This is a genomic window from Bacillus sp. JJ1566, assembly GCF_036962685.1.
Classification (GTDB): Bacteria; Bacillota; Bacilli; order Bacillales; family Bacillaceae_L; genus Ferdinandcohnia.
In genome coordinates this window covers 1-57,671 of sequence record NZ_JBALOP010000047.1, presented here as the reverse complement: position 1 = coordinate 57,671, position 57,671 = coordinate 1, and the positions used below count along the sequence as shown (strand labels likewise).

55 protein-coding genes and 1 riboswitch (1 of these 56 running past the window's edge) are annotated in these 57,671 nt (G+C 37.4%); of the genes, 19 read left to right on the top strand and 36 right to left on the bottom strand.

From position 1 onward, the window contains the following. Positions 1-931: the 3' end of an endonuclease MutS2 gene (locus tag V7112_RS17995; protein ID WP_335422373.1), read on the top strand. It extends 1,004 nt beyond the left edge of the window; 931 of the gene's 1,935 nt are visible here — the last part of the coding sequence; its start codon lies off the left edge, out of view; its stop codon occupies positions 929-931. A gap of 100 nt (positions 932-1,031) precedes the next feature. On the opposite strand, the gene V7112_RS17990 is transcribed toward V7112_RS17995, so the two are convergent. From V7112_RS17990 to azlC, 4 genes are all read right to left on the bottom strand, one after another. Further along, on the bottom strand, positions 1,032-1,898 hold the full coding sequence (locus tag V7112_RS17990) for an MBL fold metallo-hydrolase (protein WP_335422370.1): 867 nt from the start codon (positions 1,896-1,898) through the stop codon (positions 1,032-1,034). Then, positions 1,898-3,316 carry a Na+/H+ antiporter NhaC gene (nhaC, locus tag V7112_RS17985; RefSeq protein WP_335422369.1) on the bottom strand — a complete coding sequence of 473 codons (1,419 nt, stop codon included), beginning with the start codon at positions 3,314-3,316 and terminating at the stop codon, positions 1,898-1,900. Before nhaC ends, V7112_RS17990 begins: the two co-directional genes overlap by 1 nt. Positions 3,317-3,552: 236 nt before the next feature. Next, complete coding sequence (locus V7112_RS17980; RefSeq protein ID WP_335422366.1) at positions 3,553-3,885, bottom strand: branched-chain amino acid transporter permease; 333 nt, start codon at positions 3,883-3,885, stop codon at positions 3,553-3,555. Further along, a complete protein-coding gene (gene azlC / locus V7112_RS17975) occupies positions 3,882-4,595 on the bottom strand; it encodes an azaleucine resistance protein AzlC (RefSeq protein WP_438823914.1) in 714 nt (237 codons plus the stop codon). The genes V7112_RS17980 and azlC overlap by 4 nt, the downstream gene beginning before the upstream one ends. Positions 4,596-4,752: 157 nt before the next feature. Here azlC and V7112_RS17970 point away from each other — a divergent pair, with 157 nt between their 5' ends. Beyond that, on the top strand, positions 4,753-5,499 hold the full coding sequence (locus tag V7112_RS17970; protein WP_335422364.1) for an SGNH/GDSL hydrolase family protein: 747 nt from the start codon (positions 4,753-4,755) through the stop codon (positions 5,497-5,499). Between the two features lie 32 nt (positions 5,500-5,531). Here the strand turns inward: V7112_RS17970 and V7112_RS17965 are convergent, their stop codons facing one another. After that, positions 5,532-6,518, bottom strand: coding sequence for a phosphotransferase (locus V7112_RS17965; protein WP_335422362.1), 987 nt, complete (start codon positions 6,516-6,518; stop codon positions 5,532-5,534). 14 nt (positions 6,519-6,532) lie between these two features. Further along, positions 6,533-6,943: a GNAT family N-acetyltransferase gene (locus V7112_RS17960; RefSeq protein ID WP_335422360.1), complete on the bottom strand. Its 411-nt coding sequence runs from the start codon at positions 6,941-6,943 to the stop codon at positions 6,533-6,535. Between the two features lie 152 nt (positions 6,944-7,095). On the opposite strand from V7112_RS17960, the gene V7112_RS17955 reads away from it, so the two are divergent. The 3 genes from V7112_RS17955 to V7112_RS17945 all read left to right on the top strand — a co-directional run bounded on the left by V7112_RS17955 (position 7,096) and on the right by V7112_RS17945 (position 9,272). Continuing rightward, positions 7,096-7,452: a hypothetical protein gene (locus tag V7112_RS17955; protein ID WP_335422357.1), complete on the top strand. Its 357-nt coding sequence runs from the start codon at positions 7,096-7,098 to the stop codon at positions 7,450-7,452. A 393-nt stretch (positions 7,453-7,845) separates the two neighbouring features. Then, complete coding sequence (locus V7112_RS17950; protein WP_335422355.1) at positions 7,846-8,553, top strand: CAP domain-containing protein; 708 nt, start codon at positions 7,846-7,848, stop codon at positions 8,551-8,553. A gap of 176 nt (positions 8,554-8,729) precedes the next feature. Then, the gene (locus V7112_RS17945; RefSeq protein WP_335422353.1) at positions 8,730-9,272 is read left to right on the top strand and encodes a shikimate kinase; all 543 of its coding nucleotides are present in this window, start codon (positions 8,730-8,732) and stop codon (positions 9,270-9,272) included. A gap of 55 nt (positions 9,273-9,327) precedes the next feature. Here V7112_RS17945 and V7112_RS17940 read toward each other — a convergent pair whose 3' ends face one another. From V7112_RS17940 to V7112_RS17925, 4 genes are all read right to left on the bottom strand, one after another. Then, on the bottom strand, positions 9,328-10,431 hold the full coding sequence (locus V7112_RS17940; protein ID WP_335422351.1) for a D-TA family PLP-dependent enzyme: 1,104 nt from the start codon (positions 10,429-10,431) through the stop codon (positions 9,328-9,330). A 71-nt stretch (positions 10,432-10,502) separates the two neighbouring features. Beyond that, on the bottom strand, positions 10,503-11,612 hold the full coding sequence (locus tag V7112_RS17935; protein ID WP_438823913.1) for a threonine synthase: 1,110 nt from the start codon (positions 11,610-11,612) through the stop codon (positions 10,503-10,505). Between the two features lie 232 nt (positions 11,613-11,844). Beyond that, positions 11,845-12,222 (bottom strand): RidA family protein, encoded by a 378-nt coding sequence (locus tag V7112_RS17930; protein ID WP_335422347.1) that lies wholly within the window; start codon positions 12,220-12,222, stop codon positions 11,845-11,847. A gap of 48 nt (positions 12,223-12,270) precedes the next feature. Continuing rightward, positions 12,271-12,927: a helix-turn-helix transcriptional regulator gene (locus tag V7112_RS17925; protein ID WP_335422345.1), complete on the bottom strand. Its 657-nt coding sequence runs from the start codon at positions 12,925-12,927 to the stop codon at positions 12,271-12,273. 367 nt (positions 12,928-13,294) lie between these two features. Here V7112_RS17925 and V7112_RS17920 point away from each other — a divergent pair, with 367 nt between their 5' ends. Both V7112_RS17920 and V7112_RS17915 read left to right on the top strand, forming a co-directional pair. Further along, a complete protein-coding gene (locus tag V7112_RS17920) occupies positions 13,295-14,515 on the top strand; it encodes a dicarboxylate/amino acid:cation symporter (RefSeq protein WP_335422343.1) in 1,221 nt (406 codons plus the stop codon). 83 nt (positions 14,516-14,598) lie between these two features. Beyond that, complete coding sequence (locus tag V7112_RS17915; RefSeq protein ID WP_335422341.1) at positions 14,599-15,282, top strand: aspartate/glutamate racemase family protein; 684 nt, start codon at positions 14,599-14,601, stop codon at positions 15,280-15,282. Positions 15,283-15,336: 54 nt separating this feature from the next. Here V7112_RS17915 and V7112_RS17910 read toward each other — a convergent pair whose 3' ends face one another. Then, on the bottom strand, positions 15,337-17,031 hold the full coding sequence (locus V7112_RS17910; protein WP_335422339.1) for a PAS domain S-box protein: 1,695 nt from the start codon (positions 17,029-17,031) through the stop codon (positions 15,337-15,339). A 297-nt stretch (positions 17,032-17,328) separates the two neighbouring features. Between V7112_RS17910 and V7112_RS17905 the strand changes: the two genes are divergently transcribed. Continuing rightward, positions 17,329-17,688 carry a Lin0512 family protein gene (locus V7112_RS17905; protein ID WP_335422336.1) on the top strand — a complete coding sequence of 120 codons (360 nt, stop codon included), beginning with the start codon at positions 17,329-17,331 and terminating at the stop codon, positions 17,686-17,688. Positions 17,689-18,004: 316 nt separating this feature from the next. On the opposite strand, the gene V7112_RS17900 is transcribed toward V7112_RS17905, so the two are convergent. The 3 genes from V7112_RS17900 to V7112_RS17890 all read right to left on the bottom strand — a co-directional run bounded on the left by V7112_RS17900 (position 18,005) and on the right by V7112_RS17890 (position 21,269). Then, a complete protein-coding gene (locus tag V7112_RS17900; RefSeq protein ID WP_335422334.1) occupies positions 18,005-18,748 on the bottom strand; it encodes a sulfite exporter TauE/SafE family protein in 744 nt (247 codons plus the stop codon). Between the two features lie 591 nt (positions 18,749-19,339). Then, a complete protein-coding gene (locus tag V7112_RS17895; protein WP_335422333.1) occupies positions 19,340-20,401 on the bottom strand; it encodes an LLM class flavin-dependent oxidoreductase in 1,062 nt (353 codons plus the stop codon). A gap of 19 nt (positions 20,402-20,420) precedes the next feature. Next, positions 20,421-21,269, bottom strand: coding sequence for a VOC family protein (locus V7112_RS17890; protein ID WP_335422331.1), 849 nt, complete (start codon positions 21,267-21,269; stop codon positions 20,421-20,423). Between the two features lie 182 nt (positions 21,270-21,451). On the opposite strand from V7112_RS17890, the gene V7112_RS17885 reads away from it, so the two are divergent. Beyond that, positions 21,452-21,766, top strand: coding sequence for a winged helix-turn-helix transcriptional regulator (locus V7112_RS17885; RefSeq protein WP_335422328.1), 315 nt, complete (start codon positions 21,452-21,454; stop codon positions 21,764-21,766). 100 nt (positions 21,767-21,866) lie between these two features. On the opposite strand, the gene V7112_RS17880 is transcribed toward V7112_RS17885, so the two are convergent. From V7112_RS17880 to V7112_RS17800, 17 genes are all read right to left on the bottom strand, one after another. After that, positions 21,867-22,427: a TVP38/TMEM64 family protein gene (locus V7112_RS17880; RefSeq protein WP_335422326.1), complete on the bottom strand. Its 561-nt coding sequence runs from the start codon at positions 22,425-22,427 to the stop codon at positions 21,867-21,869. Positions 22,428-22,507: 80 nt separating this feature from the next. Continuing rightward, positions 22,508-23,131 (bottom strand): DJ-1/PfpI family protein, encoded by a 624-nt coding sequence (locus tag V7112_RS17875; RefSeq protein ID WP_335422323.1) that lies wholly within the window; start codon positions 23,129-23,131, stop codon positions 22,508-22,510. 71 nt (positions 23,132-23,202) lie between these two features. Next, entirely contained in the window at positions 23,203-23,829 is a 627-nt protein-coding gene (locus tag V7112_RS17870) for a nitrite reductase (RefSeq protein ID WP_335422321.1), read from the bottom strand. A gap of 96 nt (positions 23,830-23,925) precedes the next feature. Next, positions 23,926-26,358, bottom strand: a complete 2,433-nt coding sequence (locus tag V7112_RS17865; RefSeq protein WP_335422319.1) for a heavy metal translocating P-type ATPase — start codon at positions 26,356-26,358, stop codon at positions 23,926-23,928. Positions 26,359-26,431: 73 nt separating this feature from the next. Then, a complete protein-coding gene (gene copZ, locus V7112_RS17860; RefSeq protein WP_335422317.1) occupies positions 26,432-26,638 on the bottom strand; it encodes a copper chaperone CopZ in 207 nt (68 codons plus the stop codon). A gap of 73 nt (positions 26,639-26,711) precedes the next feature. Then, the gene (locus V7112_RS17855; protein ID WP_335422315.1) at positions 26,712-27,044 is read right to left on the bottom strand and encodes a metal-sensitive transcriptional regulator; all 333 of its coding nucleotides are present in this window, start codon (positions 27,042-27,044) and stop codon (positions 26,712-26,714) included. 211 nt (positions 27,045-27,255) lie between these two features. Next, positions 27,256-27,633, bottom strand: a complete 378-nt coding sequence (locus V7112_RS17850; protein WP_335422313.1) for a DUF3899 domain-containing protein — start codon at positions 27,631-27,633, stop codon at positions 27,256-27,258. A gap of 28 nt (positions 27,634-27,661) precedes the next feature. Beyond that, on the bottom strand, positions 27,662-29,278 hold the full coding sequence (locus V7112_RS17845; RefSeq protein WP_335422311.1) for a peptide ABC transporter substrate-binding protein: 1,617 nt from the start codon (positions 29,276-29,278) through the stop codon (positions 27,662-27,664). 22 nt (positions 29,279-29,300) lie between these two features. After that, entirely contained in the window at positions 29,301-30,254 is a 954-nt protein-coding gene (locus tag V7112_RS17840; protein ID WP_335422309.1) for an ABC transporter ATP-binding protein, read from the bottom strand. Then, positions 30,247-31,269 (bottom strand): ABC transporter ATP-binding protein, encoded by a 1,023-nt coding sequence (locus V7112_RS17835; protein ID WP_335422307.1) that lies wholly within the window; start codon positions 31,267-31,269, stop codon positions 30,247-30,249. Before V7112_RS17835 ends, V7112_RS17840 begins: the two co-directional genes overlap by 8 nt. A 13-nt stretch (positions 31,270-31,282) precedes the next feature. Beyond that, entirely contained in the window at positions 31,283-32,230 is a 948-nt protein-coding gene (locus V7112_RS17830; protein WP_335422305.1) for an ABC transporter permease, read from the bottom strand. Then, positions 32,230-33,162 (bottom strand): ABC transporter permease, encoded by a 933-nt coding sequence (locus V7112_RS17825; protein WP_335422303.1) that lies wholly within the window; start codon positions 33,160-33,162, stop codon positions 32,230-32,232. The genes V7112_RS17830 and V7112_RS17825 overlap by 1 nt, the downstream gene beginning before the upstream one ends. Positions 33,163-33,300: 138 nt before the next feature. Then, positions 33,301-33,408: riboswitch (SAM riboswitch) on the bottom strand. 312 nt (positions 33,409-33,720) lie between these two features. Continuing rightward, positions 33,721-36,057 carry an ABC transporter permease gene (locus V7112_RS17820; protein WP_335422398.1) on the bottom strand — a complete coding sequence of 779 codons (2,337 nt, stop codon included), beginning with the start codon at positions 36,055-36,057 and terminating at the stop codon, positions 33,721-33,723. A 10-nt stretch (positions 36,058-36,067) separates the two neighbouring features. Beyond that, positions 36,068-36,829, bottom strand: coding sequence for an ABC transporter ATP-binding protein (locus tag V7112_RS17815; protein ID WP_335422301.1), 762 nt, complete (start codon positions 36,827-36,829; stop codon positions 36,068-36,070). Between the two features lie 130 nt (positions 36,830-36,959). Continuing rightward, positions 36,960-38,225, bottom strand: coding sequence for a HAMP domain-containing sensor histidine kinase (locus V7112_RS17810; protein ID WP_335422299.1), 1,266 nt, complete (start codon positions 38,223-38,225; stop codon positions 36,960-36,962). After that, positions 38,222-38,911, bottom strand: coding sequence for a response regulator transcription factor (locus V7112_RS17805; protein WP_335422296.1), 690 nt, complete (start codon positions 38,909-38,911; stop codon positions 38,222-38,224). The genes V7112_RS17810 and V7112_RS17805 overlap by 4 nt, the downstream gene beginning before the upstream one ends. Positions 38,912-39,044: 133 nt before the next feature. Beyond that, positions 39,045-40,169 (bottom strand): polysaccharide deacetylase family protein, encoded by a 1,125-nt coding sequence (locus V7112_RS17800; protein WP_335422295.1) that lies wholly within the window; start codon positions 40,167-40,169, stop codon positions 39,045-39,047. Between the two features lie 212 nt (positions 40,170-40,381). On the opposite strand from V7112_RS17800, the gene V7112_RS17795 reads away from it, so the two are divergent. From V7112_RS17795 to V7112_RS17780, 4 genes are read left to right on the top strand one after another with little or no spacing between them, the layout of a single operon-like run. Then, positions 40,382-41,515 carry an ABC transporter ATP-binding protein gene (locus V7112_RS17795; RefSeq protein WP_335422396.1) on the top strand — a complete coding sequence of 378 codons (1,134 nt, stop codon included), beginning with the start codon at positions 40,382-40,384 and terminating at the stop codon, positions 41,513-41,515. Continuing rightward, positions 41,515-42,444: a carbohydrate ABC transporter permease gene (locus tag V7112_RS17790; RefSeq protein ID WP_335422293.1), complete on the top strand. Its 930-nt coding sequence runs from the start codon at positions 41,515-41,517 to the stop codon at positions 42,442-42,444. The genes V7112_RS17795 and V7112_RS17790 overlap by 1 nt, the downstream gene beginning before the upstream one ends. Continuing rightward, a complete protein-coding gene (locus V7112_RS17785; protein ID WP_335422291.1) occupies positions 42,441-43,253 on the top strand; it encodes a carbohydrate ABC transporter permease in 813 nt (270 codons plus the stop codon). The genes V7112_RS17790 and V7112_RS17785 overlap by 4 nt, the downstream gene beginning before the upstream one ends. An 18-nt stretch (positions 43,254-43,271) precedes the next feature. After that, the gene (locus V7112_RS17780) at positions 43,272-44,642 is read left to right on the top strand and encodes an ABC transporter substrate-binding protein (protein WP_335422289.1); all 1,371 of its coding nucleotides are present in this window, start codon (positions 43,272-43,274) and stop codon (positions 44,640-44,642) included. A gap of 80 nt (positions 44,643-44,722) precedes the next feature. Here V7112_RS17780 and argH read toward each other — a convergent pair whose 3' ends face one another. Beyond that, positions 44,723-46,051 (bottom strand): argininosuccinate lyase, encoded by a 1,329-nt coding sequence (gene argH, locus V7112_RS17775; protein ID WP_335422287.1) that lies wholly within the window; start codon positions 46,049-46,051, stop codon positions 44,723-44,725. After that, entirely contained in the window at positions 46,052-47,581 is a 1,530-nt protein-coding gene (locus V7112_RS17770) for a Na+/H+ antiporter NhaC family protein (protein ID WP_335422284.1), read from the bottom strand. It lies immediately after the preceding gene. Positions 47,582-47,963: 382 nt separating this feature from the next. On the opposite strand from V7112_RS17770, the gene V7112_RS17765 reads away from it, so the two are divergent. Then, entirely contained in the window at positions 47,964-48,983 is a 1,020-nt protein-coding gene (locus V7112_RS17765) for a DUF3231 family protein (protein ID WP_335422283.1), read from the top strand. A gap of 137 nt (positions 48,984-49,120) precedes the next feature. Here the strand turns inward: V7112_RS17765 and V7112_RS17760 are convergent, their stop codons facing one another. Further along, positions 49,121-49,753, bottom strand: a complete 633-nt coding sequence (locus V7112_RS17760) for an FMN-dependent NADH-azoreductase (protein WP_335422281.1) — start codon at positions 49,751-49,753, stop codon at positions 49,121-49,123. Positions 49,754-49,994: 241 nt separating this feature from the next. Next, positions 49,995-50,501, bottom strand: a complete 507-nt coding sequence (locus tag V7112_RS17755; RefSeq protein ID WP_335422279.1) for a DinB family protein — start codon at positions 50,499-50,501, stop codon at positions 49,995-49,997. A gap of 222 nt (positions 50,502-50,723) precedes the next feature. Here V7112_RS17755 and V7112_RS17750 point away from each other — a divergent pair, with 222 nt between their 5' ends. Both V7112_RS17750 and V7112_RS17745 read left to right on the top strand, forming a co-directional pair. Further along, positions 50,724-51,623 carry a cation diffusion facilitator family transporter gene (locus V7112_RS17750; protein ID WP_335422276.1) on the top strand — a complete coding sequence of 300 codons (900 nt, stop codon included), beginning with the start codon at positions 50,724-50,726 and terminating at the stop codon, positions 51,621-51,623. A 48-nt stretch (positions 51,624-51,671) separates the two neighbouring features. Then, positions 51,672-52,292 (top strand): NAD(P)-dependent oxidoreductase, encoded by a 621-nt coding sequence (locus V7112_RS17745; protein ID WP_335422274.1) that lies wholly within the window; start codon positions 51,672-51,674, stop codon positions 52,290-52,292. A 325-nt stretch (positions 52,293-52,617) separates the two neighbouring features. Here the strand turns inward: V7112_RS17745 and V7112_RS17740 are convergent, their stop codons facing one another. Beyond that, positions 52,618-54,369, bottom strand: a complete 1,752-nt coding sequence (locus V7112_RS17740) for a putative bifunctional diguanylate cyclase/phosphodiesterase (protein WP_335422394.1) — start codon at positions 54,367-54,369, stop codon at positions 52,618-52,620. A 265-nt stretch (positions 54,370-54,634) separates the two neighbouring features. Between V7112_RS17740 and V7112_RS17735 the strand changes: the two genes are divergently transcribed. The 3 genes from V7112_RS17735 to V7112_RS17725 all read left to right on the top strand — a co-directional run bounded on the left by V7112_RS17735 (position 54,635) and on the right by V7112_RS17725 (position 57,551). Then, positions 54,635-55,639, top strand: coding sequence for a hypothetical protein (locus V7112_RS17735; protein WP_335422273.1), 1,005 nt, complete (start codon positions 54,635-54,637; stop codon positions 55,637-55,639). Continuing rightward, complete coding sequence (locus tag V7112_RS17730) at positions 55,636-55,908, top strand: hypothetical protein (protein WP_335422271.1); 273 nt, start codon at positions 55,636-55,638, stop codon at positions 55,906-55,908. The genes V7112_RS17735 and V7112_RS17730 overlap by 4 nt, the downstream gene beginning before the upstream one ends. Positions 55,909-56,192: 284 nt before the next feature. Then, positions 56,193-57,551 (top strand): IS1182 family transposase, encoded by a 1,359-nt coding sequence (locus V7112_RS17725; RefSeq protein WP_335422269.1) that lies wholly within the window; start codon positions 56,193-56,195, stop codon positions 57,549-57,551. The last annotated feature ends 120 nt before the right edge of the window (positions 57,552-57,671 follow it).

The following is a 57,671-nucleotide window of genomic DNA, read 5'->3' as shown; positions in this document are numbered from 1 at the left end:
AAAAACAGTTACATTAAAAACGGTAGGTCTCCTAACATTAATGGCGCAATCCGGACTCCCTATCCCGGTCAAAAAAGGAAGTGAAATTGCAATCTTCCAACATATCTTTGTCGATATTGGAGATGGCCAAAGCATTGAGCAAAACTTAAGTACGTTTAGCTCCCGCATGGTCAATATTATTGAGATTTTACAAGCGACAAACGATGCATCACTCGTTTTAATTGATGAACTTGGTTCTGGGACTGACCCAAGGGAAGGAATGGCCCTCGCCATCGTCCTATTAGAGCAGCTATATGAGAAAGGCGCTACATTATTTGCGACTACCCATTATAGTGAAATGAAGAAATTTGCGGATGAAACGGAAGGTTTTTTAAATGGTTCGATGGAATTTGACATCGACACCTTACAACCGACGTATCGACTATTACTCGGAAAGAGCGGACAAAGCCAAGCATTTGATATTGCAGCAAAACTAGGGATGCATCCAACACTTATCGAACGTGCACATAAAAAGGCGTACCAAGAGGAAAAGGATTTTCATCACAACATTACACAAGAATCATTACAGTCTCCATCTTATCAAAAGCAGGTCATAGTAAATAAATACGCACGAAGCAATATTGGAAAAAGGAAACAAGAGAAGCCTACATCTAAGGTAACCATTTACAATCAAGGAGATAATGTCCTCCTTCTTGCAACAGGCGAAACCGGAATTGTTTACAAAGGACCGAACGATAATGGAGATTATATTGTACAAATGAAAGGAGAAAAAAGAACGATAAATTATAAACGAATTGAGTTAAAAATTGCGGCTGAAGAGCTCTACCCACCCGATTACGATTTTGACATCATATTCAAAAGCAAAGAATACCGTAAAATAAAAAAAGACATGAACCGTAAATATGTAGAAGGTCAATGGTTGGAAGAATAGGGTCACTGGGACAGGTACGCTGTCCCACCTTTTTTTACAAAAGAATATAAAAAAGATGTTCAAGAAGGAAATCCCTCTACTTGAACATCTTTTGTATAGATCAAATTCTAAATTCCATCTCTTCATCCGCAATAAAAAAGCCTTTTGCCTCGATTTCTTTTCTTAATGCTCCATCTTTTTGCAATACCGGGTTTGAATGATTAAGATGTGTAAAATAAATCTTCGTCTCCCCTACTACATCTTGAAGCAGTTCCATCGTTTCTGTCATTAGCGGATGGGGAACTTGCCGATAATCGCGCCCAATCTTTTCAAGATCCTGTGGGGAATGAAAAGTGCCATCAAGAAAACAAATGTCAGCTTCCTTTGCAGCTTCACGAATATCAACCTCCCATTCACCCCAACGATCGATATCTGGAATAAATAGAACCTTTTTATTCGGACCCTTGATCCAAAAAGCAAAAGTCTCCGAAAACTCATTTCGATGCGGAACGAGAACCGGTGTAACTGATACTTCTGACGAAACGCTCACAGGTTGTTGATCAATGATTTCTTGGACAACGATGTTTTCAAGTGCCGTTAACTGACTCCATGGGGCATCATTTTCCAATACCTTTTTCATCTTTGTCCCTGCCATCACGGGTAATTGACGGGAATTAATCGATTCTTTTCCTAAAAACATCAAACCAGGATAATGACCGATATGAGCATGTGTTAAAAAAATACTACTCATTAGCTTTGATTCCATGCCATACTTCATTTGCAATCGTGCCATTTGTTCCCGCAAATCAGGAGTGGCCTCAATTAAATGCCATTTGTTCTCTTCCGGTAAAATAATCGCCAATGAGGCCGCAGTCCTTTTAAACCTCGAATCTTTCATTGCCCTTTTGCAATTTTCACAGAAACAATTCGCTTGTGGCAAACCCCCATCTTGTGCGGTACCTACCACACTTAAAATAACTTCGCCCACTATACAACTTCCCTTTCTACAAGTGCCGATTCTTTTTCTTTGCTGTAATCCTTCCTAGCAATTGTCCACCCTGTAAAACCAAATAGCAGATTTACTAATGGAACAAGATAAATAAAGAATGCAAATGGGATAAACTCCCATGCACTAACTCCTAAAACGCTCGTTGCAAACACGGCAGGAACACTCCACGGTACAAGGTTAATTCCGACAGTCCCCATCGACTCAACTGTTCTTGAAAGGTTTTTCGTATCAATGTTCATATCTTTATACTTTTGAACGAAAGTTCTTGCAGGTAGAATGATGGCTAAAAATTGAGCACCACTTGCTAATGCAACAACAAATGTGGATAAAAGAGTAGAACCGATAAGCGCTCCAGTCGTTTTTACTTTCTTCATCATTTTCCCCGTTAATACTTCAAATGTACCCGTTTCTTCTAAAATACCACCTAGGGCAGTAGCAATCATAAGCATTCCAACAGTTCCTAGCATCGAAACAAGTCCGCCGCGATTTAATAATGAATCAATTTCGCCTACCCCAGTTTCTATCATAAATCCATTTGTCATAAATTGAACAACTGAACTGACCGAGATTCCTTGAACCACAACAGCGAGAACTGCACCTACCAATCCAACACCCATTAATGCAGGCAACGCAGGAGCACGCTTTAGCATTAAAAAGATGGTGAAAACCGGTAGCAGTAATAATAAAGGATGAATGACAAAAGCATCATCTAACCCTGACAAAATGGTTTCAATGGTTCCAGAACGAATAGTGGTGCTGGTTACCTCAAAGCTACCAAACACCCAAAATAATAGAAGAGATAACAAAAATGCAGGAATTGTATCCCAAAGCATGTGCTTAATATGACTAAATAAGTCCGTATCTACCAGTGCAGCAGCGATATTGGTAGTATCTGATAAGGGGGAGAGCTTATCCCCTAAATATGCACCAGATATGACCGCCCCTGCAACTAAAGCTGGCGAAAACCCTAAACCTTCACCAATTACCATGAATGCGAGGCCAACAGTTGCAATAGATGTAAAGGATGTTCCTAAAGTAATTGAAACAATTCCCGTTATGAGTGCGACGATTGGGACAAACCAGGAAGGGTTTATAATCGAAATACCATAATAAATCATGGTTGGAATCACACCGCTCGCAATCCATGACCCAATTATTATCCCAATTACCAATAAAATAAACACAGCCGGCAAAGCCCTTGTTACTCCATTTACCATCATTTGTTGAACATTATTCCAGCTCCATCCGCAGCTAATAGCAACGATGGAAGCTAAAATTACCCCAATCAATAACGGAAAGTTCATTCCTGCTTTCCAAATAAATATCGAACACGCTGCTCCAATAATTAAACCTAATAATGGAATCATTGCTTTCCAAATTGTAAGATTTGTCTTCACCTTATTCCCCACCATCTATTAGTCTATTAAAACGAATTTAAATTTATTTTAGAGATTTCTAGAATTATACTTTACCACTTTAAAGCTTTTATGCTTTTAAGTATTATTTAGCAATAATAGTTTATTTTCTCTTATTAGTCAATTACCAAAAGGGGATATGACATAAAAAAACGAATTCCTGGTGGAGGAATTCGTTTTTTTATACTATACTGTTCGGCACCTGCCCTAAAGCGCCCCTAAAATATCGTTTGAACCAAAAACATATATACAATCGTTCCTCCTGCAATGGAGAGGAGCATGTTTCTTTTCCAAAAGTGAAGCACGGCAACTACTGCTACTGAAATGAATTCAGGAATACCATGACTTCCTTCTAATAGATTAATATCTTTGAAGCAATAAATGACCAAAAGCCCGATGACCGCTGATGGCAGGACTTTCCCTAGATATTGTACATACACGGGGGTAGGTTTGCCTGATGGAAAAATAATGAACGGCAGAAACCTTGTTACCATCGTCCCAAAAACAACCATCGCTATGATGATAATCTGTTGTGTTACACTCATTGTCATACCACTTTAGCCTCCACTTCGTCCAATGACTTTCTTGTAAGGGTTAGCAGTCCTAAAATAGCGATCATAGCAGGTATAATAAAATTGCTTCCCCCAAAAATAAGGAGACAAGCAATCGAAGCCCCAAGCCCTATTAGTGAACTAAGATGTTTTTCTTCATTCATCCATTTCTCTATAAAGATAACAACGAAAAGGGCCGTCATCACAAACTCAAGACCTTCTGTATTGAAGGTAACGAATGAGCCGAAAACACCGCCAATCGTCGCTCCCATTACCCAATAAATCTGATTGAGGAGCGTAACAAAAAACATCACCCAGCCCTTGTCGACATTCTCCGGCACTTTTACGGAACTGTTAATTGCAAAAGATTCATCACACATCCCAAAAATCAGATAATTACTTTTCTTACCTTTTCCCCTATATTTATCAAGCATTGAAATGCCGTAAAACAAATGTCTGGCATTTACCATTAAAGTTAGAAAAAGAGCATTAATCGGATTAAAGGCTCCAATCAGTAGGCTTGCTGCGACAAACTCCATTGATCCTGCAAATATAAGGAGACTCATTAATATCGGGTATATAGGACTAAAACCTAATGAATTCATAAAAATTCCATACGCAATTCCCAAAAAAGTAAACCCCGCAAAAATGGGGACGGTATATGGGAATGCCGTACGAAATGCAAGTACTAATTGATTTCTTTTTTCCAAAACATTCACTTCCTGAATTATATTCTTTGTATTATTTTATATCAGATAATCCACATAATAAAAAGAGAATTGTTTTGGAGTACAATTCTCTTGTGCAGCAAATCTCTAATATTTGTTAAAATACTAATAATCCCACTTATTGAAGAAGGAGATTTATATGAGAAATCCCCTGAAAGGTCACCTTTTTTATTTTCTTTCGATACTCTTATGTGTATTTGTGTTGTTTACCATTCAGCAAAAAAGTAAAGCAGCGAAACCAGTATCACTATTAGCACACGAGCCTGCAGTCATTCAAAAGCTAAAAAGCAGCCAGCCTGTAACCATCGTGGCCTACGGGGACTCCATTACATGGGGATATGATCGAGATGCTAGAAGTGGAAAAGTAAAACAGGTTAAAAATCCCTATCCAAAAGTCTTGGAAAAAGAGCTAAGAAAAAAGTACGGCTATCATCATATAAAAGTTATTAATCAAGGTCATCCTGGCTGGACCTCTATTCAGGCATTAGAAAATATTGAAGAGGAAGTTCTTAGCTATCAACCGGACTTCGTCATTTTTATGTTTGGCATAAATGATGCTAGAGGTCATAAGAAATATAGCCCAAATGCGCTCCCAGTACCTGTTGATCAATATCAAGAAAACAATCGACAAATACTACAACAGCTAAAAGAAAATGGAATAGAGGTTGTCATTATCTCAGCAACCACCATTACAAGCAACAAAAATAACGGAAATAAAAATCAACCACATTATACATATGCAATTAAATCCTTAGCAAATGAAGAATCGGTCCTGTATATAAACGGTGGCGAAATACCCATTAAAGAGAATCTAAGTGACGGCATCCATTTTAAAGCAGAACAATATCGATTAATTGCAGAAAAACTAATGCTTGATATTTTTTAGAGACTAAAGGGACAGGTTACTTTCCCATCTTCCTATATTGGTGGGACGCGGGACCTGTCCCTGTGTCCCTCGATCTGGTTTAACATGTATTCCGTTTTTTCTTTTTCGAATTTGAGTAATGATTTAATTTGTTGTGGGGTTTTAGCTTTAGTAAACACTTTTATAAATAGATTTAAGGCGTTATGCGGAAATGCAAGATACAAGTAAATAAGTGATAACAATTGATCTGATATTGGATTTTCCTTGGTATATGCTTCGAGCATGGATTCAAACACAGTTTTGTCCCACTTCCCTTCTACCTCCCCCATTATTTTTACTAATCCATTCATGTCCTTAGCAGGTATATCATATTTTGCGAAATCCCAATCGATGATAAAAAGCCCTGAATCATTTTTTAATAGATTACCAAGGTGGATGTCATTGTGGCACAAAAATTGTTCTTCAAATGGAAGATTTTTCAAAAACGGAAAGGATAATGATTTTTCCAATTCATGCATAACCAATTCCCCAGCATGTAAAAAGAAATCAATATCCCCCATTTCATTTTTTACCAAACGCATGCCATCCAGCAGGAATAAGGCTCGTTTCATATTATATTCCCAGCTAATTCCTTTAAAGAAAAGGTGAGCTTTAGGAGATTGATAGTCTTTCGATATCTTGTGAACCGTTCCAATTTGCTTTGATAGCTCTATCAAGTCTTCTACTGAAGTTACTGGTGGATTGATGGACGGTACCCACTCTTGAAGATAATAGAAGTTTCCATCTAGACTAACATAATCGTTTTGATGTATCGTTTTTAATATTTTGGGAATATGGATACCCCCTTCCCTTAAATACTCCATTGCTTGTAAAAGAAATTCTAGCCTCTCCGAACTTGTAAAGGCTCTCTTCAAAATGAAAATACCTTGGTTTGTCTTGCACTTTATTAGTAATGAGCGATTTGTTTTTCGTATAATTTCGTAGCTCCCCAAAGATAACTGATAATGTTCCATCAGCAGCTTGAAAAGATCAATGTTCATGACTTTCGCCACCACTAGATGACCCTTTCGATATATACGGTATCGACAAAATATCTCTTAATGCGAAATCCCCAATGCTTGAACAATTTCAGCACACGCTCATTCTTTTTATAAACAATACCTCCAATAGATAAAGCCCCTTTATCTTTCGCATAATCAAGTAAGGTTGGTAAAAATGACAGCGCGATCCCCCTGCCTTGATAGTACGGGTCAAAGGCCACCATATCTATGAAAAACTCCGTTTTCTCTTTTAGTCGATAGCTTAAGAAGCCTACTATCTTATCCTGATCATCACAAACAAGTAATACGTCCTCAGCAAGCTTCAACCTGTTTTCGATCAATCCCGCATCAATCCCGAAGATGACGGATCCCATCGCAATGATATGTGCATCGTCCTGTTCCGGTATACGAGTACGAACATTCACTCTTTCCCTCTCCTATTCCATTTTTATTTTCACTATATGAAAGGAAAAGCTTATTGTTAAAAAAATGTGCTTTTGCAGTATGGTATATGGCGTGTACAGTCGTTAATCGGATACGTAAGATAGAGTAAACCATTTGAAGGGAGGGGTAATTGATGGAAAATAAAAAATTCAATAGAGAACAGGTAAAAAACTTGGTCGAAGCTTCCGTTTCTTCCTTTGCAGCAGCGTTTGCCGAAGCTTTTTCTAATGCTTTTGCTGAAGGGATTAAAAAGGCATCAGCAGCTGAAAAAGATAATGCAGCTTTGGCTCAAATGAATGTGCTTGCGCCAGTAATTGCTGAATCCTTTGCACAAGCTTTTTCAACTGGATTTTCAGAAAGCCTGACTACACTTTCACAACAATCAGGTTCTGACAAATTCTCTGATAAATTCTCAGACAAGTTCTCTGACAAATTTTCAGACGATGCAGCAAATGGATTAGCAGATGACGCTGAGGATTCCTCTAAATAATGAGGTAGCCTCGTTTTTCATAGAAGCAATAGTTTGCATGATGCAGATTATTGCTTCTTTCTTTGGGACAGGGGGACAGGTTCACTGTCCCAGTTTCCTACTTTATGGGACGCGGGACCTGTCCCCCTGTCCCGCAACATTCGTCATTTAATAGTAAAAAACGTCATAAAACTTCCCTTGCCTTAGACATGTCAATAGGCATATCCAGGTATTTTTTTCCCATACTTACAAAAAGGAACAGCATATTCATTAGGTCAAATCTATTCATTTTCAGCTATCGTTAAAGTTAAAATAGTAGGATAGTAGCAGAAGGAAAAGTCTTCCTCCTTTATTACAAAATTCGCATGCTATGATGGGATTGTATCTTTCGTCATACAACAAGGAGGACTGAAAATGAAGAAAACCGTATTATCTTTAGTAGTTGCAGGTGCACTATTAGTTACTGGACCATTTGCTAGTTCTGCAGAGCAATTAAGTGGCTCTAATCATGGATATGAAGGCCGTTACGTTGTATCTGTTAATAACAATACAAATTGGAATAACCTCATTCAAGACTTACTTAAAAAATACTATACGGGGTACTATCAAACTCAGCCAAAAGAAGAGGTACCTACTCAAGTTGAGGTGCCAAAAGCACCAAAGGCCGAAGTACCTGTTCAAGAAAAACCTGTTGTTCAGCAGCCTGCACAACCAACAACTGAAACTACGAAACCAGCAACCTATTCATTAAGTCAGTTTGAGCAAGAAGTTGTGACATTAACGAATAATGAACGTGCAAAATACGGCTTACAGCCTCTAAAAATTGATTTAAAATTAAGCGAGGTAGCGAGAACAAAATCTTCTGATATGAAGAAGAATGGATATTTCTCACATACAAGCCCAACCTACGGATCACCATTTGATATGATGAAGAAATTTGGAATTCAATATCGTGCAGCAGGTGAAAATATTGCGATGGGTCAACGGTCTCCTCAAGATGTTGTAAATGCTTGGATGAATAGTGAAGGTCACCGTAAGAATATTTTAAGCTCAAACTTTACACATATTGGTGTAGGTCATGTAGAAGGTAATTATTGGACACAGATGTTTATTGGGAAATAAGGTCGTTTTAAGATTTCCTACTTAAATTAGTATGGCACTCAGCGAAATATCGTTGAGTGCCATTTTTGATTTTACGGTGCGCTTCATTATTTCCTTTTGAAAATAAAAGACATATGGTAGTATTTATTAAAATACAACCATTAACTATATGAGACTAATAATAGGAAGTGCCGTAAATGATAAGTAATTCATTAAGGGAAAAAAGTATTGTTTTTATCGGCTTTATGGGTGTTGGAAAAACAACGATTGGTCAACTTGTAGCCAAAAAATTATTTAGAAGTTTTGTAGATATCGATCAAGAGATTGAAAAAGAATACAATATGCCCACATCAGAAATTTTCAATTCAATCGGAGAAAAGGCTTTTCGAGAAAAAGAAAAGGAAATCATTTCAAAGTATTGTACGCAAAAATTGAAAATTATCTCACTTGGTGGAGGCGCCTTTTTACAAAAGGAGACGAGAGACATTTGTTTAAAAAACTGCATTGTTTTTTACTTAGATGTTTCCTGGGAATCTTGGAAGGAAAGAATAAGCATTCTGATTGATAGCCGTCCAGTTCTACAAGGGCGTTCATTACAAGAAATTGAAGAACTATTTATGGAAAGAAAAGATATCTATTCTTTACACCATTCCAAATTAAATACTGACGACTCGAACGTTGAGGAGATAGCGGATTATATTATCGAATCACTGAAGTTAGCATGGGAGCTATATGATTAACATGTATAGAAGGGTAGACTATCGGTCCACCCTTTTTCTTATTTCTGCTCCTCTGTTACTGCAATTTCCCTCTACATAGGATTGGAACCTCTTCCACAACTTCATCCCCGGAAACAAGGTAGGCGTGATCATACAGGTTGCAGACTGGGCATATATGATTTGGGATAATTTCTACCTTTTCACCGATTGAAACTTGATTTCTAAATTCTTCGTTATAAATAATGGCATGTTCATCATACACTTGGTCAATATGAACACCATAGTTTTTAATATAACCTAAACCAGTAGTAGCACAAATCCCTTGGCTGCGCGACTGCATCGTGATTCCTTTTGCCCCGACATCGGTAATAACTCTTTCGTGAGTTGGTTTACTAATAACGGTTGTTAGGACACTCGCTGCACATCTATCATATGTACCAATTGCATTTCCTTGCGAAACATCCATGAGGATATACGTTCCGATGCGAAGCTCCGTAATTCCCTCCATAACGCCAAAATCATGCATGAGCGGTGGAGTAGAACCAATGCTTACCGTTTCAAGGTTGCAGCCTAATTCTTGGGCTAGATGAGCAAAATGAAGGGTACGTTTTTGCGCCGCGTTGTAGAGGTCGCGGCATTCCTCAAGGTCTTTCGCTTTGTACGTATGACCATCATGCGAAAAAATTCCTTTTAAATTCACATGAGAACATTTTTTTATATACTCTACTAAACTTATATAATCACTTTCTTCAATCACACCAGAGCGGTTTTCCCCCACCTCGATTTCGATCAGAACTTGGGCTGGTTTTTGACTATCACTGAACACTTTTTCTATCATTTCACATTGTTCAATACTATCCACTCCAAAGGAAATATCAATGGTTTTGGCAAGCTTCTTGATGCGATCAAGCTTGACTTCCCCGACTATTTCGTTTGCAATAAAAATATCGTTTAATCCGTTTTCGGCCATTACTTCTGCTTCGCCAACCTTAGCTACTGTAATTCCTTGTGCGCCTGCATCTATCTGTAATTTGGCTAGAGCTGGCATTTTATGCGTTTTTGTATGTGGGCGAAGGGAAACACCATATTTGTTTGCATAGGATTGCATTCTCTCAATGTTATCCATCATAATTTCTCGTTCAATGATTAAGGATGGCGTATCTAATTCATGCTTTTTCATCGTTATCTCTCCTCAAAAATGAAATAAGTTAATGATTTGAAGCCAAAACAAAATCTCTACATTTGCTAGTTCTAGTTACTCTTAATACCTGCCCCACATAAAGGAAAGACTAGTTGCTGATCTTTTAATTCAGGGTATTTCTCTACATATTGTAAGTATCCGGCATAATTGGCTGCAGAAGTGATTTCAACATAAATCCCTTTTAATGCGAGCTGCTTTCTTGCCTCTAAAATACTTTCTTCGGACACACCGATAATATCTCCACCTGTTACCCGTATGGCATGTAAGAGTTCTGTTCCTCTCGCAGGTGCAGCAATGGCGATGCCCTCAGCCAAAGTACCAGAATGTTCAACCGGCTCAACCGTATCCCTACCTTCCGCAAAGGCTTGCATAATTGGAGCACAGTTATCCGCCTGTACAGCTAGGATTTTAGGCATTTTCTCAATTTGTCCATTTGCCAATAACTCTTGAAAGGCAATGTAAGCTCCCATTAACAAAGTTCCATTCCCTACTGGAATAATAAATGCATCTGGTATCTTGTTATTCATTTGCTCAAATATTTCATACACATACGTTTTCGTACCTTCCCAAAAGATTGGGTTATAAATATGGCTTGCATAAAATGAATGTGTGTTTTCAACCATAGCAATCGCCGCATTTGCAGTATCTTCTCTCGTTCCAGGAACCTTATGAATGACAGCTCCGTGTGCTTCAATTTGTGCAATTTTTTTACTAGAGGTAGATTCAGGAACGAAAATGTCACATTGGATTCCCGCCCTTGCTCCATAGGCTGCGATGGCTGTTCCAGCATTTCCGCTACTATCTGCAACAACTCTTTCGATGCCTAGCTTTTTCGCCATGGCAATGAGAAGAACTGCACCGCGATCTTTGAATGATAGTGTCGGCATATAATAATCAGCCTTAGCGTAGACATGATCCGCTATTTTGAGGAGTGGGGTACCTCCTTCTCCCAGCGTAATCTCCTGCCAAACATCCTCTTCTCCAAATGGGAGAGCATCGATATATTTCCAAAGGGAATGATTTCGGGATCTAGCTGTTTCAGTAAAATCAACTGCCTTTTTATCGTATTCAAGGTTTAGAAGTCCACCACAATCACATTTCCATTTATTACTTTCCAACGGATATGTTGTATGACATTCAACACAAATATAGTTCATCATCAATCTTCCTTTTCCTTAAGTACGTGTTCAAAAAGGAGGATAAAAAGGACCACGTCGACAAGAACGCCACGTCCTGTGGCATTGTCGACACTAGCACATCCTGTGCGTCGAAAGTTCAAGGCGGCGCAGCTTTGAGTACCGGAGCGTATGCAGTTAATACGTGAGGAACGGAAAAGCAAGCCAACGCAGAAATTCGATGTGTCATTTTTACCGGACTTTTTGAACATCCTCTTTAATCAATGTATGCAACTGCCTCAAGTTCAATTGAATATCCATAATGTAATTGATTGGTCGGTACAACGGCCCTTGCTGGCTTATGATCTCCAAAATACTGTTTGTAGATTGAATTGACAGTATCCCATAATGAAATATCTGCAATATAAATGGTGACCTTCATGATGTCCTCTTTTCTCACATCTGCTGCTTCCAGTATATGGTCTAAGTTTGACAACACCTGTTTCGTTTCGGCAGTAATATCGCCACTAGTTCCTTCGCCTGTAAAGGGGTCAACCGGGAGTTGTCCTGAAATGAAGAGGAAGTTTCCTTTTTGTGTTGCAGCAGAATAATGACCAGGATTTGGTTTTGCACCTTTAATTGAAATAAATTTCATACGAATCCCTCCTTGAGCTTAGAATTTTTTATAAAAGGACAAGTTTTTTTATCCTTTGTTATTTTTTTCTTTAATTTCTTCAATGTAGCTGTACACCGTCACTTTGGAAATATTCAGCTTCTCTGCAACTCGATCGATTGTTCCACGAATTAAGAAAATCCCTTTTTGCTCCATAAATCGAACCATCTCTAACTTTTCATCCCGTCTTAGTTTTTCTACCGGTTTATTGCCGATAATTTTATCGATTAAATCATTGGCAACCTCCTGTATATGCTCTGTTTCATTCATATTTTCCTGTTGATACGCGTGTTGTGAAGGATGATCTGGATTTTGAGGAATTAAGCTATTTAACCAATTAATATTGTCTGTAATTCTAGTTGTATCAATATTAATGCAAAGTGCACCAACTACCTTTTTATCATGATTTCTAATTAACAAAGTAGATGATTTAATTAATCTACCATCATCGGTATGAAAATAATAATTTGCTGAATAATCATTCGTAAAGTTCTGAGATAGCAGCACTTCTGTAACGAGGTGATTAAAGCTTTGTCCTACTTGTCTTCCAGTTACATGATTGTTAACCGTGTACACAACGGAACTTTGAGGAACGGTTAAATCATGCAACACGACCTCACAATCGTGACCAAATGTTTTGGCAATCACTTCTGCGACAGGAATGTACTGTTCATGTATCGAGTTCATAAAAAAGTTTCCTTTCCATAAATGGATTTAATTAAAAGATATATAATATTTTATATAAAATCAATAACTATTTATATAATCAATACGCCCTTTTTCTTTTATTTTTAATTATTTCATGAGAGACTATTGACTATTTCCGTTATTTTTTATATAAAAAGATTAAGCTATATATAAAATTTTATATTTTTTCGAACATAATGTAAGCGGTACCAAATACAGAAAGGAGGAAGAACTTAAGGCAATATTTTTTTACTCACTATTTTCGGAATCTTGACAAATTTCTGCATCTCGGGACAAAGGGACAGGTTCATTGACCCATTGGGACATGGTACCTGTCCCCATATCCCACCAATCAAAGGAGGTTATTATGAAGAAAATTGGTTTGCTTTCGCAGATTTTAATTGCTTTTGTACTTGCTATTATTGTTGGTGCTATTGTTGGGCCAAGTATTGAGGTTGTTAAGCCACTTGGTGATTTATTCTTACGAATGATCAAGTTTATTATCGTACCTTTAGTTCTGGCTTCCCTTGTCGTAGGTGTTGCAGGTACTGGAGACATAAAGAAAATTGGACGTATGGGTGGAATCACATTTTTTTATTATATTTTAACCACGGCTTTAGCTGTAACCATTGGGTTAATTCTTGCAAACATCTTTTCTCCAGGTAAAGGTCTCAATATCGAAGCATCACTTGAGAAAGCAGAAGCATCTGAGGCTCCAGGGATTGTGGATACGTTATTAAATATCATCCCTACGAATCCTATTGCTTCGTTAGTAAATGGGGATATGTTGCAAATCATCTTCTTTGCCATCTTCCTCGGTCTAGCTATTACGATACTAGGAGATAAGGCAAAGACGGTCTATAACTTCTTTGATGAACTTGCTGAAATCATGTATAAAATTACTGGCATTGTGATGAAGTTGGCTCCAATCGGGGTTTTCGGTTTAATTGCGCCAACTGTTGGGCAATATGGAGTATCTGTACTTCTTCCACTAATAAAGGTAATCTTAATCGTTTATGTAGGATGTATACTACACGCTGTATTAACCTATTCTACCTCGGTTAAACTTTTTGCAAACATGAGTCCGCTTAAATTTTTCAAAGGAATTGCACCGGCTAGTATGGTGGCGTTTAGTACATCAAGTAGCTCCGGTACCTTGCCGATAACGATTAAAAACACAGAAGAGAATCTTGGTGTTTCTAGAAAAGTAAGCAGCTTCGTTCTTCCATTGGGAGCGACCATCAATATGGATGGAACCGCATTATATCAAGGTGTATGTGTTATATTCATCGCACAATTTTTCGGATACGATCTTTCTTTTGCACAACAGTTAACCATTGTATTAACTGCAACTCTTGCTTCCATCGGTACTGCAGGGGTTCCTGGAGCTGGGTTGATTATGCTTACGATGGTCGTTACCTCAGTGGGACTTCCAGTAGAAGGTATTGCTCTCATTGCCGGTATTGATAGAATCTTAGATATGGTCCGTACATCTGTAAATATCACAGGTGACGCCTCGGCAGCTGTTGTCGTAAATGCAATCGAGGAAAAACGAGAATTAAAAGTCTCGAGTGGGGTAAGTGTATAAGCCTATTCGCAAATAAAATAAAACGGTTGTTGGAGATTTGGATGAGTAATCTTCAACAACCGTTTTTATAGACGGGGGATAACATGAGAAAAACATTAGGTATTATGGGTGGAATGGGACCACTTGCTACAGTTGATTTAATGACAAAAATCATTCAACTAACACCTGCCCAAAGCGACCAAGATCACATTCATATGATTGTTGATAACTACCCACAAATACCAGACCGTACAGATGCGATATTGGGTAAGGGTTCAACCCCACTTCCTTTTATGATCGAATCAGCAAACAGATTAGAAGTAGCAGGTGCAGATATGATTGCGATCGCCTGTAATACTGCTCATTATTATTTAAATGATATCCAAGCTAAGGTCAAGATCCCGATGTTGAATATGCCCAATGAAACTGTTAGATATATAGAAAATGCAGGCTTAAAAAAGATTGCCTTGCTAGCTACTGACGGCACACTATCAACAAATCTATACCAACAATCCCTTCGCGAACAAGGAATTGCTGTGGTGGAACCCGACAAAATGACACAAGATAGTATTATGGAAGGAATTTATGCTGTAAAAAGTGGAAATCTCAATAAAGGAAAGAAGCTTTTACTTCAAGCAACACAAACAGTAGTAGATCAAGGAGCAGAGGCCATTATTGCTGCTTGCACCGAAATCCCACTCGTTTTAAGTGAATTAGATGGGATTAGGGTGATAGATCCAACTAACATATTCGCGAAAAAGATTGTAGATATGATTTTGGAATACTAGTAAGCGTAATAAGAAAATAATTGCTTAGACCCCGGCAAAATAAACTGTTTTTTACTACGGGGTCAGTTGTTTATCTGTTTTAGAAAGCTTTTCTTCATTGGCAAAATGGTGATTGTTAGGTAGACAAACTTCAACTATGGTCCCTTTTTGTAATTTGCTCGAAATTTTCATATAGCCACCGTGAGATTCTATAATCCGATAGCAAACCATTAAACCTAACCCCGTACCATCTGCTTTTGTGGTATAAAAAGGCTCACCAAGTCTTGGAATTTGCTTCTCCGATATTCCGACTCCTTCATCTATAAACCTTATACTAATCATGTCTTTCTTTTTTCTTTTAACCTTAACGATAATTTCTCCACCATTTTGCATAGATTCCATTGCATTTTTTAGAAGATTAATAAAAACTTGCTTTAATTGATTCTGTTCACAAGATATAACTGGATTTTCTATATCATCTTCAAGTTGAATATGGATTTTGTTTAATATAGCTTGAGTTTCTAGTAATGAAACAACATCACGTAAAATCTTGCTTACATTCATACGTTCGTACTTTATCCCTTGGGGCTTTGCAAGAATCAGAAACTCACTTACAATCAAATTAATTCGTTCTAGCTCGGTTAGCATAATATCAGCATACCGATTATCAATATCCGATTTAAGAAATTGAACAAATCCCTTTAGCGTAGTTAATGGATTACGAATTTCATGGGCAACTCCTGCTGCTAATTGACCAACTACAGAGAGCTTATCAGATCTTCTTATCATTTCTTCTGCTAATTTCGAATCGGTAATATCTTTTGCGATTTGATAAATTCCAATAAATTCATTCTCATTGATTATCGGTATCATTTTTATCTCTACCATTCTTTTTCTACCATCTTTGTGAATCATAGATACATTAAATTCCTGATGCTTCCCTTCTTTGACATCATGAAAATGCTGTTGATGTCTTGTTCGGTCTTCCTGAATAACAATTGAATCCCACCCCATTTTTTGGAGTTCCTCCAGGCTATAACCGATTAATGTTTCCGACGCTGGATTCGTGTCCATCAATTCTCCTTCTAAATTAAGTGTGAAAATAGCATCGGAATTATGGACATATAAAGACTCAAAACGTTGTTCAGATTCCTCTAAACGTTTTTCTAAAAGCTTTCGATTTTGTGCTTGTGTATGCTTAAGTAACGCTTCAACTTTTTTCCGGGGATCAATGTCAATGTCAATCCCATTTATTTTTACTAACTTCCCATTAGAATCAAAAATGGGTGTAACCCTTTTTTGAATCCATTTTATCTCCCCATTTGGTAGTAAAATTCGGTATTCACTTACTACAGCTTTACCTTTTAATAAATCCTCCTCTAATTTATTCACGATATGAATATCTTCATGGAAGACGAATTCTCTCCATAAAAAATTACTATTATAAATTTGATTAGCGGAATATCCATAAAAATTATTTAATTTTGATGAAACCATTAATTTATTTGTTACTAGATCAAAAGAAAAAATAACAGCGTCAATACTGTTAAAAAGCTGGTTTAATTCCTCTTCCTTTTTCTTTAATTCTTTGGCGTAATATTTGGCTTTGTCATATTGTAACCCACACCACCAAGCAGGAAAAATAAAAACCGCGTTAATAACCCATTCTGTCAAAGGAATATGTCCTAAAGTTAAATATGCATTGATTTTAAATATGGCTCCGGAAAACAATACTAGCCCAATTAACCACAATCTTCCTGTGTACTTCACTTTCAAAGTCCCCTTAATGTATTAGCTTTCTATATACGATATTTATCTAATTTATTTGTAAATTTTACATTCTTCATTATTCGTTTTTTCCATAAATTATCCATCATAATGTTACCATATTCTTACTTAACTAGCGTAATTTTTTTACAAGACAACCTACATTTTCCCCTGCTTTCTTTCATTTTTTACCTCACATTCGCAATCACACAGAATCAATGTCATACCCATCTTAAAGTTGTATCATATGGCTTAATTATCTAAAATAGAATTATCACGTATTAACGAGGTGTATATTTGATGGAAAAATTGATGTTTATTGAAACCGGGATGGGAATTGATGTGCACGGTCAAAATATTACGAAGGCTGCTATCCGCGCGGTGAAAAATGCGATTCATTTTAATTCAATGCCAGGAATTCGATCTGTACTGCCGGGCAATAGCTTAGACAATATGGTAGTCAATGTAAAATTAGCGATTCCTTGTGATAAAGAAAAGCTAGATATCGATGCAGTTAAAGGGGCTATACCATTTGGAAAAGTCTCAGTGGAAGTGATGGACGGTGGAATGCTGACGACAAGCGGAATCGTCCTTGAGGAAAAAGGCGATCAAAACGATTTAATGTACATCGTCGTCGCATCAGTCGAGGTTGGGTATTAGGCTCTATTCCTTTTCTAATGTTAGTGCGACGCGGGACCTGTCTACGCGTCGCACTACACTTTAAAAAATCCTGCTAATTTCTGCATGAAGTCCCTTAAAATGAACAAGTGTGCGGCATCGTTATTTTTGTATGTGGCACTGTTACTTATATTTTGATCTTCAAAAAGGTAGATTTTACTTCTTTATTGTCTGGATTCTCACTCCAGTATTCCCTCACAAAGGGTGGGGATTACAATTTGCCATTGTAACAAAAAAGTGCCAGACACCCTGATGCCTAACACCTTCAATTTCTTTATATTCTGGTTTCCACACACTTTTAAAACAGCAAAATAGTCCCAGCTATAACTGGCGTGAGCACCATTGCACTCTTTAAAATGGGGAGTGGAACATAATTGGTAAATTTCGCACCAATGTATGAGCCGACCATCGTTCCCGCTAATACTTGAAGAAGTAGCAGAAAATCAAGGTACCCCTCAAAATAATAACCAACTCCACCTGCTAAGGCGATTGGCAAAATCACAAGCATTGTAGTTCCAACAGACTTTTGAACAGAGAGCCCTAATATAGTCAATAATCCAATTTGAATAAATGGAGTGGAGCCAATTCCAAAGGTCCCTGACAAAACACCACAGACGATTCCGACTATAGCAGAACGCACAAAGAGGGCTTTTCGTTTTGACAAATTATGATTTCTATCTATTTTATTGATAATAAACAAACGAACCATTAGCATAACAGCAGATAGGAACAGCATTCCAGCTGTCAACCAATGTAACAAATTAACCGGAATCCACACTGCAATCAAGGAACCCAAATAGGCAGTGACCGCACCAAATCCCCCAACGGCTAGTCCTGTTTTCAAATCGATATTGCCTTGTTGATAGTGGCTGTAAGCTCCTGATAAAGTCGTAAATACCATTGCAGCAAGCGATGTCCCAAGTGCGGTATGAATAGGCACTCCAAACACAACTGTCAATAGTGCAATAATGAAACCAGATCCCCCAGCCCCAACAAACCCTAATAACAATCCTAGTATAAGCATCGTAAGCGTGATAGCCATCTATATTTCCCCCAATAAAAGGCAACCTAATTGAAAAAACAGTTTTATTATAAAACTTTACCATTAAGCAATTGAACTTGGAACTAAAAAATGTGGGAGAGGTATGTATTCTTTTGCTGCTGGAAGTATAGCGACGTTGATTTGAACTGGACCTACTAGGATTTCTTAGTTTCATCGAGTTGAGGGTTGCCTTTCTGGGATTTGCACGGTAGGTATTCCTGGTTTTATCCAGATGGAGGCCTCTTTTGGAGCTTTGTATGTTATGCATCTCCTAGTTTTATCCAATCGGGTGCCTCTTACAGAGCTTTGCACGTTAGGTGTATCCTAGTTTTATCCAGTTGAATACCTCTTTCGAAGCTTTGCATGTCAGTCATCTCCTAGTTTTATCCAATCACGCGCCTCTTTCGAAGTTTTGCAGGTCTAACATCCCCCAATTTTATCCAAATATCGGTGTCTTTCAGTGCTTTGCAAGTCCAACACCTCCTTTTTTCCAAGATATTGCGACATAAAAAAAGCCTCACCCCCTACCAGATTCATTCGTTAATCCGGTAGGAGTCAGGCTCTCATTTTTAAAATAAGTGTAGCTCCGAATTATTTCCCTGTTTCTCTTCGAACGATTGGAGCTACTTCCGTTGCTAACAATTCAATCCCTTTTGCGACATTTTTAAATGGTTGTCCACCTATGTCTAGTTGCGCAAGGAAACGTTGATGCCCGAAAAGTTCGTATTGTTGAAGGATCTTTTCGGCGACCTGCTGCGGACTGCCCACGAACAACGCAGTTTCTGGACTCGCCATCTGTTCAAAGTCAGCCCTGGACATCCTTGTCCCCATGCCACGCTGACGATTCACGTATCCCCAGTAATTGGAGTAATACGGATAAAACTCGTCTTTCGCTTGCTCCGTTGTCTCAGCTAGATAAGCATGGCCAGTTACACCAACCTTTAACGATTCAGGTGCATGCCCAGCGTCTATCCCAGCTTGCCGATACAGATCGACAAGTGGCTTAAAGCGTCTTGGATGACCACCTAAAATCGCTAATGCCATTCCCACTCCAAATCTTCCAGCACGTACAGCACTCTCAGGTGTCCCTCCAACTCCAATCCAAACCGGTAAATTTTCTTGTACCGGCCTTGGCGCAATTTCAGCATTTCGTAAGGATGAACGGAATTTCCCTGACCATGTGACGGTTTCATTTTTTGACAATTGTAAAAGGAGATCCATATGTTCTTCAAATAATTCATCATAATCGTTCGTACTATAGCCAAAAAGAGGAAATGATTCTATAAATGCCCCTCTACCAGCTAGGATTTCGGCCCGACCATCTGAAAGTAAATCGACTGTAGCAAAATCCTCAAAAAGACGAACAGGATCAAGCGTGCTCAATACACTTGTTGTGCTTGTTAATCGAATTTGATTGGTTACTTGTGCAATAGCAGCCAGTAAAACTGCTGGAGAAGATGACGCATAATCAAGACGATGATGTTCTCCTATTCCAAATACATCTAGCCCTGCCTCGTCAGCCAATTTTGCGGCTTGAACGATTTCTTTTACCCTTTCCCCGACCGTAATTGTGTTTCCTGTTAGGGGGTCAGGGCCAATATCTGCAAGTGTGTAAATCCCAATTTCAATTCCACTTTTTTTATCTTGATTCATAGAGGGTTCCTCCTTTACTTTATAGCGATAAAATAATTTGATTACCAGAAGGATCATGCGTAATGATGTTATTATTTTCTTCTAAAACAGTCGCACCAATCTGTTTTAAATTATTCACCATCCCGGCACGAGCTTCTTCACTTGGAAAAATGAGTGTATAAAATTCAAGTCCAACACCATTTTTAGGCGGCATCGGTGCCCCTACTCCATTCCATGTATTAACCCCAATGTGATGGTGGTATTTTCCATAAGAAAGGAATAATGCTTGCCCTCCAAATCGATTGACGACATCCATTCCAAGTCCTTTTACATAAAATTCTTCAGTCTTTTTTAATTCGGCTACATGTAAGTGTATATGCCCCATAACCGTTTGCTTTGGCATCTGCCATGGCTTACCCGGTACAGAGTTTTTTAATAATCGTTCAAAATCAAGTGGATCAACTGCCATATCCACTTCATCGCCATTCCAATTCCATTCTGAAGGATCGCGGTCTATATAAATTTCAATTTCGTTTCCATCGGGATCATGTAAATACAATGCTTCACTCACTAGATGGTCAGAAGATCCAAAGCGAATCCCTTTTTCAACTAAATGAACTACGATATTCGCCAAATCTGATTTAGTAGGTAAAAGAAGAGCAAAATGATATAGCCCAGTCGTTCTTCCTTGTTTTGGGACCACATCTTCTGGTTGTACGAGTGAAAGAATACTCGTTTTTCCATCTGTTGTTAGCTTTGCTGTTGATGCTGTTTGTTCCAAAATATCGAAACCAAGTATTTCCTTATAAAATTGTATAGAACGTTCAAGTTTTGTAACTTTGATTTTGACATGTCCCACGAATGTCGTAGGTTTTGTGTGATATCCCATAATAGCCCTCCTAGGGTACTCTCTTTAAAGTTTATTATTCCAATGTTTCTAGTGTTTCATATCAGTTACTTTATGTAAGTAAGTATATTTATATAAATAAATTATGTCAAGTGATTAGATTTCAATTTGTAATTAACCGTTTGTTTTTGATATAATAGTGACCAAGAGAGGTGCATGAAAAAATGAAACAACCTACTATATGTCCAAAATTTGAAAAGGCAATTTCGCTATTAAGTCAGAGATGGACGGCATTAGTGATCTATCAATTATTATTGGGACCTCAGAGGTTTAATGAAATTCAATCTTCTATAGGTATAAGTGGCAAAGTCCTATCAGACCGTTTAAAAGATCTAGAGCACCGAGGATTGGTTAGACGTGAAGTTATTCCAGAAACACCCGTTATTATTGAATATTCATTAACGGAAAAAGGACATACGATGGAGCCCATTTTAAGGGAGATTGAAAGATGGTCACAAGAATGGGTAAAACCAGAATAGAATAGAAAAGACACATAGTAAAAGGGCTGTTCCAAACGTCATACAACGACAATTGAGAACAGCCCTGTTTTAGTTTGTAGGATAGTTCGAACTCCACTCATTATTTATCTTTATAATTCTTACTTAGATTTCTTATGATATAGATCAACCCTAACATTGAGAGTATTGTTAAAATGACCTTTCCTTCTGTGGTCCAATTCGTTACTTGATTCACTGAATATGCTTCAATAAGTAGGGCTGGTATCTTTCCGATTGAGCTTGCAAAAAGAAAAACGATTAGACTAACCTTACCCATTGCGGATGCGAAGGTTACTAAACCTGATGGCATAAAAGGTAATAATCGCAAAGAAAGGATTAGAAAAAAGGCTTCCTTCCCTTTAGTCCCAAGGAGTTTAGATACAAGTGGATATTTATCCAGCTTTTTTCCTACATATCTTTTAAAACCCTTTCGGTATAGCCAAAAAGAGACAATAGCTCCTATAGTCTCTCCTAAAAAAGAAATGAAGGTTCCCTTCCAAAAACCAAAGACTAGTAGGTTTGCAGCAGTTATAAAAACACTGGGAATAAAGCCAAGGACGCTGATTATTATATTAATCAGCAAACTGACTACAACAGCGAACTCTTTATAGTTAACTAGAACTTCCACTAGCCAATCCTGCATACTCTTCCTCCGTGTCCATTGACCACCTCTTAAAATACGAGACGAACCTTTATTTAACTAAGCTACCTTTAATGATAAATTCAAATTATAAATTCGATCGTTTTGGCAGTTCTTTCAGCAGCAGATTTCCCCATGATTTGCTCAACAAGATGTAGTGCCATATTTATTCCTGAAGAAACTCCGCCAGAGGTTATGATATTGCCATCCTGCACTACTTTTCTGTCGGATAAAACGTTAATCTCAGGATACTTTTCTTGTAGCAATTTTAAAGCTAAATGATGGGTGGTTGCCTTCTTTCCATTTAGCAAGCCAGTTTCACCTAATATGTATGCTCCAGTGCAAACTGAGCATATGAAATCAATGCCTTTATGAGTAATAATCCACTCTATGATTTTTTTGTTTTTAGCTACATCCTGTACTGCTCGTAAGGGACCACCTGGAATTAGTAGAATATCTAATTCTGGACTATTATCAATGCTAAAGTCTGGCTTTACCTTTATATCCGAATGAGTTTTAATTTCTTCTCCTGTTTCCGAAAGAGTATATACTTCGAATGGTCTAGTTGGTAGTAAATGTTTTTTGTATAGGGTTAATGCTTGTTCAGCTTTGTTTTTAGCTGTTAATGATAACACCTCAGCAGGACCAGCAAAGTCTAAGACATCCACATAGTCAAAAAGTAAGATTCCGACCTTTCGCTTTTTCATTTCCAATCCCCTTTATCCGAAACTATTTTTTAATAATTTCATCTTTACCCCCATCCCATGAACAGAAGCATTTATATAACTGACATTTTTATGTTTTCTAAACCATAACGATTAATAAATTTTGAAAATTGTTCTCTCTTCTTGCCATGTTCAGCATAAATCGTAATTAACTTTTCAACAACTTCAAAAAGCTGTTCTGGGGTTAGCTGCTCCAATAATAAAGTGCCTGCTTTGGCATCTTTTCCTTTCGCTTTTCCGCCGATATATAAATCATATGCGTCTTTTACTTTCATGACGCCAATATCATTTACTAAAGGCTCACCACATCCAACAGGACATCCTGTATAGGCTGGGCGAAGCGTAAAAGGAACCTGTTTTCCGGCAATTCGATTATTAAGTTCAATCGCTACAGGCATCCCTTCTTCTTCTGCACCTTTACAAAAATTACAAGTTCTTAAGCTTTTTACAAAATTCCCTACAGGGTAACAGGATAAACCGACTTCCTCAAATTTTTCTTTCACCATTTCAACTTTACTTTCTAGTACTTCTATATAAAGCTGTTGGAAGGTTGTTAACTCAAGTTCATCGCCATCGTTTAGGTACTCAGCAATGACAACCAGTTGTTTGGCATTTAATTTTGCACCAAATGAAATTCCACCATTCACAGCCAATTTAACCTTTTTATCCGTTTGATCCATCCCATTCTCACATCCTACTATGGGGCAAAGGGACAGGTTCAATGTCCCAGATTCAAATGAATGTGGGTCAAGGCACCTGTCCTAATCGTCCCTATATTATTTTAATTTTACTCGTTGTAATCGTAATGCGTTTAATACGACCGATACGGAACTGAATGCCATTGCTGCACCTGCTACCCATGGTGCAAGCAATCCTACTGCAGCAATTGGAATCCCAATGGTGTTATAAGCAAAGGCCCAGAATAAGTTTTGCTTAATATTTCGCATTGTTTTGCGACTCATTAATATTGCATCAGCAATACTATTGAGGTCACCACTAATCAGTGTAATATCTGCTGCTTCCATTGCAACATCCGTACCTGTGCCAATGGCCATTCCAATATCTGCACTAGCAAGTGCTGGTGCGTCATTGATGCCGTCCCCGACCATTGCCACTTTTTTACCCTGTTGTTGTAATTTTTTCACTTCCTCTGCTTTGCCTTCAGGAAGTACTTCTGCAATAACCGTATCAACGCCTACCTCTTTCCCAATAGCCTGTGCTGCGCGCTCGTTATCACCTGTCATCATAATGACGTGAATACCCATATCATGTAGGCGTCTTACCGCTTCTTTAGAAGTATCTTTCACGGTATCCGCTACGGCAACTAGTCCCGCATACTGTCCATTAATACCCGCTAGCATCGCTGTCTTACCGTCGGTTTCAAGTTTTTCCATCTCAGGTAAAACCGATTGGACATCAATTCCATATTGCTGCATAAGTTTACGTGTACCAATAACAATCCCTTGGCCTGAAACCGTCGCAATGACACCATATCCCGGAATCGCTTCAAAAAATTGAACATCCCCAAGTTCGATGCCTTTTTCCCGGATCCCCTCAACAATCGCTTGTGCGAGTGGATGCTCAGATTGTTTTTCAGCTGCACCGATTAATGATAAAAATGTCTCTTCATCTTGGGCATCTGCTGTTAAAACATCCGTTAAAACTGGTTTACCATGGGTTACAGTACCCGTTTTGTCGACTACAACTGTATCAATACCCTGGGTTTGTTCTAAATGCTCGCCACCTTTAAACAAAATCCCAAATTCAGCTGCGCGACCAGAGCCCGCCATAATCGAGGTCGGCGTTGCTAAACCGAGTGCACATGGACAAGCAATTACAAGAATAGCAATTAACACTTCAAGTGCTGGTGTAAACTCTCCCGGACTAACCCATATGATCCATACTAGGAATGTAAGAAAAGCAATTCCCACTACGATTGGAACAAAAATACCCGAAATTTGGTCAGCCAAACGTTGAATGGGCGCTTTCGAACCTTGTGCGTCCTCTACTACTTTAATGATTTGGGCTAGTGCTGTGTCACGACCGACTTTTGTTGCTTTCATTTTAATGAAGCCATTTTTGTTAATCGTTGAGCCATATAAGACATCACCTGACGTTTTATCTACTGGTAAGCTTTCGCCTGTTAACATCGATTCATCAACAGCTGTTGTTCCCTCTAGTACCTCACCATCAACAGGGATTTTTTCACCCGGTTTCACTAAAATGGTGTCACCTATTACGACTTCTTCTAACGGAACTTCTTTCTCAACTCCATCACGCACAACGATGGCTGTTTTTGCCTGAAGTCCCATTAATTTTTTAATCGCTTCAGATGAACGACCTTTCGCTCTTGCTTCAAATAATTTACCTAAAAGAATCAGTGTGATTAGCACTGCACTTGTTTCAAAGTAAAGGTGTGGCATCTGGTCCGTTCCGGCTGTTACAATTGCTTGATACACACTATAAAAATAGGCTGCTGAAGTACCCATAGCAACGAGGACGTCCATGTTTGCACTTCCATTACGTAGTGCCTTATAGGCTCCTACATAAAACTGTTTCCCGATAATAAATTGTACCGGTGTTGCCAAGATCAGTTGAATCCAAGGATTCATTAAGAAATCTGGAACATATAAAAACGATGTAAAGGAAAAATGCCCTACCATCGTCCATAATAATGGTAACGATAAAATCGCTGAAAAAATGAATTTTCGTTGCTGATCTTTAATGTGTTTTTCACGATAGTCTACTTGTTCTTTATCCTCTTGCTTTTGGTGTGCACCGTAGCCTAACTTCTCTACCTTTGCAATAATATCTGCAATTGTTACCTCTGATGGATTAAATTCAATGGTTGCTTTTTCAAGTGCTAAATTTACGTTTGCAATTGAAACACCTTCCATCTTGTTTAGCCCTTTTTCGATGCGTGTCGAACACGCTGCACAGGTCATCCCTGTAATTTCAAATTCTGCTTTTTGTTTCACTACACCATAACCAAGTGCTTCGATTTTCTTTTCAAAATCTGCTTCACTCAGTTTTGATGGATCATATTTAATCGTAGACTTTTCAAGTGCTAGGTTAACGGATGCCTGCTCAACGCCCTCCATTTTATTTAACCCTTTTTCAATACGTGTCGAACACGCTGCACAAGTCATCCCTGTAATTTGAATGCTCGCTTCCTTCAACTTTCTAGCTGCTGCTGCTTCGGTACTCATGATCTTCCCTACCTCCTTTATACCTCCAAGGGGTATATTTTTTCGAAAATGAGAGAGTGCTATGGAAGCACTCTTACTCTACGTCATATCCTTGATCGTCAATTGTTTCTTTAATTTTATCAAGAGATACTTTGGATTCATCAAACGCTACTTCAACCAAAGCTTCATCTAATTTTACCTTTACTTCACTAACACCTTCTAACACGCCAACGCTACCTTCTACAGCCTTTACACAATGTCCGCAAGACATTCCGTGTACGTTTAATGTTACAGTTTGCATAATTTATACTCTCCTTTTAAAAATATATGATGATCCCCGATACTATATAGGGGTATAAAAGCTTTAAAAAAAATTATTTTTTCATTAATTTTTGGATGGTAACAACTAATTCATCTAAAACTTCATCGTCACCTTCCGAAAGGCGATCTACGACACAGCCTTTTAAATGACCTTCCAAAAGAATTTTGGCCACACTATTTAAAGCTGATTGGGTTGCCGAAATCTGGGTTATAACATCATCACAGTAAACGTCTTTTTCAATCATTCCCTTAATGCCTCGAATTTGACCTTCGATCCGGTTTAAACGATTTGACAAATTCTGTTTCACATGTTCAGGATGATGACTTTTACGTTCAGATGTACCACATTCTGAATGACAGTTTACTTCTTCAGCTTTGTTTTCCATAGCATAACCTCCTAACTTGATTTCATCTTAACATACCCCCAAAGGGTATGTAAAGTAGGAAGAGGTTCCGTTTTCAAAAAATTTATTATGGTTCACAAACTAGACACCGTTTGTTCAATTATTTCTTATGCTGCGCACTTTCCATTTACAAATACTTAAAAAATAAGAAAAAAGGATGCTCCAAAGAAAATCTTTGAACACCCTCTTTTACTTATGATCTATATAGAGACAAAATAGTTGAAATGAATAGTAGTCCTGTTCCACAACCAAGTGAATAGACCATTACTTGAAAAGTAAATTGTTCCTTCCATTGAATAAGGTCTTCATTGGTTGCTATCTGTTTTTCAACCTCCAACATAGCTGTTGACCTATTTACCATTGAATCTTTCATTTTCGTAAATCCTGATAAAAACAGATCTAAAAATCCGCTTCTCGTTACATAAAGGACCGCACCTAAAAGTAATGCTAGTAAGCCCGCTAGAAAAATTCGATTAATCATGATCATAGATTGGAAGTTATACAAACCTAGTGCTTTTACTATTCCAAAAGCAATAATAACCAACACGACGGACCAACAATACTTTTTCAACGTAAATGTCTCCTTTTAAAAGAAATCCCTATTCCTTTGTTGCAAATCGGAAATCAGGTTTTGTAAGTGGATCAAATCGAATACCGTCTACATTACTCTTTACAAGTGAGTTTTGTGAAGAGAAGTAAATTGGAATGATTGGCATATCTTCCATTAGAACAGCTTCCGCTTGATGTAATAGCTCATATCTCTTTGCTTCATCTTGTTCAATTAGAGATTGCTCTAATAACTGATCAAATTCTGGGTTGTTCCAATTGGTAAAGTTACTTGAGCTTTTACTGCTATATAGATTTAATACTGGATATGGATCAAGGAAGTCTCCAACCCAGCCCATTCTTGCGATTTGGAAATTCTTTTGTTTAAATGTATCAATATATGTTTTCCATTCTTGATTTTCCAATTCTACTGTTACACCAAGGTTTTCTTTAAACATTTCTTGAAGTGCTTCTGCGATTTTCTTATGGTTTGCTTCTGAATTATATTTTAATGTTACTGCAGGCAGTTCAGTCCAGCCTTCTTCCTTCATTCCTTCTTCTAGTAGGCTTTGTGCTTCTTCTTTATCAAACTTGTAATACTCATCTGCATCATCTCTAAAATCATTTCCAGTTGGGGCTTGAACTCCGTATGCTACGTAACCGTAAGCAGGCATTTCTCCACCTTTTGAAATATGTTTCGTGATGGCTTCACGATCAATGGCTGATGCAAAGGCTCTTCTGATTTTTGCATTATTAAATGGTTCTTCCTCTACATTGAAAGAGTAAGTGTAAACACTGAACGAAGGATTATTATGGTATTCCTCGCTGCTTTTTTCCTGCTCGATGGCATCTACTTGAATCGATTCTACTAAGTCAAGCTCACCAGATTTGTACATTTGGTATTCAGTTGTTGCATCTGCGACCATTTTGAAGGTTACTTTCTCCATGGTGATGCTTTCTTTATCCCAATAAGAATCACTTTTTTCAATTACTAGTTCATTATTGTGATCCCAACTTACTAATGAGTATGGTCCGTTTGTTACAACTGTTTCTGCTTCTGCAGCCCAGTCTTCATTCGCTTCAACTACCTTTTGGTTAACCGGCATGAATCCTTGGCCCAGAAGTACTTTAGGGAAAAATTTAACTGGTGTATTTAATTCGACTACTAATGTTTGATCATCAGTTGCTTTAATTCCTACATCTTCTACAGTACCTTTTCCAGTGTTATATTCTTCAGCACCCTTTATATAGTAGAAACTTGATGGGTCATAGGCAGCTGTTTCTGGATTTAACACACGTTTCCAAGCAAATTCAAAATCCTTTGCTGTTAACGGATCTCCGTTCGACCATTCTACACCATCACGAATGGTGAAGGTGTATGTATTTCCATCCTCAGAAATATCTACTTTACTAGCTGTTCCTTCAACAATATTTCCTTCTTTGTCATACATGTATAATCCTTGATATAAATTATCAATCACCCAAAATGAGGTCGTATCTGATGCAAAAGCCGGATCAATTGTATAAGGCTCTCCACCAAGATTTAACGTTAGCTCCTGTGCTACATTCTCTTTTGAATCTCCACTATTTGTATCGCCAGCTTCTTTATTACCACATCCGGCAATAATTAAAACCAATAATGTAATAAAAATCAATGAAACTTTTTTCACTTTTTGTTCCTCCCTTTCTTTTTTAATGTAAGTGACAAGCTACCCAGTGTTCCGCCTTGATTTCCTTCCACTCTGGCATCACTTCCCCACATTTCTCCATTGCTTTAGGACATCTAGTTCTAAAAGGACAACCAGATGGCGGATTTAATGGACTAGGTGGATCACCCGAAAGCACGATTCGCTCCCGAGTTCCCCTCAATTTCGGTTCCGTTACAGGTATGGCCGATAATAATGCATGTGTGTAGGGATGAAGTGGATCTCGGAACAATGCATCACTGGTCGTAAGCTCTACCAATTTCCCCATATACATCACACCAATACGATCACTGATATGTTTCACCATGGCTAAATCATGGGCAATGAATAAATAGGTCAGTTCATTTTCCTTTTGCAAGTCTTCAAGAAGGTTAATCACCTGTGCCTGAATGGAAACATCTAGTGCCGAAATCGGTTCATCCGCTACGATAAATGAAGGATTAAGTGCCAATGCCCTAGCAATTCCGATTCTTTGTCGTTGCCCCCCACTGAATTCATGAGGAAATCGCTTCGCATGGTCAGCATGTAAACCAACCTTTTCTAGCAATTCTATGACTCTTTCTTTTCTCTCTTTTCCTCGTAAAAGCTTATACGCATCAATCCCTTCAGCAATAATGTCGCCGACCTTCATTCTTGGGTTGAGAGAGGCGGTTGGGTCTTGAAAAATCATTTGCATTTGCCTACTTAACTCTTTTTTCTCTTTACCGTTAAGATTTGAAATGTTCTCACCGTTAAAGAGCACATTCCCGGAGGTTGTTTCATAGAGGCCGACAATCGTTCGCCCAAGTGTAGACTTCCCACTGCCACTTTCACCAACTAATCCGAGCGTTTCTCCTTTTCGAATAGCGAAGGAAATTCCATCGACTGATTTAACGGTTTTTCTTTTGCCCATTTTAAAATGTTTTTTGACTTCCTGAACCTCTAAGACATACTCAGACAATGTTATTCCTCCCTGCTGCGATCAATTCTTCATGCTTCGGAGCTCTAGAATCATTCAGCCAGCAGCGAGCCTCATGATTTTCCGTGAACATTTCCTTTCCTGGCATATGTTCGAGACAAACTTCCATAGTAAAAGGACAACGAGCCGCAAAGGGGCATCCCTTAGGAGGGTCGAATAGGTCAGGTGGAGAACCTTCAATCGGAACTAATCTTTCCTTTTCATTACTCTCATGCTTTGGTACTGAATTTAATAAACCCCATGTATACGGATGTTTCGGGTTTTCAAATATTTCTTCCACCTTACCACTTTCAACAACCATGCCGGCATACATAACGGCTACTCGGTCAGCAACCTCTGCAACGACACCCAAATCATGAGTGATGAGCATAATCGAGGTGTTTCTTTCTTTCTGTAGCTTTGTTAATAATTCTAAAATCTGCGCCTGAATTGTAACGTCCAATGCGGTCGTAGGTTCATCGGCAATAATTAAGTCAGGATTGCAGGCTAATGCAATCGCAATGACGACCCGTTGTCTCATACCTCCACTAAATTCATGCGGATACTGAGAATAACGGTTTGGAGCATCTGAAATTCCAACAAGCTTTAGTAACTCAATCGTTCTTTGTTTGGCTTCTTTCTTTGACAGCTTTTTGTTTCTTATCAGGACTTCATCAATTTGACTGCCTACTTTCATCGTTGGATTGAGAGAGGTCATTGGATCTTGGAAAACCATTCCAATTTCGGATCCACGTATATTTCTAAATTCCTTCTTGTTAAACTTTGTTAAGTCCTGGCCTTTAAATTGAATCCTTCCCTCTTTCACCCGTCCATGTTGGGAAGGAATCATACCCATAATCGCCTGCGCCGTAACACTCTTGCCACATCCGCTTTCCCCAACAACAGCAAGTGTTTCCCCACTCTTAACATGAAAAGAGACACCTCTTAGGGCATGGATTTCACCGCTTGATACACGGAAAGAAACCTTTAAATCTTCTACTTCCAATAAATGATTCAATCAACACACCTCCTTACTTTTTAGATTGAGGGTCAAGTGCATCCTGCAAACCGTCTCCAAATGCATTAAATGCAAACATAGTTAGTGATATCATCAGTCCTGGAAAGAATAATCTCCACCACTGACCACTAAGAACAACTCCTAGCGAATCATTCGCCATCGTTCCCCAACTAGCTGTAGGTGCTTGTACACCTAATCCAAGGAAGCTTAGGAATGATTCTGCGAAAATCGCTGATGGTATCGTAAAAGTTAAATTAACAATGATAATTCCAATCATATTTGGCAGTAAGTGCCTGATAATAATTTTTGCATGTGAAGTTCCGAGCTTTTCAGCAGCTAAGACAAATTCTTGTTGTTTTAATTGAAGAATTTGACCTCGAACAATTCTTGCCATCCCGACCCAGCCGGTAATCGATAGGGCTATAATCATTGTTGTAAGCCCCGGTTTCATGATGACCATTAATAAAATGACGACTAGTAGATAAGGAATTCCATACAAGACTTCAACAATTCTCATTAAAAAATTATCAATTCGGTCACCAGTTTTTCCTCGACCAGCCATGTATCCGGAAACTCCACCTACAAAAACTCCAATCATTAAATCGATAATAGCAGCAACAATTCCGATCGTTAGAGAGATTTTGGCTCCCGCCCACGTTCTTGCCCAAACATCTCTTCCAAGATCATCTGTTCCAAACCAATGCTCACTAGATGGGGGTAAATTAGTCTGTGTTAGATGCTGTTCACTTGGGCTATGCGGGACCATATATGGTCCAAAAATCGCTAAAAGAATAATCACCGCTAAGAGAATGAAACCAAATACAGCCATTTTGTTTTTGGCAACCTTCCTAATGACTTCCTTTCCATAGCTCTCATAAGGTCTAGCCATTTTTTCGCTATGTAGGCTCTCCTTATTAGCTGGACGAAATAGATGGTCAATGTTTGTTCGTGGTTGTCCCATTAGGAATCACCTCCACTTGCGATTTTAATTCGCGGATCTATAACTCGATACAGTAGATCGATAACAAATAAAGTTAATATTAAAATAGCACTATAGAAAATCGTAGTACCAAGAATAACTGGATAATCTCGATTAAAAATACTATCAACAAAATACTTTCCAATTCCCGGTATTGCGAAGATTTTCTCAATCACAAACGTTCCAGTAATAACGGAGGCAAACAAAGGTCCAATGAATGAAACTACCGGAATTAAGGCATTTCTTAAGCCATGCTTGATGACGATTTCCCAAGTATGTAGTCCTTTTGCCTCTGCAGTTTTAATAAAATTTTGATTGAGAATTTCAATCATGCTAGCACGGACAAACCGAGTAATAATGGCGATTGGACCGACAGCCAAAGCAATCGTTGGCAAAATCGAGTGGCTCCATGTTCCCCACGCAGCTACTGGTAACAGTCCCCATTCAACTGCAAAGTACTTGATTAAAAGAGGGGCCAGTATAAAGTTTGGAACAGATATTCCGATGATGGCAATAAACATTGAAGCGTAATCCAAGATTCGGTTATGATTTAAGGCTGCGATAACCCCTAATCCGATTCCCATTACAATTGCAATAATAAGAGATTGTATTCCTAGTAAAGCAGAAGGTCCAAATCCATCCGCGATGAGACTATTAACATCTCTAGATTTTGATTGAATAGAGGGACCAAGATCAAATTGTACGAGATCCTTTAAATAGAGAACATATTGAGTCGGTAACGATTTATCCAGATTATATTTTTCTCTCATATTCTGGACAATTTCCTCCGGTAAAGCTTTGGCATCAGACGCAAATGGATCTCCCGGAATCAAGTGCATAATGACAAACGTTAGGGTGACAATGATCCATAACGTGACAATCATCGTAAAAAGTCGCTTGAATAGGTATAACATATTAAGGGTCTTCCTCCTTCTTTTTGAAGAATAATTGATTTTGAACTAGTAAAGTACCTATTCGAAAATTCCATCTTTTTTATCAATAAAAAAATCCTCTTCATAGAAAGAAGAGGATTGATATCACGAAATCAACTCTTCTTATCTACCAGACAAATGTAAATCTGATGGAATTGGCACAGTATTCAGGAGAACCTGTTGCCGAGGTTTCAAAGGGCCATGTCCCTCCACCTCTCTGGATAAGAAAGTATTTATAAAATTTAAATTAACTGATATATTAGTCTTGCTAAGAATACATCACGTCAAGATTTTCGTCAATCAAAAAATACTAAAATAATAATTTTTAAATATATTTATTATTTTCTAAATAATAAATCAGATGTTTCCCCTCAAATAAACAAACCAACGTATAGTAAAATCCTATTCTAAGAAAGTGTTTTCATCTCTTACCTTAAAAAGCAGACCCTTAGCCCTAGCGTTGTAACGATTTCACGCTCGGGCTAAGGGTCATATATTCGGGACCACGAGAACCGTCCCCTTGGTTCCCATCGGTTCATTCTATTCTGTAATTAAACCATAAGCAGAAATGTTCTTAATTCTTCGAGACACAAGCATGGAGACAACGTAGGCTACTATAAGGATACTTACACAAAGCATTAGAACAGTTGGTAAATGAATCACAAAGTCTAAACGTTTGACTCCTGCACTTGAAAGTAATATTGAAAGCATAGGATTCGTGAAAAAGTAGCCCAGCACGCCACCAATTGCAACACCTGTAATAATTACAGGCAGAAAACTAATGGAGATTTGATTCATCAGTTGAATCGTTGAATAGCCGATTGCTTTCATTACACCAAACTCTTTCTTCCGCTTAATAATCATCGTTTTGATAACTAGGTACAGGATCATCACAACTACTACAACGGTAATTGTCAAAACCATCACCATAACAGCAAACACTGCAGCAGTGTACATTCCTGTTTGGCTCTCTATATTTTCATCGATATCCAACGTTCCAACTATAGAGTCCCCGTACTTACTCTGGACATTTTTGATAAAGTCTTTATTGGAAATACCATCTAGATATACATAAAGGGTTGTGCCTTTATAGTCAGCTTGTAATTGCTGCATTCCGTCCATCGTTAATGCGGCTACCTGTCCTAAATTACCAATTGATTGACTAAGTCCTGTTACTAAATAACTTTTTACTTCAGTCCCATATTCTACTTCAACTGTATCTCCAATACCTTTATTAATTTGATTAGCTACAACCCATGAGATCGATATTTCATTTTCATACTTTGGCTGTCGCCCTTCATAGACAATATTATTCTCTAGATGGTTATAATCATCAGTCACATTTGTATACACGGTTTGACCATCAATTTGTGTTGTAATTAAGTCGAATATATTCACTTTCCTGACATTGTCCATTTGTTCAATATCGCCCAACAGTTCATAAGTATCTGTATCTGGCATAACGGTAACCATTACATTTGACGGTTCTGAACCGAATAAGTTAACAAACGCGGTTTTATCTGAAGCAATATTGTAATAAAGGACCATGGAAAATACCGAAGCAAACGTTAATGCAATAATGATTACAAGAATCATCATATTTTGCTTTGCATTTGCCAGCATCGATTTTATCGCAAGTAAAAAGTGCAAACCACCTTTCGCTTTCTCTAAAGGGAAGTAATTTTTTCTAAAACTATGAGTTCGAATTCCTCCACGAAGTGCAGCAACAGGTAGAATCTTTCGTATACGTAAGGCAGATAGTAATGTAACGATTACAACACAAAAAACAACAACGAAAATACTGACTAGATTTATAATCATGTCAAAGCCTTGATGCCAAATTAAACCAGATAAAGATGAAATAATCCCACCTATAAAAGGCATTAGACCATATGACAATCCAACTCCTACCGCACTTGCACTTAAGGCAATTATGATAAACTGCAGGATCATTGATGAAAGAATTTGCCCGCTTGTATAACCTATCGCTTTAAGGGTTCCGATGTTTGCCATTCCATCCTCAATGCTATTTGAAATGCGAAATCGAATGACAATTAGTGATACAAGCACGATAATAGCCGCAAAAAAGACTAATATGGTCGCCACGATGTTGATGGTCAATGTACTTACACTTTTCACCAATTCAATATCTAATCCCCAAATATATGAAGTGGTTTCACCAACAACAGATTGCGGAAATTCCTTCGTGAAATCATTTAACAGCTTTGAAGATTTCGTTTTGTCATCCATCAACGCAGAAATAATCATCCCTTTTGATTGTTCGTCTAATTTGTCCACCAATGCTTGATAGGATCCCTCTGGCAGCATAAATTTCATAACTCCAATGTTACTTGTCCCCATTATCGTTGTTTCTAAGAATCCAGCAATTCGATATTCATAGTCCCGATCTTGATAGGTAAGGATAAAATTGTCACCTAATTGATAATCCCCGTTTGTTTTAAAACTGTATGGCACATAAATATCATTGGTACTTGGTGTATCAAGCTTTTCAATCAACTGTAGCGGTCCAATACTGCGATTATGATCTGCATTAAAAATAGCGACACTACTATTTAACTTACTATTACCAAGTTTAAATGTAGCAAGGCCGATCATGACAATCTCTTCAGTTTCTGTCTCTGTTACACCAGAATAGTTCATCAAATACTCATCGTAAGTTGGCCGATAACTAGCTTGATCCATCATAATCGTTACATGGGGGTCTTTTAATTGTTTAACTTTGTTATCAAAAAATGGATTTATTTGTGTAATGACCATTAGGCCAATATTAAGTAGCAGTGCCGCAACTAAAATAAAGATAAATAAAGAAACGGTAGCCGATTTGCTTTTCCTAATATTCGCCACTGCTAGATTCATAATCTTCACCTTACCACCCCATTTCTGCAAGGAAATGTTTTAACTTTTCATGGCGTTCGAAATTTTCATTTTCACTGTATGTACCTAGCAGCAAGTCACCGCAAATGACACCATCTCGCAAATACAGAATTCGATTTCCACGCAAGGCCGTTTTCATATCATGAGTTACTAAGACAATACTTTGTCCATTCCGATTTACATTTGTGAATACATCCAAAACACTATCACTTGCAGTTGAGTTTAATGCTCCGGTTGGTTCATCTGCAAATAAAACCTTTGGATTGTTAATGATGGCTCTAATAATCCCAACCCGCTGTGCCTCACCGCCCGACAGTTGTGCAGGAAATTTAGACCACGAGTTTTCATTGATTCCTACTTGTATTAATAGTTCTTTCGCCTTTTTAACAAGTTCGCGCTTATTTTTATTAACTAAAAGACCACTCGCCAGTACATTATCAAGTACGCTCATGTTATCTAGTAAATAAATTTGTTGGAAAACAAAGCCACAATTCTTTCTTCTAAATATCGCAAGTTGATCATTGTTTAATTTGGCTATGTTTTTTCCAGCAAAATTAATTTCACCTAATGTCGGTTTATCCATCCCGCTAATTGCATACAGTAGCGTGGATTTCCCAGATCCTGAACTACCCATTATGATAGTAAAATCCCCTTCTACTAAACTAATATCTAGATTTTTTAATACATGCTGCTGAATTCCCCCGCTAGAAAAGGTTTTACACAGCTTTTCCGTTCTAATAATTGTTTTTGTCATGATTTATAGACATCTCCCTTAATTAAATGTTTTAACCAAAAGAAAAAAGACCGCAATATTGATTACAGTCTTATCATACAAAATGAATTCTTATTAAATCTTTGTGCAATTCTTAACTATTTCTTAATTATTATGCAAGCTTAATTTTTAAAACTGCTGTAAACCCATCTTTTCGGTTGTAACAGCTAATTTGGCCATGCATATTTTCCATGAAATACTTTGATATAAAGAGACCAAGGCCTGAACCGTTCTTACCTTCAACATTTTTCCCACGATAATATTTATTGAACAGGAGAGGTAATTCTTCTTCACTCATTCCTGGTCCATAGTCTCTAATCTGGAGTTCAAGATACCCCTGATTGATTTGAGAGGTAATCGTAACCTTTGTTCCTGCATATTTATATGAATTACTTATAATATTGTCGATTACCTGTTGCATTCGCAGGGGATCCGTTAAAATAATACATGGTGGAATTGGATCATAAACGATTTGTTGATCAAAATTGACATTCTCAATCATATCAATAAGCACTTGGCTCGATTCCTCAGCTACCGTTAATTTTAACTGCTGCAATTCCTCTAAGGTGGCGTGAAACATATCGGTAACAAGTAAGTTAACCTGCTCTGCTTTTAAGTAAATCGTATTTACTTGCTTGATGACCTTATCATCCTTTGCTTGCAAGAGCATTAATTCACAAATTGCTTTGATTGAAGCGACAGGTGTCTTAATATCATGACTTAATGTGGCAACAAGTTCTTTCTTACTACGATTCGACTCGTACTCTCTTTGACGTGCAGCATCAAGCTCTTCACGCAATAAATCAAAGCTTTCCGTGAACGCACCAAAATAATTGTTCCTCTCCATATTTAAAGGTATATCTAGATTCCCTCTTGCCACATTCGTTGCGAAATTTTGAAGCTGCTGAAATGGTCTTAATAACGTTCTATTAATATAGATAAGAAAAAAAATACTAACAATCATTAATAGACCAAATATCAAACTTATGGTTGTGACTAGATCATTTTTCATATCTAGTACTAATTCTTGTTGGTTATTACGGATAATTAACTTCCCGACAATCACGTTATTTTTCTCTAAATCTATGAAGGTATCTCTATTTTTAACTGAGTCGTATGTATCAATAAAAGAATTCCCCGGTGTTTGATAAATCACGTTTTCCGACTGGTCAATTATAAAAAAGGGTTGTTTTATGTCACTGTTTTGAAACGTTTCTTCACTTACTTGTCCCCAATTTTTTTCGACAGTTTTAACCACATCATTTATGGCAACTAGATCTACTTCTGAAATATGATGATTCTTAATAACTAGTACGGAGATGACGATACCTGCACTAAAAACAACCAGAATCATCACAGTTAGTAATTTTATTCTCATTGGTTGGTATCCTCTAAGACGTATCCTGTTCCCCATACCGTTTTAATAAATTGAGGGTCCTTTGGATTACTTTCAATTTTCTCACGTAAATGGCGAATATGTACGTTTAGGGTCCCGTCCCCTACAAAAGAATCTCCCCATACATGCTTAAACAATTCATCTTTTGTAATGATTCGATTTTTATTTCTTGCCAAATAAGATAGAAGCTTAAATTCCATCGTTTTTAATTGAATATCCACACCATTTACTCGTACACGATGCAGCTTTGTATCAATTTGGATCTCTCCAAACTCTAAAACCTCCTGCTGGTTGGTCGTGGCGTTGCCAACTCTCTTGAGTACGGCTTTTACTTTGGCGAGTAAGATACTTAGGGTATATGGCTTTTGTATGTAATCGTCTCCCCCTATGTTTAGAGCTATCAATATATCGTCATCGCTAGAACGTGCACTGATAAATAAAATCGGAACCTGCGTTGTTTGGCGCAATTTTTTACATAAATCAAATCCAGATGAATCCCCAAGATTAATATCAAGCAGAATCAGTGATGGTTCATGTTCCACCAAAAAACGTTCGCAATCCTCCGCACTTGTCACAAAAGCGGTTTTGACTTCAAACATATTAAAATATTCACAAGTTGTTTCAGCTAAAGCAATCTCATCATCAACAATCAAGCAATCCAATTTCATCATAAATCTCCTAGAAAAAGATTATCCTAGTTCGGTAACCGGATATTTCCAGTATACATTAGATTGTATAAGTGGTGAAGATTTCATAAACCCCCAAGTCGCGGTGACACCGGGGATTTGGCTCTTCTATATCTCACCGCAAAAACCAGGCAAGTTGACGAACCGTAGTTTCGTGTGAAATTCGGATACGTTTTAAAAGTAATAATTCATTTGGTTGTTCTGTACTAATAAATTGACCAGGCTTGGTTGTTACTGCAAATGTATAATATTTCTTTGTTTCTTCAACGACATTTTGATTAAATTGACCTGCCGGGTAAGCAATTGCCACCACCGGATGACCTGTTAGGTCTTCAATTTTTTGTTTGGAAGCATTTAATTCGTTATCGTAATTAGAGATGATTGGGAGATCCGCATGGGACATCGTATGGGACTGAATGGAGAAAATACCCGAGCTCACCATTTCTTTTATATCCTCTGATGATAGCCAATATGGGGATGCATCAATTCGGCCCGCAACAACAAATTCAGTCGCCCTCGGAAGGAAATGTTCATCTTCTAAAGCTTGCAGGATTCGAAGTGCATTCATATTGTTCTTCATTCCATCATCAAATGTAACCAAAATGGGCTTGTTCACCTTATTCCTTTCATCCCACTGTTCAAAAGTAAGAAGTGTATAATCATTTTCTTTTAAATACCTCATTTGCGCCTCAAAATTTGCGGGTGAAACAAATAATCCTTTTAGACCTTTTCCTTTATATTCCTCGATGGCATGGTACATCAGAATGGGCACACGTTGCTCAAAACAAAGGGTTTTCCGAGCAATTAGCTTTTTCTTTCCTTGTTCATCGACCTTGTATGCCTCAATCTGATATTCGCCACGCTGTGCTAAAAACTCTTTTGTGTCAAACAAAAATAAAAAGTTACGTTCCTTATCCGTAAAAGAAAAACTTTTCATCGTTAATGGACCATCTGCAGTGCGCCAAATATGGTAATCAATCTGATTTATATTTTCTTCTTTCAGCTCTATTGTTGTAATTGCTGTTTTTGTTGAAGTGGATGTAGTTGGCGCAATAGAAATAGTTGCTATTGGTCGATAAACATTTCGTTTTATTAATGCTTCTTTTTCTTCCATTAAATTTGGAGGATAAGTCGTAATGGTTAATGGAGGCTGTGTTTCTTGTTTCAAATCTGTAGCAGCAATCTCGCTATTAGAAAGTAGGAATATCGCAAAAAGGAGAACCCAAAAATATCTAAACATGCCACCCATCCTTGCTTAAAATTTACTCATTTTAGTTTGTGAGGGGTGACAAAAATTACAAGTGGGTAATATTGGAATACTCCTTTACATTCCCTTACCAATATTTTGTAAGTGAATTAACAAATATCTCCAAAAAAGCAACATATAAATTAGTAAGGAGAATGGACAAATTCGTGAAAGTTGATATTTTTGCAAACGAAAGGATTGATCGAATGAAAAAAGTCGAACTCATTAATATTTCGAAATCCTATGACAAAGCAACTGAAGTCATTTCAAATATTAATGTCACGATAAAACCTGGTGAGTTCTTTGTGTTAGTAGGCCCATCAGGGTGTGGAAAAAGTACGATGCTTCGAATGATTGCTGGGTTGGAGGATATTACTAGTGGCGTTTTAAAAATAGGCGATAAAGAAGCAAATCTATTGCCACCAAGCAAAAGAGAGATTTCGATGGTATTTCAGAACTATGCCTTGTATCCTCATCTATCTGTTGAGGAAAATATCGTATTTGGTTTGCATGTTAAAAAGATTTCAAAAGCTGAAAGAAAGAAGCGCTGTATAGATGTAGCAGAAATGCTGGGTCTATCCGAACTACTAAAGCGAAAACCTAGAGAACTTTCAGGAGGTCAAAGACAAAGGGTGGCATTAGCAAGGGCGATTGTAAACCAGGCACCGATTTGTTTGATGGATGAGCCTTTATCTAACCTAGATGCGAAATTACGTGCACATATGCGATTTGAAATCAGACAGATTCAGCGAAGGCTCGGGATTACGATGATTTACGTTACACATGACCAGGTTGAAGCCATGACAATGGGTGACAGAATTATGATTTTACACAACGGAAAAATTCAACAAATTGGTGAGCCTATCGAAATCTATAACCAGCCTGCAAATCCTTTTGTAGCAACCTTTATTGGGTCTCCCCCGATGAATATAGCAAGGGGAACGATACATAAGGAAAAGAGAGAAATTTCGATTGGAGATCATGTAAACATAAAAGTTCCTGAAAGAGATATCCATTTATTAGACTCCGATTCCATAACTGTTGGAATTCGGCCAGAGCATTTAAAACCCGCTGCAAAGGAAGCAACACCCACAAATCATATTTCTGTCGAAGTCATCAATGTGGAGGTTTTAGGAAATGAAACAATCCTTGCTTTTAAATTTGGAGACAAGGAATGGTTAGCCAAATGGAATGGACAATGGAGAGTTCAAGTCAATCAGGTGATACCGATTGCAGTAGACTATGATTCTATCTGTCTGTTTGATAGTGTAACGGGGGAATTACTCAAGTCCCCTACAAACATTGAGAATCATGTTATTGACCAAGAGGTGATTATGTAATGGGACCTGCTTTAGATTACAAGGAAGCAAAAGTACCTCCAAAGATGGGGTTTTGGAAGAGAACCCTTAATGCTAGAACAGCACTCTTGTACTTATTGCCATCAATCGTTCTATTCAGCGTGTTTGTTTTTTATCCGATGTTTCGAACCATTTATTTAAGTTTTTTTCTTACTAATCAACAAGGTGAGGCAGCCCTTTTTGTCGGACTAGAAAACTACACCTATTTATTTGAGTCAGACAGCTTTCGACAAAGCACAAAAGCTACAATTCTATTTGTCCTTTATACAGTGCCAGCAGGAATTATTCTTGCCTTATTTCTTGCCTTGTTAGCCAATGAAAAACTGAAAGGGATTGGGTTTTTCAGAACAATCTATTCATCTACTATGGGAATTTCAGTTGCAGCATCCTCTGTTGTTTGGTTGTTTCTTTTTCATCCTAGTATTGGGATGTTCAATCGGTTCTTAGGATTATTTGGTTTAAAGGACATTCAATGGTTATTAGATCCCGAATGGGCCTTAATTTCAGTCTCCATTTCAACGATTTGGCTTAATCTCGGATTCTCATTCTTAATTATTCTTGGTGGATTACAAAACATCGATGAACATTTGTATGAGAGTTCGAAAATTGATGGTGCTGGTTATTTTTATCGATTAAGAAGAATTACGATTCCTATGCTCTCACCCACCTTGTTTTTTATTATCACCATCTCCATGATTAATGCATTCCAGACATTTGGACAGATTGATATTTTAACGAAAGGCGGACCTTCCGAATCTACGAACCTTATTGTTTATTCAATCTACAAAGAAGCATTTATCAACTACCAATTTGGAACAGCAAGTGCACAGGCAGTCTTTTTATTTCTTACGATTTTAATCGTAACCATTCTCCAATTTAAGTTCGGGGAAAAGAGGGTGCACTATCAATGAACAAGCCCACAAAAATGTTATTTTACGTCCTTTTAGTATTGGCAGCCTTCTTCGTGTTTTTTCCCATTTTATATGCACTCATGATTAGTTTCATGGGAAGTAAGGAAATCTTACGAGGAAGCTTCTTCCCCGAATCTATTAACCTTGATAACTATGTCAAAGCATTTGAACGATTACCATTGATGAAATATTTATTAAATAGTTTTATCGTTTCAGCAACAGTTATGTTAGGCCAATTAATTGTATCAAGTATGGCAGCCTATGCCTTTGTTTTCATTCCATTCAAAGGCAGGAACTTTGTTTTCTTCCTATTCATTTCAACCATGATGATTCCATGGGAAGCGACAATGATTCCAAACTTTTTAACGATTCAAAAGTTGGATTGGATTAACACGTATCAGGGCTTGAATGTCCCGTTCTTCGCTCTTGCATTTGGGACGTTCTTACTTCGTCAGCATTTCAAGACCATTCCAAAGGAATTACATGAAGCTTCACAGGTTGCCGGATTAAGTAGATTCCAATTTTTTATTAGAGTAATCCTACCAGTTTCTAGAACTAGCTTGGTGACGTTGGGGGCGTATGGTTTTTTAACAACATGGAATATGTATTTGTGGCCACTTCTGGTCACAAACAACGATTCGGTAAGAACCGTACAAATAGGCTTAAAGCAGTTACAAACACAAGAAATGGCAACTGATTGGGGGGTGGTAATGGCCGGGGTAATGGTTGTAATTATCCCAACATTAATTTTATTATTCTTAGGACAAAAGCAGCTACAGAAGGGTCTATCACAAGGAGCATTAAAATAAGAGGGAGTGTTGAAGAAAGTGAAGAAATCTGCAAAGTATTTTGCTGTATTATTTATTATCGGCTTACTTTTTACCACTGCTTGTTCAAATAGTGCAACTAAAGAAAATGACCCAAAGGATGAAGGAAAGGAATCAACAGAATCAACAGGACCAACAGAAATCGTCTTTTGGCATGCTATGTCTGGCGCTGGACAAGAAGCGCTTGACGAGATTGTGAATGACTTCAATACATCACAGGATAAAGTAAAGGTTCATGCGGAATTCCAAGGTACTTACGAAGAATCATTAACAAAATTTCGAGCTGTTGGAGGCACGAATAATGCCCCAGCAATTATTCAAACATTTGAAGTTGGAACAAAATATATGATTGACAGTGGTTTTATTGAACCCATGCAATCATTCATTGATAAAGACAATTATGATCTTGCACAGCTTGAAAAAAATATCTTAAACTATTACACGGTTGATGATAAATTGTATTCAATGCCATTTAACTCATCTACACCCATTTTGTTGTATAACAAAGATGCGTTTAAAGAAGCTGGCCTAGACCCTGAAAATCCCCCACAAACCTTCAGCGAAGTGAAAGCTGCTGCAGAAAAGTTAACGAAAAAGAATGGTGATAATACGGAGCAATATGGGTTTTCAATGTTAACGTATGGCTGGTTCTTCGAAGAACTTGTGGCTACACAAGGCGGTTTATATGTAAATAATGATAATGGTCGTTCAGATGATGCGACCAAAGCTGTTTTTAATGGTGAAGAAGGATTACGCGTATTTAAGTTTTTAGATGATATGAATAAGGCGGGTACATTCGGAAACTTCGGAACAAATTGGGATGATATCCGGGCTGCCTTCCAAACTGGAAAAGTGGCCATGTATATGGACTCGTCAGCCGGAACGACAAATGCTGTCAAAACGGCACCATTTGAAGTAGGCGCTGCTTTCATTCCACATGCGGATGAGGTTGATAGCAATGGTGTTATCATTGGCGGAGCTTCATTATGGATGTCAAAAGGAATTGATGAAGCAAAGCAAGACGCAGCCTGGGAATTTATGAAGTATATGGCAACTCCAGAAGCACAAGCCAAATGGCATGTGAAAACAGGATATTTCGCAATCAACCCTGCCGCATATGATGAAGAAATCGTAAAAAATCAATGGGAAGAGCTACCACAGTTAAAGGTAACTGTCGAACAGCTTCAAGCAACGAACCCATCTGTTGCCACACAAGGTGCGTTGATTTCGGTATTCCCTGAATCAAGACAACAGGTTGTAACTGCATTGGAAAACCTCTATCAGGGTCAGGATCCGCAAGAAGTACTTGATAAAGCAGCAGCAGAAACCGACCGTGCCATTGAAATAGCAAATAAAACGAAAAAGAAATAAAAAGTAACCAATTATCATAAAATCGGGCCTGACCTCAACGTGTTAAAGCATTAACACGCTGGGGGTCAGGCCCTTTAACTTTATTCTATTATTTGCTTTATGAGCTTTTTATTTCCTTTGTTTAATATATTCTCATAATCGATATATTCATAAATATCATCTGAAATTGTGTTACTAAATTTAGCTAATTCATCTAATGTTAAATCTTCGATGCCTTTCTTGTACTGTTCACAATAAATGATGATTTTTCCAACGATTTCGTGTGCATCTCTAAATGCTATTCCTTTACTAACTAAATAGTCTGCAACCTCGGTAGCATTTAAGAAGCCTGCCTTAATAGCCGCTTTCATATTATCAGCATTAACATGAAGGGTATCAATCATTTTGGACATAATTTCTAAACAGTCCATGACAGTATCAAGGGCATCAAAAAATTGTTCTTTATCTTCTTGCATATCTTTGTTATAAGTGAGCGGTAAGCCCTTTAGTGTTGTCAATAAAGAGAAAAGGGATCCGTATACTCTTCCTGTCTTTCCTCTAATAAGCTCTGCTGCGTCAGGATTCTTCTTCTGTGGCATAATACTGCTACCGGTTGAATACGCATCATCCATCTCAATAAACTGGAATTCTTGGCTGCTCCAGAGAATAAGCTCTTCGCTTAATCTACTTAAGTGCATCATTGTGATTGAAAAACTCGACATAAGTTCTAGCAAATAGTCACGATCGCTTACACCATCTAAAAAGTTATCTACTGGCTTCGAAAAATTTAAAAGCTCTGTCGTGATTTGCCGGTCAATATTATGAGTAGTTCCCGCTAAAGCACCGCATCCTAATGGATTTTCATCCAAAATATCAATGGCATTGCTTATTCTTTTCTTATCTCGGTTAAACATTTGTACATAAGCACCAAGGTGATGACTGAATGTGACAACCTGAGCACGCTGCAAATGAGTATATCCAGGCATGATGACATTATTAGCAGCGGCCTTCTTTGTTAAAGAATCTATTAGTTGCCCGAGTGCGGCCATTACTTCCATTGCTTTTTGTTTAGCATAAAGTCTCATGTCCACAGCTACTTGGTCATTCCTACTTCTGGCCGTATGCAGCTTTTTGCCAGTTTCACCGATTCGTTCTGTAAGGTTCATTTCAACAAAGGAATGTATATCTTCATAATTACCCTCAACTTTTAGAACTCCTGTCTCAATATCTTTTAAAATAGAATTAAGACCCTCCACAAGTAAAATGCCCTCGTCTTCTGAGAGCAATTCACATTTTACAAGCATTTTTACATGGGCAATGCTTCCTGTTATATCCTGAAGGTAAAGTCGATGATCGACGGGCAAAGATGTATTGAATCTCTCCATAATTTGATCTTCCCGCTTTGTAAAGCGTCCGCCCCATAATTTCACCTATGCTGCAACTCCTTTACTTGAATCATATTTCTTTCTATGAATCTTTGATAATACAAAAATAGACAATATGAGTAATACAAAGATTACTAGTAAAGTGGATGCACTGCCAGTAATTCCAGCCACGATATATCCAATAAAAGCAATTGAGGAATTAAGAAGTGCATAAGGTAATTGTGTTTTCACATGATCGATATGGTCTGTCCCCGCTCCTGTTGACGATAGGATCGTTGTATCAGAAATCGGTGAACTATGGTCACCCATGATTCCACCTGAAAGTACAGCGCCAATACAAACTAATAAATGTGCATCAAGTGCAATAGCCATAGGGATTGCGATTGGTAGCATAATAGCAAATGTTCCCCATGAAGTACCAGATGCAAGGGACATTAAAACTCCTACTAAGAATAAAACGGCTGGAATAATGAATGCAGGTACATTTCCGTTCATTGCTTCAACAATGAAGTTAGCAGTACCCATTTCTTTCATTACCTGTCCAAGAGACCATGCAAGGATTAGTGTGACTGCGACATAAACCATTTTTTGCATCCCAGTTGTATAGATATTAAAAATTTCACCGAATTTTTTCAATTTATATACAAGCATTAACACGATAATCGTAATCGCTGCAAATAAATAGGCCGTACTTAAGGAAACCCTAAAATCATTTCCTGGTACTGGTTCAAACGGGAAGCCGTATGAAATCAACAAACCGAAAAGGGTAACAAATAATACAACCAGAGGTAACCAAATCAAGATGGCATGGTTGTGTCCTGCTTCTTCTTCACTACTCTCTGCTCTTCTTAACGGCTTAGAATTTGGCCAGTACAGTTCTCCAGTAGTTTGAACTCTTCGCTCAGCCTTTGCCATTGGGCCAAAATCTAACTTAAATAGAGCAACTAACGGAACCATCGCAACAGCCATTATGGCATAAAACTGAAATGGTATAACCTGAACTAGAGTCGTAAATTCAGATCTTGTGATATTTAATGCTTCATATTCCTTTTGAATAAGGCCCATAATGTATACGCCCCATCCAATAAAAGGAACTAAAACAGCGACTGGGGAAGATGTTGAATCAATGATCCATGCGAGCTTTTCTCTAGAAACCTTCGCCTTATCAAAGATTTTTTCAAATACGGGACCCACAATAAGTGGAGTACCCAAATCAGAGAAGAAGATGATAATTCCGCCGATCCAAGCAGAAATTTGCGCCTTTGCCTTCGTATTAATAAATTTTATCGTATTTGCTGCAAGAGCAGCGCCACCACCAGATTTCTCCATAAGCCCTACAAATCCACCAATAAAGAATAACAATACGATAATAGCTGCATTATAACCATCTGCTAGAAGTGGGAAAAAGTAGTTTCCTATAGTCTCTGTTGTTGCCTCAAGAGGATTTCCTCCGACAAGTATGAGTACTCCGATAAAAGCACCAGAGAATAGGGACACTACTACGTTCTTCGTTATAATGGCAAGAATGATTGCAATAACAGGAGGAAGTAATGATATCCAGCCCATGTGTTCCATAAACATTTCTCCTTTTTTAAAATAATCTATAGTATTGCATAAATATAAAAGGGTAAATTTTTCGAATTTACCTTAAAGTTTGATTATAAGGAACACTCACATTAAATGCAATAAACTATTTAAAAATAATTTTACCAATTTAACGTATTGAAGAGATAAAGGAAATATGTGTAAGTACATTGAAAATATTCCAATTTAAAGACGACTATTAATTCAAAAAACGAATTTGGGTCGTTTTTTTGGGTTTAGATATCTAACGCGAAGCAAAACTTCCATTGGAAAATCTTGATACTTTCTCTTATTTTGGGAATGTTATTCTTGGATGGTTTTTTGAATCGGGTTTTACTGAGAGCAACATTAGAAAAAATCGGAGGTACTTTCTTTGGGTATTTTTAAGGAATCAACAAACAACACCAACACTTTAACGGCTGCCGAACTATCCGCTCTTTGGCTTCAGTATTTGGGCGATAGTATGGCAATATGTGTATACAAATATTTTCTTAACATTGTTGAAAACAAAGAAATAAAACCTATTTTAGAAACCCCATTACAATTAGCTGAAAGCCACGTTATAAAAATCACTAAATTCTTAAAAGCTTCAAATTACCCAGTCCCAATTGGTTTTACAAAGAGTGACGTGAATGTTAACGCTCCTCGCCTGTTTTCTGATGAATTTTTACTTTTTTACACCTATATTATGACCATACATGGATTAACTGCATATAGCTTAGCAATTACAAATGCGGAACGAAAAGACATTCAAGATTATTTTTTTGAATGCACGGAATCATCTAAGGAATTGTTTCAAAAAATTGTGGAATTAGCTAAACAAGAGCCAAAATTTACAAGTGTACCCTCCGTTCCTTCACCAAAGGAGACAGAGTTTATGGAATCCCCAGGATTCATCTCTAATTTAGTTGGTGACAAAAGACCGCTTAATAGTTCGGAAATTAGCACCTTATTCTTTAATTCAACGAAAACTGGATTTATCAAGGCATTAAGCTTGGCTTTTAGTCAGGTAGCAGGGCTTGAGGATGTTCGTAATTTTATGTTAAAAAACGTTAAATTAGCAGGGAAAGACACTGAAAGTTTTGACGCTATTTTGCAACAGGATCATTTACCAATACCTGAGAAATGGGATGCTGAGATTACCGCTTCTACTGTAAGTCCATTTTCTGATAAATTGATGATGTTTCACGCAGGTTTTTTAGTACATGCGGCTCTTTCTTATTATGGTGCATCATTAGGCTCCAGCTTTAGATCGGATATAACCCTAAACTATTCTAAAGTATTTACTCATGCTATGGAGGCTGGTGCTTTTTCTTTCAATATTATGGTTAAGCACGGTTGGTTAGAAAAACAACCCGAAGCCATTGATAGAAAATCTTTGGCAAAGGGTTAGAGTAGTGAGACTAAAAAAGACGACTCAAATTCAAAATTGAATTAAAAGTCGTCTTTTTTTAAATCAACCATTTACTGTAACATTTCCATTTGTAGTAAAATCCTGAACTCAGATTTTACAATCTTTGAATAGATTCGTTAAACTAAAACCGCTGATAAATTTTTCGCTACAGCTTCAACTTTCGCTAGCCCTTCAGCAATAATTTTTTCAGCTTGATCTGGTGCTGCAGCATGACCTTCAATAATGACTTCATCGATGATTTGCATTCCGAAAACGCCGCCAGCAACGTTTTTAATATAGGTAGCAGCCATTTCCATTGGCGCTGCTTCTGGTGTTGAGTATATGCCACCACGTGCACTTAGAATAACGGCTTTTTTGTCAGTCAATAATTGTACTGCTTGGCCATTTTCATCATATTTGAATGAGAAACCAGCTTGGTACACATAGTCAATAAAGGTTTGTAATTTTGCTGGGATTGTTAAGTTCCATAATGGGAAGGCAAATACAACTACATCTGCCGCTGTTACTGCATCCATTGCTTTTTTCTTTGCAGCTAAAATACGTTGTTCGATGTCTGTCATTTCTTCGCCTGATTCTACTTTACCAAAAGCGTTGAATAAATCTTGACCAAGGTAAGGCATATCTTCTGCAAACACATCGTAAGTTGTTACATTTACACCCACTAGGTTCTTTATGAAAGTTTCATACATTTTACTTGAAACAGCTTCTGAAGCTGGACGGTTATTTGCTTTAACTACTAATATATTCATTATATAAAGTTCTCCTTTATTTATCTTTATTTAAATTATCTCGAATTAATGATATATTAGTATATCAAAATACTCAATAGGTAAAAATTCTCATATTAGTCTAGACAACTATATTGTGTAAACATCCGACTTCGATTATTAAAACCATCTTTTCCTAGTGGATTCTACTTCAAAAAACAGCTCTTCCCCCAGTACGGTAAGGCTTTAGTACGTTGGGGGCAAGACCTTAAGTGTACTGCATCTAGTGTCCTAAAGTAACTTTTATCTCTTTTATTTGTTCGATATGCCGCTGTTCATGCAAATAAATCTGTTCAATCCATTGGTCAAGCGGTAAGTCACCAAGGGAAGGATGCTTTGTTGATTTTTCCGCCAATATCGATTTATCGTCTATTGTACTAAGGAAAGTAAGTAATTTTTTTCTCGAATCGTCTAACATGTCGATGATGGTCTGAAGTTTAATTGGTTCTGTGGCCGGTTCAACGATTTTGGGCGCTTTAAACTTTTTCGTTCGATCCAATATAAGCTGTACCTTTTTGCGTTCTTTTTGAGTATTAGCAACCTCGTTTAATCCCCATGCAATCGCCTTAATTGTTGCCTGTTCTACTAAGACTAAGTGATGACAAACTTGTGCTATACTCCATTTATTAATACCAGGGCTTTCATTAAATTGAGTAAAATTTAATGAGGTAATCTCCTTTACTAAATCATTTCTCGTTTCATACAGATTGTCATTAACTAGATTATTCATGAAATTCTCCCTTCACGAAAAAATAAATTCCTAGGTTCCTACTCTGACTATATTCTCCACGATGAAATGTATTCTTTGAGTTTAATACGTATGAAATTTTCCCAAAACCAAAACTTTTGCCCTATATAATTTTTATTGTTTTATCACAAAAACGTTGCCATAGACTAACACATAACCCCTTTGTTACAATAAGATTCAATGTTAAAATTTGGAGGAAGCGAAATGGAGCAGAGGTATCAGGATTTGAAGTTAGGGGAACGTGCTGCGATTTTAAGCATTGCCGTTTATATCTTCTTATCGATATTGAAATTAATCATTGGGTACATAGCCGGTTCAGAAGCTTTAAAAGCCGATGGATTAAATAACACAACTGATATAGTTGCTTCTGTTGCAGTGTTGATTGGTTTAAAACTTTCTCAAAAACCCGCTGATGAAGATCACCCGTACGGCCATTGGAAAGCCGAAACTGTTTCTTCCTTAATCGCATCATTAATTATGATGGTTGTCGGAGTTCAGGTTTTATACGGGGCGGCATCATCTGTCTTTAGTGGCAACCATGAATCACCTGATATGATCGCAGCATGGACAGGATTTATTTCTGCTTTTATTATGATTTTGGTATACCAATATAATAAAAATTTAGCTAAAAAAATAAAAAGCCATGCAGTAATGGCTGCCGCTAAAGATAATCTCTCAGATGCCTGGGTTAGTATGGGTACCGCTATCGGAATTATAGGTTCTCAGCTTGGTATACCTTGGCTTGATCCAGTCACTGCATTTGTTGTTGGATTATTAATCTGTAAAACTGGGTGGGACATTTTCCAAGAATCTTCACATTATTTAACAGATGGCTTTGATATACAGGATTTAGAAGAGTATAAACAGACCATTTTGAATATAAATGGGGTTTTGGAAGTAAAAGATATTAAAGGAAGAACATATGGAAATAGCAATGTGGTTGATGTTGTGATAGCTGTTCCGAATAATTTAAATATTACCCAAGCACATGAAATCTCATCAAAGGTAGAGGAAACTTTAATAAAGGAGCACAACGTTTACGATGTTCATGTGCATGTTGAGCCAGTTGGGGACGACAAGTTCATTTTAAATGGATTAAAATAAGTTGAAAAACAGCGCCTAGACGTAACGGGTTCAAGGAGGATTTTACATTTGAATATTTTAATTTTAGGTGCAACTGGGCGAGTTGGAAGTCAAATAGTAAGTTATGCCCTTCATAATAGACATCATGTTACTGTATTAGTACGTACTCCAGAGAAGATTCAAATAGATAGTGAAAATATAACCATTATTCAAGGGAATGTTTTAAATAAAAATGATATAGTACCAGCAATGCAAGGGATTGATGTAGTTATAAGTGCACTAAATACTGATGGCACAACCACTCTATCAGAAAGTATGCCACTTATTCTCGAAGCGATGGAAAACAAAGGTATGAAGCGAATTATAACAATAGGAACTGCGGGTATTCTGCAAAGTAGAACCACGCCAAATTCTCTGCGTTATCAATCAAGTGAATCAAAGCAGAAGTCAACCCGTGCAGCGAAAGAACATCATAAGGTGTATGATCTGCTTAAACAATCAACACTAGAATGGACCATTGTATGTCCAACGTATTTACCTGATGGAGAAAGATTAGGTGAATACCGTGTGGAACGTGATTTTTTGCCAGTAGATGGAGTTAAAATAAGTGTATCGGATACAGCAGAATTTGCATTTAAACAGATAAAAACAAGTGATTATATAAAATCACGGGTAGGTATCGCCTACTAATTATATTTTCTTACATGATTACTTGCTGGCACAAGGTGATATTTATTGTTTGTGAAAAATTGTACTTAAACTAATTGTCAACCAGAAAAATTTCTTTTCTGATTGACCTTTATAATACGAAACGGGTGGTTTCGTTGAAGAACCTAATAGATTAAAAAATGCTCAGAGTTTATAGCCCTGAGCATTTTCCATATCAATTATTAAGCTAAATTCAATTACCAATTTTACTGTGTTTCACCAACAATTTTATATTTTGTACTTCAAAACAGAACCTGTTAGCCTAGACGTTGCTTTTTCAATTCTATGACAGGAATGAGGATTCCCCTCAAGCATTCACTCCATTTAGTAGATATTCTTCGAATGCTTGACTATTCAATGGTTTGCTAAAATAAAAACCTTGTCCAAAAAGTAAACCATCTTTGTTTAGTTCATTGACGTGTTCCTGGATTTCGATTCCTTCTGCAATTACATTTAAACCTAAAGTTGTCGCTAGTGTTAAAACGGATTTTACAATTGCCCTGCTTTCTTCATTCACATGAATATCTTTTATAAATGAGGCATCAACCTTTAATGTATCAATCGGAAGATGCTTTAGATAACTAAGAGAGCTATATCCCGTTCCGAAATCATCAATTGAAATTTGAATCCCCATTTGGCGGATTTCCTCAAGGACCGACGCAGCGTCATTCACATCCATAAAAACACTTTCTGTCACTTCTATTTCTAGACATTCTGGGTCTAAATCTATTTCTTCTAGGATTTTCTTGACTGAATTGATAAAATTAGCGTTCTCAAGCTGTCGAATCGATACGTTAACCGAGATGACCAATGAGTGATGGCCATTTTCCTGCCATTTTTTCATTTGGCTACAGCTTTCCCTCAAAATCCATTCCCCTAAAGGCACAATTAATCCCGTTTCTTCAGCCAATGATATAAATTTTCCTGGTGGAATGGTACCTAACTCAGGATGCCTCCATCTCACCAAGGCCTCCATCCCAATTAGTTGTTTAGTAGAAATATTTAGTTTAGGCTGGTATTCTAGATAAAATTGTTCTTCTTTTATGGCATTTCTTAATGCATTTTCTAACAGCCTGCGTTCTAAGGATTCATTTTTAATTTTACTATTAAAGATTAAATAATGATTCTTCCCTTTATTTTTGACGCTATAAAGAGCATCATCTGCATTCTTAATCAGTTCCCTTGAAGTATCACCGTCGTTGGGATAAGTAGCGATCCCGATGCTGCATGTCATAATATGCTCCTGCCCAGAAATAAAGATTGGGGAGTTAAATGTCGTTAGAATACGATTCACGTATTTTTTTAAATCCTCTTCATCTTTTATATCCTTTAACAATACGATAAATTCATCCCCGCCTACACGTCCTACTACATCGCTTGGGCGAATAGCGTCCTTTATTTTTCTTGCAGCTTCAATTAGTATTTGGTCACCCTCATCATGGCCCCACTGATCGTTAATCGACTTAAAATTATCTAGATCAATAAACAGGACGGACATTTTAGACGACGAGGATCTATTTTTCCTGTCGAGAATCTCCCTATTTAATTCATTCATAAAAGATCGTCGATTCGGCAGATTTGTTAATGTATCATGAAACGCTAAATGATATATTTTCTGTTCGAATATCTTCCTGAATCGAATATCACGCATGACTACTAGAATCAAATCGTTTTTAGAAAATGATGATTTGTCAATGACACTAAAACTGGCTTCTATATCAATATAATCCCCGTTGTTATCACGGATTCGAATTTCAATATGTCTGACTGTCTTTTTCCGCTTGCAAAAAATCCTTATTTCCTTGCTAACCATCTCCCGATCATCTGGATGTATTAGCTCAAAAAGATTTAAGAATTTCATGGAAGATAAGTCATATTTTAAAATAGCTTCAAAGGAAGGAGAAGCATATTGAAAAGAACCATCCACTTCAATGAGGCTAATTAAATCTGTTGTATTTTCAGCTATCAATCTATATGTTTCATTTTGTTCTTCTACTTGTCTTTGTTTCGCTAAATCAGAGCCAATGGATTTGTCAAAATAATCTAGGGTACTATTCATATTTTCCACGTTATTAAACTCCTTTTAAGTTTACCTTTCCTTATGTATCACCTAATGGAATTGTTAACCTTCTTGTATGACATTATAATAGCATCAAATGAAAGTGCGGTCAATTCAAGACTCTTGAATTGAAGATATTTTATTTTCGAATGAATAAGTAACTTAATTGGACATTAGGAACTATTTATAGATAGGATACCACTCTATAAATTGGACATCATAACTTTGTGATAAATAGAACAAAATGTAAGGATGAATGTAAAAAATGAAAGTAACAAAAATAACTACATTATTAGAATTATTGAATGCTATTTCTGAAAATGTGCCGCAAATATTAGAAGTACAAGGATCCATTCTTTCTCCTCATTCAATCACTCTACCTGAAGGCTATCAAGTAACTGGAAAAAGTATTGAGACATGTATTGTAAGCTTCAATAATAGTGATGGTTTTGGAGTGGCTCGCAACAATAGTATCTCAAACCTAACTATAATGACAAAACAGACAAACCGAGCTATTTATACAGTATGTGGTATTCCAGATATGGGGAATCTTGTCTTTGAAAAATTGCATATTACCGGTCAGGTTTCAGTTATTTCAAGGCAAGGAACGGACAGAATTAACCTTTATGGTAACAATATCCACATTACTTCTTGCGATTCGAGACATTATAGTGAGCAACCTCAAAAATATGGCGTTAATGTGTACCAAGGAGCAATGACTGTATACAACTTTAATTCAGATCCTAACAGTCAAATTGATTGTAAATTAACAAACATCTCCATAGGCAGTAAAAACGCCCCTGTAATTGGCTCGGGTATTTTCATTTGTGGATTTGGGGATGAAGGTGGCAAGGTTAATTTAGAATCACTAACTACAGGTGCTGTCTATTCAAATGGAATGCTGCCATATGGGACAGCTGATATTATTACCGCGGCAGTATTCATTGTGTATGGCGTGGAAGCAAAACTAGTTGAACATCATGGCGAGATTGTGACTTACGGTGTGAATGACATGGTGCTGGATACATGGGGAAAAATTGAAAAATGGATTAGCCATCGTCCGGTCATATCTTATGGACCAAGCGGCATTGGATTTGTAAATTTTGGAACAGTAAAAGATTTCATGGCGCAGGATATTATTACATATGGAATAGGAGCAAGAGGATTTAACCAATATGACGGGACTGTTGAAAATATTAAATTTAAATCCATTACAACCTATGGGGATGGTTCTATTGGAATACAAGTTAGTAAACCCATTGGTATATGATAATTGAAGAAAATGTCGCAACCTATGGGTCTATCGGTAATTCACTGGTTAAAGGTGTAGTCATGGAGCTTGCGGCAAATGCCATAAGTATTAAATCAGGGGGCAAAATTGAAAGTTTAACTGTTAATGGAGACATAATTACGCACGGTGATGGTGTTACAAGTTACGCATTGGAAGGCGGCGAAGTGAAGGAACTTAATATTGGGGGTAAAATCATAGCTAATGGTAAAAATGCGAAAGAATTAGTAAAGAACGAGGACCTTGCTTAGAGTCAATTAGTAATAAGCAAACATATTTTTAACCCCGTCCTAAATTAGAACTAACCCGTTCGGTTGACAGGGAGAAAAATAGTATTTGTAATTAATTTTGTATATCAAAAGTCCTGACTTTTGCGTATCATTTTGCAGTCCAAAATGTAAAGGACATGTGAAACAATAAAAAGGCATTGCATTTGCAATGCCTCAGACTGTAGACAAACTCGAAAAATTTCGAGTTTGCCTACAGTCTTTTTTAATTTACAATATTTATAGAGAATATTAGGGGTGATGGGAAAATGATGTCGAGAAATAATAACTTAGATAGAGAACAATTGGAAATGATTACACTGGATCAAGTGGTACCGCAAGATCACCTTGTGAGAAAGCTTGAAGCAGCTATTGATTTCTCTTTCATATACCCATTGGTTGAAAACCTTTATTCAACTTTAGGTCGTCCAAGTATTGATCCAGTTGTGCTGATTAAAATGACATTTATTCAGTACGTTTTTGGCATACGTTCAATGAGGCAGACAATCAAGGAAATTGAAACGAATGTAGCTTACCGTTGGTTTTTGGGTTTTGGTTTTCACACAACTGTTCCCCACTTTTCTACCTTCGGTAAAAATTATGAACGTCGTTTTAAGGATACAGATTTATTTGAACAGATCTTCTACCGTATTTTAAAAGAGATTACAGATAAGGACTTATTAAGCGCTGATCATGTATTTATTGATTCAACGCATGTAAAAGCGAGCGCTAATAAACGTAAATTTGAAAAGAAAGTCGTACGAAAGGAAGCTCGTGCTTATGAAGCGAAGCTTCAAGAAGAGTTAAATCAGGATCGTATAGACCATGGTAAGAAACCATTCCCGACTGAAAAATTTGAAAAAGAAGAAACTAAGGAGATTAAGGAAAGTACAACCGACCCTGAAAGTGGATATTACGTAAAAGATGAACGAACAAAACAATTTGCCTATTCATTTCATGCCGCTGCGGACCGAAATGGTTTTGTGTTAGGGTCAATTGTAACGCCAGGGAATATTCATGATAGTCATATGCTTCAACCATTGGTCGAATCGATTATGGATAAAGTAATGAAACCTTTTGCTGTTGCTGCCGACGCTGCTTATAAAACACCTGCAATTTGTCATTTCCTAATAGAAAATGGCATTACTCCTGCTCTTCCTTATACACGTCCCAAAACGAAGGAAGGATTCATGCGTAAACATGAGTATGTTTATGATGAGCACTTTGATTGCTATATCTGTCCGCAAGGAGAGACATTAGCTTACACAACTACGACGAAGGAAGGATACCGACAGTACAAGTCCGATCCTTTAAAGTGCGTAAATTGTCCTTTATTAGAACAGTGTACTCAAAGTCAAAATCACCAGAAGTTAATACAGCGTCACATCTGGGAAGGTTATGTGGAAGAAACTGACCACCTTCGTCACACTGAAGAGGTAAAAGAAATATATGCTCGTCGAAAAGAATCTATTGAACGCGTCTTTGCTGATGCAAAAGAAAAGCATGGTATGCGATGGACAACCCTGAGGGGGTTAAAAAAATTGTCCATGCAGGCGATGCTAACTTTTGCTGCAATGAATTTAAAGAAACTAGCAAATTGGACTTGGGTAAGTCCAAGGATTGCATAAAACATATGCAAGCTGGTACGGTATATACTCAAAAATAGTGGCCAATTTTAATAAAAAAGAAAAAAATAAAAGGCATTTGGGAATAAGTGAATTCCCAAATGCCTTTTGTCGACACTCTGA

Excerpts from the sequence above, each read along its gene's own strand:
- V7112_RS17980 (WP_335422366.1), bottom strand. The coding sequence starts at position 3,885 with ATGACAATGAGTGTAACACAACAGATTATCATCATAGCGATGGTTGTT.
- V7112_RS17970 (WP_335422364.1), top strand. The coding sequence starts at position 4,753 with ATGAGAAATCCCCTGAAAGGTCACCTTTTTTATTTTCTTTCGATACTC.
- V7112_RS17965 (WP_335422362.1), bottom strand. The coding sequence starts at position 6,518 with ATGAACATTGATCTTTTCAAGCTGCTGATGGAACATTATCAGTTATCT.
- V7112_RS17955 (WP_335422357.1), top strand. The coding sequence starts at position 7,096 with ATGGAAAATAAAAAATTCAATAGAGAACAGGTAAAAAACTTGGTCGAA.
- V7112_RS17950 (WP_335422355.1), top strand. The coding sequence starts at position 7,846 with ATGAAGAAAACCGTATTATCTTTAGTAGTTGCAGGTGCACTATTAGTT.
- V7112_RS17945 (WP_335422353.1), top strand. The coding sequence starts at position 8,730 with ATGATAAGTAATTCATTAAGGGAAAAAAGTATTGTTTTTATCGGCTTT.
- V7112_RS17940 (WP_335422351.1), bottom strand. The coding sequence starts at position 10,431 with ATGAAAAAGCATGAATTAGATACGCCATCCTTAATCATTGAACGAGAA.
- V7112_RS17935 (WP_438823913.1), bottom strand. The coding sequence starts at position 11,612 with ATGATGAACTATATTTGTGTTGAATGTCATACAACATATCCGTTGGAA.
- V7112_RS17930 (WP_335422347.1), bottom strand. The coding sequence starts at position 12,222 with ATGAAATTTATTTCAATTAAAGGTGCAAAACCAAATCCTGGTCATTAT.
- V7112_RS17925 (WP_335422345.1), bottom strand. The coding sequence starts at position 12,927 with ATGAACTCGATACATGAACAGTACATTCCTGTCGCAGAAGTGATTGCC.
- V7112_RS17920 (WP_335422343.1), top strand. The coding sequence starts at position 13,295 with ATGAAGAAAATTGGTTTGCTTTCGCAGATTTTAATTGCTTTTGTACTT.
- V7112_RS17915 (WP_335422341.1), top strand. The coding sequence starts at position 14,599 with ATGAGAAAAACATTAGGTATTATGGGTGGAATGGGACCACTTGCTACA.
- V7112_RS17905 (WP_335422336.1), top strand. The coding sequence starts at position 17,329 with ATGGAAAAATTGATGTTTATTGAAACCGGGATGGGAATTGATGTGCAC.
- V7112_RS17900 (WP_335422334.1), bottom strand. The coding sequence starts at position 18,748 with ATGGCTATCACGCTTACGATGCTTATACTAGGATTGTTATTAGGGTTT.
- V7112_RS17895 (WP_335422333.1), bottom strand. The coding sequence starts at position 20,401 with ATGAATCAAGATAAAAAAAGTGGAATTGAAATTGGGATTTACACACTT.
- V7112_RS17890 (WP_335422331.1), bottom strand. The coding sequence starts at position 21,269 with ATGGGATATCACACAAAACCTACGACATTCGTGGGACATGTCAAAATC.
- V7112_RS17885 (WP_335422328.1), top strand. The coding sequence starts at position 21,452 with ATGAAACAACCTACTATATGTCCAAAATTTGAAAAGGCAATTTCGCTA.
- V7112_RS17880 (WP_335422326.1), bottom strand. The coding sequence starts at position 22,427 with ATGCAGGATTGGCTAGTGGAAGTTCTAGTTAACTATAAAGAGTTCGCT.
- V7112_RS17875 (WP_335422323.1), bottom strand. The coding sequence starts at position 23,131 with ATGAAAAAGCGAAAGGTCGGAATCTTACTTTTTGACTATGTGGATGTC.
- V7112_RS17870 (WP_335422321.1), bottom strand. The coding sequence starts at position 23,829 with ATGGATCAAACGGATAAAAAGGTTAAATTGGCTGTGAATGGTGGAATT.
- V7112_RS17865 (WP_335422319.1), bottom strand. The coding sequence starts at position 26,358 with ATGAGTACCGAAGCAGCAGCAGCTAGAAAGTTGAAGGAAGCGAGCATT.
- copZ (WP_335422317.1), bottom strand. The coding sequence starts at position 26,638 with ATGCAAACTGTAACATTAAACGTACACGGAATGTCTTGCGGACATTGT.
- V7112_RS17855 (WP_335422315.1), bottom strand. The coding sequence starts at position 27,044 with ATGGAAAACAAAGCTGAAGAAGTAAACTGTCATTCAGAATGTGGTACA.
- V7112_RS17830 (WP_335422305.1), bottom strand. The coding sequence starts at position 32,230 with ATGGGACAACCACGAACAAACATTGACCATCTATTTCGTCCAGCTAAT.
- V7112_RS17825 (WP_335422303.1), bottom strand. The coding sequence starts at position 33,162 with ATGTTATACCTATTCAAGCGACTTTTTACGATGATTGTCACGTTATGG.
- V7112_RS17820 (WP_335422398.1), bottom strand. The coding sequence starts at position 36,057 with ATGAATCTAGCAGTGGCGAATATTAGGAAAAGCAAATCGGCTACCGTT.
- V7112_RS17815 (WP_335422301.1), bottom strand. The coding sequence starts at position 36,829 with ATGACAAAAACAATTATTAGAACGGAAAAGCTGTGTAAAACCTTTTCT.
- V7112_RS17810 (WP_335422299.1), bottom strand. The coding sequence starts at position 38,225 with ATGAGAATAAAATTACTAACTGTGATGATTCTGGTTGTTTTTAGTGCA.
- V7112_RS17805 (WP_335422296.1), bottom strand. The coding sequence starts at position 38,911 with ATGAAATTGGATTGCTTGATTGTTGATGATGAGATTGCTTTAGCTGAA.
- V7112_RS17800 (WP_335422295.1), bottom strand. The coding sequence starts at position 40,169 with ATGTTTAGATATTTTTGGGTTCTCCTTTTTGCGATATTCCTACTTTCT.
- V7112_RS17795 (WP_335422396.1), top strand. The coding sequence starts at position 40,382 with ATGAAAAAAGTCGAACTCATTAATATTTCGAAATCCTATGACAAAGCA.
- V7112_RS17790 (WP_335422293.1), top strand. The coding sequence starts at position 41,515 with ATGGGACCTGCTTTAGATTACAAGGAAGCAAAAGTACCTCCAAAGATG.
- V7112_RS17785 (WP_335422291.1), top strand. The coding sequence starts at position 42,441 with ATGAACAAGCCCACAAAAATGTTATTTTACGTCCTTTTAGTATTGGCA.
- V7112_RS17770 (WP_335422284.1), bottom strand. The coding sequence starts at position 47,581 with ATGGAACACATGGGCTGGATATCATTACTTCCTCCTGTTATTGCAATC.
- V7112_RS17760 (WP_335422281.1), bottom strand. The coding sequence starts at position 49,753 with ATGAATATATTAGTAGTTAAAGCAAATAACCGTCCAGCTTCAGAAGCT.
- V7112_RS17755 (WP_335422279.1), bottom strand. The coding sequence starts at position 50,501 with ATGAATAATCTAGTTAATGACAATCTGTATGAAACGAGAAATGATTTA.
- V7112_RS17750 (WP_335422276.1), top strand. The coding sequence starts at position 50,724 with ATGGAGCAGAGGTATCAGGATTTGAAGTTAGGGGAACGTGCTGCGATT.
- V7112_RS17740 (WP_335422394.1), bottom strand. The coding sequence starts at position 54,369 with ATGAATAGTACCCTAGATTATTTTGACAAATCCATTGGCTCTGATTTA.
- V7112_RS17735 (WP_335422273.1), top strand. The coding sequence starts at position 54,635 with ATGAAAGTAACAAAAATAACTACATTATTAGAATTATTGAATGCTATT.
- V7112_RS17730 (WP_335422271.1), top strand. The coding sequence starts at position 55,636 with ATGATAATTGAAGAAAATGTCGCAACCTATGGGTCTATCGGTAATTCA.
- V7112_RS17725 (WP_335422269.1), top strand. The coding sequence starts at position 56,193 with ATGATGTCGAGAAATAATAACTTAGATAGAGAACAATTGGAAATGATT.